This is a genomic window from Rhizobium sp. WYCCWR 11152, from assembly GCF_013087615.1.
GTDB classification, from domain to species: Bacteria; Pseudomonadota; Alphaproteobacteria; order Rhizobiales; family Rhizobiaceae; genus Rhizobium; species Rhizobium indicum.
The window spans coordinates 1-57,671 of sequence record NZ_JABFCP010000011.1 but is presented as its reverse complement, the minus strand read 5'-3'; the positions used below and the strand labels follow the sequence as shown (position 1 = coordinate 57,671).

Annotated in this window: 51 protein-coding genes and 1 tRNA gene (1 of these 52 running past the window's edge); 29 read left to right on the top strand and 23 right to left on the bottom strand. The window is 60.6% G+C overall.

What is annotated here, in order from left to right; genetic code table 11:
* The 3 genes from zwf to G9X67_RS21775 all read right to left on the bottom strand — a co-directional run.
* Window positions 1-548 carry the 5' portion of a glucose-6-phosphate dehydrogenase gene (zwf, locus tag G9X67_RS21785; RefSeq protein WP_138334346.1) on the bottom strand. 928 nt of this gene lie to the left of the window's left edge, so the window shows 548 of its 1,476 coding nt (coding positions 1-548); it begins with the start codon at window positions 546-548; its stop codon lies off the left edge, out of view.
* A 134-nt stretch (window positions 549-682) separates the two neighbouring features.
* Complete coding sequence (locus G9X67_RS21780; RefSeq protein WP_138334345.1) at window positions 683-1,981, bottom strand: FAD-binding oxidoreductase; 1,299 nt, start codon at window positions 1,979-1,981, stop codon at window positions 683-685.
* Between the two features lie 10 nt (window positions 1,982-1,991).
* Window positions 1,992-3,428 (bottom strand): glutamine synthetase family protein, encoded by a 1,437-nt coding sequence (locus tag G9X67_RS21775; RefSeq protein WP_138334344.1) that lies wholly within the window; start codon window positions 3,426-3,428, stop codon window positions 1,992-1,994.
* 88 nt (window positions 3,429-3,516) lie between these two features.
* On the opposite strand from G9X67_RS21775, the gene G9X67_RS21770 reads away from it, so the two are divergent.
* From G9X67_RS21770 to G9X67_RS21755, 4 genes are all read left to right on the top strand, one after another.
* Window positions 3,517-4,737: an NAD(P)/FAD-dependent oxidoreductase gene (locus G9X67_RS21770; protein WP_171599658.1), complete on the top strand. Its 1,221-nt coding sequence runs from the start codon at window positions 3,517-3,519 to the stop codon at window positions 4,735-4,737.
* Between the two features lie 140 nt (window positions 4,738-4,877).
* A complete protein-coding gene (locus G9X67_RS21765) occupies window positions 4,878-5,021 on the top strand; it encodes a hypothetical protein (protein WP_012756101.1) in 144 nt (47 codons plus the stop codon).
* A 312-nt stretch (window positions 5,022-5,333) separates the two neighbouring features.
* A complete protein-coding gene (locus tag G9X67_RS21760) occupies window positions 5,334-7,865 on the top strand; it encodes a HAMP domain-containing methyl-accepting chemotaxis protein (RefSeq protein WP_171599657.1) in 2,532 nt (843 codons plus the stop codon).
* Window positions 7,866-8,096: 231 nt separating this feature from the next.
* Window positions 8,097-9,944, top strand: a complete 1,848-nt coding sequence (locus G9X67_RS21755; RefSeq protein WP_171599656.1) for a methyl-accepting chemotaxis protein — start codon at window positions 8,097-8,099, stop codon at window positions 9,942-9,944.
* On the opposite strand, the gene G9X67_RS21750 is transcribed toward G9X67_RS21755, so the two are convergent.
* Complete coding sequence (locus G9X67_RS21750) at window positions 9,917-10,153, bottom strand: hypothetical protein (protein ID WP_171599655.1); 237 nt, start codon at window positions 10,151-10,153, stop codon at window positions 9,917-9,919. The two genes, G9X67_RS21755 and G9X67_RS21750, sit on opposite strands and share 28 nt — an antisense overlap.
* A 90-nt stretch (window positions 10,154-10,243) precedes the next feature.
* On the opposite strand from G9X67_RS21750, the gene G9X67_RS21745 reads away from it, so the two are divergent.
* Complete coding sequence (locus G9X67_RS21745) at window positions 10,244-11,113, top strand: LysR family transcriptional regulator (protein ID WP_171599654.1); 870 nt, start codon at window positions 10,244-10,246, stop codon at window positions 11,111-11,113.
* 93 nt (window positions 11,114-11,206) lie between these two features.
* Here G9X67_RS21745 and G9X67_RS21740 read toward each other — a convergent pair whose 3' ends face one another.
* The 12 genes from G9X67_RS21740 to aceA all read right to left on the bottom strand — a co-directional run bounded on the left by G9X67_RS21740 (window position 11,207) and on the right by aceA (window position 22,706).
* Window positions 11,207-12,076, bottom strand: a complete 870-nt coding sequence (locus G9X67_RS21740) for an ROK family protein (RefSeq protein ID WP_171599653.1) — start codon at window positions 12,074-12,076, stop codon at window positions 11,207-11,209.
* Window positions 12,073-12,828 carry a glucosamine-6-phosphate deaminase gene (nagB, locus tag G9X67_RS21735; protein ID WP_171599652.1) on the bottom strand — a complete coding sequence of 252 codons (756 nt, stop codon included), beginning with the start codon at window positions 12,826-12,828 and terminating at the stop codon, window positions 12,073-12,075. The genes G9X67_RS21740 and nagB overlap by 4 nt, the downstream gene beginning before the upstream one ends.
* Window positions 12,829-12,839: 11 nt before the next feature.
* Window positions 12,840-13,940, bottom strand: a complete 1,101-nt coding sequence (ugpC, locus tag G9X67_RS21730; RefSeq protein ID WP_171599651.1) for a sn-glycerol-3-phosphate ABC transporter ATP-binding protein UgpC — start codon at window positions 13,938-13,940, stop codon at window positions 12,840-12,842.
* Entirely contained in the window at window positions 13,937-14,746 is an 810-nt protein-coding gene (locus G9X67_RS21725) for a carbohydrate ABC transporter permease (protein WP_171599966.1), read from the bottom strand. The genes ugpC and G9X67_RS21725 overlap by 4 nt, the downstream gene beginning before the upstream one ends.
* Window positions 14,746-15,618: a sugar ABC transporter permease gene (locus tag G9X67_RS21720; protein ID WP_017990304.1), complete on the bottom strand. Its 873-nt coding sequence runs from the start codon at window positions 15,616-15,618 to the stop codon at window positions 14,746-14,748. The genes G9X67_RS21725 and G9X67_RS21720 overlap by 1 nt, the downstream gene beginning before the upstream one ends.
* A gap of 53 nt (window positions 15,619-15,671) precedes the next feature.
* On the bottom strand, window positions 15,672-16,964 hold the full coding sequence (locus tag G9X67_RS21715) for a sugar ABC transporter substrate-binding protein (RefSeq protein ID WP_171599650.1): 1,293 nt from the start codon (window positions 16,962-16,964) through the stop codon (window positions 15,672-15,674).
* A gap of 60 nt (window positions 16,965-17,024) precedes the next feature.
* Complete coding sequence (locus G9X67_RS21710) at window positions 17,025-18,038, bottom strand: Gfo/Idh/MocA family oxidoreductase (protein ID WP_171599649.1); 1,014 nt, start codon at window positions 18,036-18,038, stop codon at window positions 17,025-17,027.
* Between the two features lie 18 nt (window positions 18,039-18,056).
* Window positions 18,057-18,740 (bottom strand): N-acetylmannosamine-6-phosphate 2-epimerase, encoded by a 684-nt coding sequence (locus G9X67_RS21705; RefSeq protein WP_171599648.1) that lies wholly within the window; start codon window positions 18,738-18,740, stop codon window positions 18,057-18,059.
* A 139-nt stretch (window positions 18,741-18,879) separates the two neighbouring features.
* Complete coding sequence (locus G9X67_RS21700) at window positions 18,880-19,719, bottom strand: MurR/RpiR family transcriptional regulator (protein ID WP_309506198.1); 840 nt, start codon at window positions 19,717-19,719, stop codon at window positions 18,880-18,882.
* A gap of 9 nt (window positions 19,720-19,728) precedes the next feature.
* Window positions 19,729-20,868, bottom strand: a complete 1,140-nt coding sequence (locus G9X67_RS21695) for a GNAT family N-acetyltransferase (RefSeq protein ID WP_171599647.1) — start codon at window positions 20,866-20,868, stop codon at window positions 19,729-19,731.
* Window positions 20,869-21,158: 290 nt separating this feature from the next.
* Window positions 21,159-21,395, bottom strand: a complete 237-nt coding sequence (locus G9X67_RS21690; RefSeq protein WP_003545603.1) for a hypothetical protein — start codon at window positions 21,393-21,395, stop codon at window positions 21,159-21,161.
* Between the two features lie 21 nt (window positions 21,396-21,416).
* A complete protein-coding gene (aceA, locus tag G9X67_RS21685) occupies window positions 21,417-22,706 on the bottom strand; it encodes an isocitrate lyase (protein ID WP_171599646.1) in 1,290 nt (429 codons plus the stop codon).
* Window positions 22,707-22,896: 190 nt separating this feature from the next.
* Between aceA and G9X67_RS21680 the strand changes: the two genes are divergently transcribed.
* The 5 genes from G9X67_RS21680 to G9X67_RS21660 all read left to right on the top strand — a co-directional run bounded on the left by G9X67_RS21680 (window position 22,897) and on the right by G9X67_RS21660 (window position 28,499).
* Complete coding sequence (locus G9X67_RS21680; RefSeq protein ID WP_171599645.1) at window positions 22,897-24,306, top strand: XRE family transcriptional regulator; 1,410 nt, start codon at window positions 22,897-22,899, stop codon at window positions 24,304-24,306.
* Window positions 24,307-24,431: 125 nt separating this feature from the next.
* Entirely contained in the window at window positions 24,432-25,529 is a 1,098-nt protein-coding gene (locus G9X67_RS21675; RefSeq protein ID WP_064652534.1) for a polyamine ABC transporter substrate-binding protein, read from the top strand.
* An 89-nt stretch (window positions 25,530-25,618) separates the two neighbouring features.
* Window positions 25,619-26,761, top strand: coding sequence for an ABC transporter ATP-binding protein (locus G9X67_RS21670; protein ID WP_138334327.1), 1,143 nt, complete (start codon window positions 25,619-25,621; stop codon window positions 26,759-26,761).
* Window positions 26,762-26,765: 4 nt separating this feature from the next.
* Window positions 26,766-27,677 carry an ABC transporter permease subunit gene (locus G9X67_RS21665; protein ID WP_129417974.1) on the top strand — a complete coding sequence of 304 codons (912 nt, stop codon included), beginning with the start codon at window positions 26,766-26,768 and terminating at the stop codon, window positions 27,675-27,677.
* 3 nt (window positions 27,678-27,680) lie between these two features.
* On the top strand, window positions 27,681-28,499 hold the full coding sequence (locus tag G9X67_RS21660; protein WP_138334326.1) for an ABC transporter permease subunit: 819 nt from the start codon (window positions 27,681-27,683) through the stop codon (window positions 28,497-28,499).
* A gap of 37 nt (window positions 28,500-28,536) precedes the next feature.
* On the opposite strand, the gene G9X67_RS21655 is transcribed toward G9X67_RS21660, so the two are convergent.
* Window positions 28,537-30,429, bottom strand: a complete 1,893-nt coding sequence (locus G9X67_RS21655) for an AsmA-like C-terminal region-containing protein (RefSeq protein ID WP_171599644.1) — start codon at window positions 30,427-30,429, stop codon at window positions 28,537-28,539.
* A 275-nt stretch (window positions 30,430-30,704) separates the two neighbouring features.
* Between G9X67_RS21655 and G9X67_RS21650 the strand changes: the two genes are divergently transcribed.
* Window positions 30,705-32,657, top strand: coding sequence for an acetoacetate--CoA ligase (locus tag G9X67_RS21650; protein WP_171599643.1), 1,953 nt, complete (start codon window positions 30,705-30,707; stop codon window positions 32,655-32,657).
* A gap of 215 nt (window positions 32,658-32,872) precedes the next feature.
* On the opposite strand, the gene G9X67_RS21645 is transcribed toward G9X67_RS21650, so the two are convergent.
* Window positions 32,873-36,742 (bottom strand): ATP-binding protein, encoded by a 3,870-nt coding sequence (locus G9X67_RS21645; protein WP_171599642.1) that lies wholly within the window; start codon window positions 36,740-36,742, stop codon window positions 32,873-32,875.
* A gap of 213 nt (window positions 36,743-36,955) precedes the next feature.
* On the opposite strand from G9X67_RS21645, the gene G9X67_RS21640 reads away from it, so the two are divergent.
* From G9X67_RS21640 to G9X67_RS21625, 4 genes are all read left to right on the top strand, one after another.
* A complete protein-coding gene (locus G9X67_RS21640) occupies window positions 36,956-37,405 on the top strand; it encodes a phasin (RefSeq protein ID WP_003545621.1) in 450 nt (149 codons plus the stop codon).
* Window positions 37,406-37,535: 130 nt separating this feature from the next.
* A tRNA-His gene (locus G9X67_RS21635) sits at window positions 37,536-37,612 on the top strand.
* Window positions 37,613-37,705: 93 nt separating this feature from the next.
* Window positions 37,706-38,143, top strand: coding sequence for a DUF4174 domain-containing protein (locus G9X67_RS21630; RefSeq protein ID WP_138334322.1), 438 nt, complete (start codon window positions 37,706-37,708; stop codon window positions 38,141-38,143).
* 43 nt (window positions 38,144-38,186) lie between these two features.
* Entirely contained in the window at window positions 38,187-38,354 is a 168-nt protein-coding gene (locus G9X67_RS21625; protein WP_017990318.1) for a hypothetical protein, read from the top strand.
* On the opposite strand, the gene G9X67_RS21620 is transcribed toward G9X67_RS21625, so the two are convergent.
* Both G9X67_RS21620 and G9X67_RS21615 read right to left on the bottom strand, forming a co-directional pair.
* Complete coding sequence (locus G9X67_RS21620) at window positions 38,351-39,232, bottom strand: LysR family transcriptional regulator (protein WP_171599641.1); 882 nt, start codon at window positions 39,230-39,232, stop codon at window positions 38,351-38,353. The genes G9X67_RS21625 and G9X67_RS21620 overlap by 4 nt on opposite strands.
* Entirely contained in the window at window positions 39,229-39,543 is a 315-nt protein-coding gene (locus G9X67_RS21615; protein WP_171599640.1) for a putative quinol monooxygenase, read from the bottom strand. Before G9X67_RS21615 ends, G9X67_RS21620 begins: the two co-directional genes overlap by 4 nt.
* A gap of 179 nt (window positions 39,544-39,722) precedes the next feature.
* On the opposite strand from G9X67_RS21615, the gene G9X67_RS21610 reads away from it, so the two are divergent.
* The 10 genes from G9X67_RS21610 (at window position 39,723) to G9X67_RS21565 (ending at window position 50,544) form a co-directional block, all read left to right on the top strand.
* On the top strand, window positions 39,723-41,219 hold the full coding sequence (locus G9X67_RS21610; protein ID WP_168348137.1) for a CoA-acylating methylmalonate-semialdehyde dehydrogenase: 1,497 nt from the start codon (window positions 39,723-39,725) through the stop codon (window positions 41,217-41,219).
* A 167-nt stretch (window positions 41,220-41,386) separates the two neighbouring features.
* A complete protein-coding gene (locus G9X67_RS21605) occupies window positions 41,387-42,460 on the top strand; it encodes a YjgN family protein (RefSeq protein ID WP_171599639.1) in 1,074 nt (357 codons plus the stop codon).
* A complete protein-coding gene (locus G9X67_RS21600) occupies window positions 42,450-43,499 on the top strand; it encodes a M48 family metallopeptidase (protein ID WP_171599638.1) in 1,050 nt (349 codons plus the stop codon). The genes G9X67_RS21605 and G9X67_RS21600 overlap by 11 nt, the downstream gene beginning before the upstream one ends.
* 108 nt (window positions 43,500-43,607) lie before the next feature.
* Window positions 43,608-44,090, top strand: a complete 483-nt coding sequence (gene rirA / locus G9X67_RS21595; RefSeq protein ID WP_003545647.1) for an iron-responsive transcriptional regulator RirA — start codon at window positions 43,608-43,610, stop codon at window positions 44,088-44,090.
* Window positions 44,091-44,426: 336 nt separating this feature from the next.
* A complete protein-coding gene (locus G9X67_RS21590) occupies window positions 44,427-46,022 on the top strand; it encodes an ABC transporter substrate-binding protein (RefSeq protein ID WP_028758279.1) in 1,596 nt (531 codons plus the stop codon).
* Window positions 46,023-46,109: 87 nt separating this feature from the next.
* Window positions 46,110-47,114, top strand: coding sequence for an ABC transporter permease subunit (locus tag G9X67_RS21585; RefSeq protein ID WP_017959055.1), 1,005 nt, complete (start codon window positions 46,110-46,112; stop codon window positions 47,112-47,114).
* Between the two features lie 9 nt (window positions 47,115-47,123).
* A complete protein-coding gene (locus tag G9X67_RS21580; RefSeq protein ID WP_171599637.1) occupies window positions 47,124-48,014 on the top strand; it encodes an ABC transporter permease subunit in 891 nt (296 codons plus the stop codon).
* Window positions 48,014-49,030 (top strand): ABC transporter ATP-binding protein, encoded by a 1,017-nt coding sequence (locus G9X67_RS21575; RefSeq protein WP_138388050.1) that lies wholly within the window; start codon window positions 48,014-48,016, stop codon window positions 49,028-49,030. The genes G9X67_RS21580 and G9X67_RS21575 overlap by 1 nt, the downstream gene beginning before the upstream one ends.
* The gene (locus tag G9X67_RS21570; RefSeq protein ID WP_138388049.1) at window positions 49,027-49,980 is read left to right on the top strand and encodes a peptide ABC transporter ATP-binding protein; all 954 of its coding nucleotides are present in this window, start codon (window positions 49,027-49,029) and stop codon (window positions 49,978-49,980) included. The genes G9X67_RS21575 and G9X67_RS21570 overlap by 4 nt, the downstream gene beginning before the upstream one ends.
* A 24-nt stretch (window positions 49,981-50,004) precedes the next feature.
* Window positions 50,005-50,544 (top strand): gluconokinase, GntK/IdnK-type, encoded by a 540-nt coding sequence (locus tag G9X67_RS21565; protein ID WP_171599965.1) that lies wholly within the window; start codon window positions 50,005-50,007, stop codon window positions 50,542-50,544.
* Here G9X67_RS21565 and G9X67_RS21560 read toward each other — a convergent pair.
* The 3 genes from G9X67_RS21560 to G9X67_RS21550 all read right to left on the bottom strand — a co-directional run bounded on the left by G9X67_RS21560 (window position 50,534) and on the right by G9X67_RS21550 (window position 53,411).
* The gene (locus G9X67_RS21560; protein WP_171599636.1) at window positions 50,534-51,781 is read right to left on the bottom strand and encodes an FAD-binding oxidoreductase; all 1,248 of its coding nucleotides are present in this window, start codon (window positions 51,779-51,781) and stop codon (window positions 50,534-50,536) included. The genes G9X67_RS21565 and G9X67_RS21560 overlap by 11 nt on opposite strands.
* A gap of 77 nt (window positions 51,782-51,858) precedes the next feature.
* The gene (locus G9X67_RS21555; RefSeq protein WP_171599635.1) at window positions 51,859-52,362 is read right to left on the bottom strand and encodes an isoprenylcysteine carboxylmethyltransferase family protein; all 504 of its coding nucleotides are present in this window, start codon (window positions 52,360-52,362) and stop codon (window positions 51,859-51,861) included.
* Window positions 52,359-53,411 carry a type III polyketide synthase gene (locus tag G9X67_RS21550; protein WP_171599634.1) on the bottom strand — a complete coding sequence of 351 codons (1,053 nt, stop codon included), beginning with the start codon at window positions 53,409-53,411 and terminating at the stop codon, window positions 52,359-52,361. The genes G9X67_RS21555 and G9X67_RS21550 overlap by 4 nt, the downstream gene beginning before the upstream one ends.
* Before the next feature lie 167 nt (window positions 53,412-53,578).
* Here G9X67_RS21550 and G9X67_RS21545 point away from each other — a divergent pair, with 167 nt between their 5' ends.
* The 4 genes from G9X67_RS21545 to G9X67_RS21530 all read left to right on the top strand — a co-directional run.
* Complete coding sequence (locus tag G9X67_RS21545) at window positions 53,579-54,115, top strand: tetratricopeptide repeat protein (RefSeq protein WP_138334310.1); 537 nt, start codon at window positions 53,579-53,581, stop codon at window positions 54,113-54,115.
* 48 nt (window positions 54,116-54,163) lie between these two features.
* Entirely contained in the window at window positions 54,164-54,769 is a 606-nt protein-coding gene (locus G9X67_RS21540; RefSeq protein WP_171599633.1) for an RNA polymerase sigma factor, read from the top strand.
* Entirely contained in the window at window positions 54,766-55,566 is an 801-nt protein-coding gene (locus G9X67_RS21535; RefSeq protein WP_171599632.1) for an anti-sigma factor, read from the top strand. Before G9X67_RS21540 ends, G9X67_RS21535 begins: the two co-directional genes overlap by 4 nt.
* Window positions 55,567-56,134: 568 nt before the next feature.
* A partial coding sequence (locus G9X67_RS21530) for a M10 family metallopeptidase (protein WP_171599631.1) occupies window positions 56,135-57,671 on the top strand: 1,537 nt, incomplete at its 3' end.

Below are 57,671 nucleotides of genomic sequence, written 5' to 3'. Positions count from 1 at the left end.
CCGAGATAATGGTCGATGCGGAAGATCTGCTCTTCCTTGAAGGCGCGGCCGATCGTGTCGTTGAGCTGCAGCGCCGAGGCGAGGTCGCGGCCGATCGGCTTCTCGACGACGATGCGGGTCGACTTGGTGATCAGCTTGTGGTCGTGGATCTTCTGCGAAATGTCGCCGAAGATGCCGGGCGCGACTGCCAGATAAAAAGCGCGCACACGCTCCTTGCCCTCGTCGAGCAGCTTTTTCAGCTGATCCCAGCCGGCATCCGTGCGGGCGTCGACCGAGACGTAGTAGAGGCGGGCACAGAATTTCTCTACCTCCGCCTCGTCATATTCACCCTTCTTCAGGTGCTCGTTCAGCGCGTCCTTGGCGAATTTGCGGTATTCCTCGTGCGTCAACGGGCTGCGCGAGGCGCCGATCACGCGGGTCGGTTCGCTGAACTGGCCTTCGATCTGGCGATGATACAGCGCGGGCAGAAGCTTGCGTTCTGCAAGGTCGCCGCTGCCGCCGAAAACGACGTAATCAAAGGGCTCAACGGGAATGATTTGGCTGCTCATGAGCTTGTCTCTCAATCAGGCTGGTTGGCGGCCCTTTTAATCTAATCGATTTAAAAAAGCCAGTGTGCAGTGCAATGAATCTCTCAGGAACTGGTTTTAGAGCGAATTTCCGGAAGAGGAAATCCGCAATCGGACTAAAACTTGTCGCGAAGTGCAAACCACGACAAGGCGAGGAAAAGCAACGGCGCCCGCATCCGGGCTCCGCCGGGAAAGGCTGGAATATCGAGCGATGTGAAGAGATCGAGATCGCGAGATTTTCCAAGCACCGTTTCCGCATAGAGCTTGCCACAGTAGTTTGACAGCATGACGCCATGGCCGGAATAACCGCCGATCGAGATGACGCCGGGCATGACCTCGCGCACGAAGGGCTGCCGCGGCAAGGTGATGCCGACGCTGCCGCCCCAGGCATGGGTAATCTCGATGTCCTTCAGGTCGGGATAGATCTCGGCGATCTGCCGGCGGATGTGCTCTGAAATGTCGCGCGGATTGTCCGAGGTATAGGCCTCGCGCCCGCCGAACAGCAGGCGGCCGTCGCCGAATTTGCGGAAGTAGCGCACGACGAAGCGCGAATCGGCCACGGCCTCGCCGCTTGGCAGTATATCGGGATGGCCGTCGAGTGGGGCAGTCGCGCCAATGAAGGAGCGGATCGGCATCACATGGCTCGCCGTCACCGGTTCGAGGTCGCCGATATGGCCGTTGCAGGCGATCAGAGCGCGCTCAGCGGTGATCGTCCCCCTTTCGGTTTCGATCGTCACCTTGCCGCCGCTTTGGCGGATCGCCGTTGCTTTGGTCATCTCGAAGATTTCAGCACCGGCATTGGCAGCGACCCGCGCGAGCCCGACCAGCAGCTTCAGCGGATGGATGTGGCCGGTGCCGACATCGCGCACGCCGCAATGGAAACGCTTCGAACCGAGCCTCTCCTGCGTTTCCTTCTCGTCCATGAAGCTCAGATGCGGATAGCCGTAGCGTAAGGCGGCGATTTCGGCATTTTCGTAATAGTCGCGTTTGTAGCTCGCCTTGTGTGCGACGTTGAGCTGGCCGGGCACATAGTCGATCTCGATCTGATGCTCGCGGGCGAAATCGATGAGATGGCGCTTGGCCGCTTCGGCAAGATCGAACAGCGCCTTCGAGCGTTCGTAGCCGATCTTCTCCTCGAGTTCTTCCGGCCACCATCGCTGACCGGTGCCGAGTTGGCCGCCATTGCGCCCGGACGCCCCGTCGCCGAAGCGGCAGGCGTCGATCAGGACCACCGAAACGCCTGATTTGGCAAGATTATAAGCGGCCTGCAGGCCGGTATAGCCGCCGCCGATTATGGCGACGTCTGATGTTCTCGAGCCGTCGAGAGCGGGGTAGGTGGGGCGCTCCCCGACGGTTGCCTGATACCAGGACAGCCCGGGCGCGATCGGGCTCTGCCACGTCTCCTGCGATGCCATGATGCTTCCCTCACACGTTGAGCAGAAGGAATTCCCGCTCCCAGGGGCTGATCACCTGCATGAAGGTTTCGAACTCGCCGCGCTTGACGCCGGCATAAAGGCCGATGAACTGCTTGCCGAATATCTCCTCGAAGGCGGGTTCGTCCTCGAGCAGCGCCACGGCTTCCAGCAGGCCGCGCGGCAGGTCGATCGAACCCTCATTGGCCGAATCCTCGGTCGGCGCCGTCGGCTCGATCTCCTTCATGATGCCGAGCAGGCCGGAGGCGAGCGAAGCGGCGAGCGCGAGATAGGGATTGGCGTCCGAGCTCGGCAGCCGGTTTTCCACGCGCCGCGCCTGCGGATCGGAGACCGGGACACGGAAGGCGGTCGTCCGGTTGTCGTAACCCCAGGCATTGTTGACCGGGCAGGACATATCGGGCTGCAGGCGCCGGTAGGAATTCACGTAGGGCGCCAGCATCGCCATCGCGCTCGGCACGAATTTCTGCATGCCGCCGATGAAGTGGAAGAATTCCTTCGAAGCCGAGCCATCGGGATTGGAGAAGATGTTCATGCCGGTCTCGATATCGACCACCGACTGGTGGATATGCATCGCCGAGCCCGGCTGGCCCTGCATCGGCTTGGCCATGAAGGTCGCGTAGATGTCGTGTTTCAGCGCCGCCTCGCGGATCGTCCGCTTGAACAGAAACACCTGGTCGGCAAGTTCGATCGGATTGCCGTGGCGCAGGTTGATCTCAAGCTGCGCCGGTCCCTCTTCATGGATCAGCGTATCGATCTCCAACCCCTGCTTCTCCGAGAAATGATAGACGTCGTCGATCAGCTCGTCGAACTCGTTGATGCCGGCGATCGAATAGCCCTGGCCGCCGAGGATCGAGCGGCCGGACCGGCCTTTCGGCGGGTGCAGCGGATAGTCGGGATCGTCGTTCTTGGCGACGAGATAGAATTCGATCTCCGGTGCCACGATCGGTTTCCAGCCGCGCTCATGATAGAGGCTCATGATCCGCTTCAGCACGTTGCGCGGCGTATAGGGGACTTCGCCACCGTCCGAATCGACGATGTCGCAGATCACCTGCGCCGTCGGGTCGGTTTCCCAGGGCACGACGGAAAGCGTCGAAAGATCGGGCATCAGCTTCAGGTCGCTGTCGCGCGGTTCGTAGCGGAAGCTTTCCGTCTCGTCGGGATATTCGCCCGAAATCGTGTGCCGGTAGATCGCCGAAGGCAGCGCCAGCGAGGTGTTCGAGGTGAATTTCGAGCTCGGCATCATCTTGCCGCGCGCAACGCCGGCAAGGTCCGGCGTGATGCATTCGATGTCTTCGATGCCCCTGTCCCTTAGCCACCGCGCTGCTTCCTTCCAGTTCGCAACGCCACGCAGGGATCCGGGTTCCGGGGGAGTTTTCTTCGAGGCGGGTACGTTTCTGGCAGGCTTGAGCGTCGTCTTTTTTGGGGACATGACACACCGGTTTGTATTGATCGTGACGCCATCATAACCAGACTTTGCCAATTGGCGAGGGGTTGAGAACGTTGACTTTCGCCCTTTGATGGAAAAAGAAGACGCGGGTTTGAACGGGGAAACGGGTTTGCAGCGCAAAAGCGACGTTATCGTCATCGGCGCCGGAGCGGCGGGCATGATGGCCGCCATCCGTGCCGGAAAACGCGGCCGCTCGGTCGTCATCCTCGACCATGCCAGGGCGCCTGGCGAGAAGATCCGCATATCAGGCGGGGGCCGCTGCAATTTCACCAATATCCATGCCGGCCCGAAGAATTTTCTCTCCGCCAACCCGCATTTCTGCAAGTCGGCGCTTGCCCGTTTCACGCCCGCCGATTTCATCGCCATGGTCGACCGCCACGGCATCGCTTGGCACGAAAAGACGCTCGGCCAGCTTTTCTGCGACGATAGCGCCAAAGATATCATCCGCATGTTGCTGGCCGAGATGCGCATGGCCGGTGCAGTGCTGCATCTCAGCACCGAAATATCAGGCGTCGAAAAGACCGAAGCCGGCTTCCGTGTATCGACGAGCGAAGGTCACTGTGAAGCATCGTCGCTGATCGTCGCCGCCGGCGGCAAGTCGATCCCGAAGATGGGCGCCACCGGCTTTGCCTATCGCCTCGCCGAGCAGTTCGGCTTGGCCGTGCTCGAAACCCGACCCGGCCTCGTGCCGCTGACGCTCGATCCCGGCCTGCTGGAAAGCATCGCGCCGCTCGCCGGCATTGCCGCCCCGGCCGAAATCCGCCACGGCAGGACCGCCTTCCGCGAAGCGCTGCTGTTCACCCATCGCGGGCTGAGCGGCCCGGCCATCCTGCAGATCTCTTCCTATTGGCGCGAGGGCGACGAGGTGGTGGTCTCGATCGAACCGGATATCGACATTGCGGCGCATTTGAAGACGGCAAAACAGCTCAATGGCCGCCAGTCGCCGCAGACAGCCCTTGGCGATATCCTGCCGAAGCGGCTGGCACAATTTCTCGTCGAGCGCGAAAAGATCTCCGGCAACATGGCTGACCTGCCCGACAAGGCGCTGCTGCGTCTTGCCGCCGGCGTCCAGAACTGGGCGGTCAAACCGTCCGGCTCGGAAGGTTACCGCACCGCCGAAGTGACGCTCGGCGGCATCGACACGGCGGCGTTGGATTCCCGCAGCATGGAAACAAAAGCCGTGTCCGGCCTTTATTTCATCGGCGAGTGCGTCGACGTCACCGGCTGGCTCGGCGGCTATAATTTTCAGTGGGCCTGGGCCTCCGGATTTGCCGCGGGCGAATGGGCCTAGAAAAGCCGATTCAAGACTTCTTAATAGAGGTGCGCCATCCTGTCTCAATTGGCGGTTTGTAAGGTCGTTCCTAAATTAAGCTTTACCGGCAAGCCGATTTGTTGGATTGTTGTTGTGTCAGAGAGAAGTGAGGTTTCGCCATGAACAGAAACGCACGACGCGCCCGCGCCATCGCAATTGCCGAGGCAAAGCCGAACGCCCGGATGGTCGCCCTGCGCTATCTGATGCTTGCAGCCGGCGCCACCGCCGCCAGCCTCGCGCTGCTGCTCTCACACTTCATCTGATCCTGTCCGCAGATCTGGAACGAACGTTGCGGCATGTTCATTGTCGCACCGCGGCGTCGCGGCCCATAATTTGCAACTATTTCACTGCCTTGGCTTAACCCGCCGTCACCGCTTATCCGAAAATTAATATCTAATCTGACACAATTGCCCGCGAATATTTGGGCATCTCCAAGTTGTTTGGACATGAACTGGCAATGATTGCCGCCTGGCTTCCGGGTTCCCCAAGGTAAAATAAGAACAGCTCGATGTGCACCCGGCTGGCGCCATGTGGCCGCCTGCGGGAGGAGTGGTGTATGAAAGGCCCGGAACGCCATGTTGATTGATAAGATTCTTTCCCGCTTCAGGATCAAGACGAAGGTTCTGATCTTCGTTCTGCCTTTCGTCGTCACCATTTCGGCGGTGGGCCTGACCGGCCTCTACGCTTCGGGACTTCTGCAGGGCCGCATGGAAATATCCAACAGCGTGCTGCAGTCGCTCAGCGGCTTCAAGGATCTCTATGGTTCGATGGATGATTTCCTGCGCGTCACCAGCCCTGAGGCGCGCGACAAACTGAGCGCGGATCTGAAGATCCAGCAAGGCGTGCTCGACCAGACGCTGAGCCAGGTCGGTGACGAGGCCGCTGGCCGCGACAGCCTTGCGGAGGCATCGCGCCGCACCAAGGAAATTTCGGGCGTCGTCGACAAGCTGTGGGCCTTGCACGAGCAGGAACAGGCATTGCATGAGCAGATCGACGCGGCCCAGAAGAGCGTGATCAGCACCCGTTTCACCGTGTCCTACCAGGCCGAGCAGTTGCAGAGCACCGTCCAGAGCGACGAGAGCGCCGCCACCAGCACCCTTCGCACGGCCGACCGCCTGCTGAAGGGCGGCGATTTCCTCGGCACCGTCGCCAGCGGCTTCAGCAAGCCGCAGACACCGCAGGACAAGATCGCCTTCATCAACGAACAGATGCCGGAGATCATCAAATCGCAGCGTCTGATCGCCATCTCGGTTCCGAGCAATCAGAAGAATGTCATCGACGCGCTGGCTGCGACCATCGACGGCATCAAGGCGATCGTCCAGACGCCCAATCCGACCGACGAGACCGCCACCGAACTCGGCCGTCTCATTTCGCGCTTCCGCCAGACCTCGACCTATACGCAGCTGACCGCAACGCAGAAGATGCGTGACGCGACCCAGGAATTCGCCGCGCTCGACGGCCGGATTGCCCAGGCCAACTCGGTCCTGCAGGATACGAGGCGTCTCGAAAATTCCGTCTATTCGCTTCAGATCGTCCTTTCCGACTTTCTCGCCGATTCCAGCAAGGAAAATCTCGTGCGCCTGCAGCAGCAGGCCGGCACGCTCGGCAAGGACATGCAGGTGCTGGTCACCAGCGCCAAGGGCATGGGCTTTGCCGAAGGCATATCCGGCGCGATCCAGCCGGCGCTCGACGTCATTTCCGGCGGCGGCTCGAAGATCGTCGACACGATCGGCGAGCGCGTCACCGCCTATGCCGCGGCCCGCCAGGAACTCGACCAGATCTGGAAAAAGCTGACCGATTTCGCCGAGCTGCAGAAGCAGACGGCCGGCACCGAGCGCACCCAGGCAAACAGCATCTCCGTCATGACCACCGGTCTCGGCATCCTCTTGTCGATCCTCGGCGGCATTGCCCTGGTGCTGACGCTGCAACGCCCGATCAGCCATATCACCGGCGCCATGCGCCGCATCGCCGAAGGGGCGCTGGATACCAGCATCTCCGGCGAGCAGCGCCACGATGAAATCGGCGACATGGCCCGCGCGCTCGGCATCTTCAAGGAAAATGCCATCTCGAAGATCCGCATCGAGGAGCAGAGCGACGAGGAACGCGCCGCCGCCGAACACGAGCGTCAGCGCAACGACGCCGAAAAGCGCGAGATGGATCGTCAGATCGAATTCGCGGTCAATGCGCTCGCCGCCGGCCTCGAACGCATGTCGCAGGGCGATATCTCGACGACGATCGAAACGCCCTTCATCGGCCGTCTCGAACAGCTGCGCCAGGATTTCAACGGTTCGATGATGCGCCTGCAGGCGACGATGAGCCAGATCCGCGACAATGTCGAACTGATCCAGGGCAACGGCAACCAGATGGCCCAGTCGGCCGAGGACCTCTCCAAGCGCACCGAACAGCAGGCTGCCTCGCTCGAAGAGACCGCTGCCGCCGTCGATCAGATCACCGTCACGGTCCGCTCGTCGGCCGAACGCGCCAAGGATGCCGACCAGATCGTCCGCCAGGCCAAGCGCAGCGCCGACGATTCCGCCGTCGTCGTCAGCAATGCGATCGACGCGATGAGCCGCATCGAAGGTGCCTCGCGCCAGATCGAGCAGATCATCGGCGTCATCGACGAGATCGCCTTCCAGACCAACCTCCTGGCGCTCAACGCCGGCATCGAAGCGGCGCGCGCCGGTGAAGCCGGCAAGGGCTTTGCGGTGGTCGCGATGGAAGTCCGCGAACTGGCCCAGCGCTCCGCCGCCGCGGCGCAGGAGATCAAGGGGCTGATCAACAAGTCGACCAACGAGGTCAATTCCGGCTCGCAATTCGTGCAGGAGACCGGCACGGTGCTCGCCAAGATCAGCGCCCAGATCGTCACGATCAGCCAGCATGTCGAGATGATCGCCCGCGCCAGCCACGACCAGTCCACCGCGCTGCAGAGCGTCAACGCGACAGTCAATCAGATGGACCAGATGACGCAGCAGAACGCCGCCATGGTGGAGGAGACGACTGCCGCCAGCCGTGAACTGGCCGACGAGGCCGGTTCGCTGCGCAGGCTCATTCAGCAGTTCAAGATCGACGGCGAAGCCACCGGTGCGCCGGTCTATCGCGCCGCCTGATCATCGACCGACCCGTGTTTATTCGAACGGCCCCGGACTTTCCGGGGCCGTTTCTATTTATTCCGCAGAAACCGCGATCTGGTCGGATTGCGAGCGGCCGCGCGGCCATCACGCAGAGATGATCCGTCAGAAAACGAGACCGATGAATACCTCCGACAACCCTGATTTACGGAGAATCTTCCTTAACGCTTTTAGTCTAATTTGACCTTGGTCTATCTCCCGGGGGTCTCAATGCTGCGCCTTTTCTCTACGTCGATCGTACGCCAGATCGTTGCGATCACGCTGTTTCTGCTGGCGATCAGCACGGCCGCCATCGTCGGCGTGACCTATTACAATCTGAGCCACCATGTCATGGACGGGGCTGTCTCCGATGCCAGGGATGCCACCCGCGCGATGGCCGTCCTCTACGGCGCGGCCGATCAGGCTGCAAAGATCGAGCTGAAGGACAATCAGCTCTCCACTGTCACGGAAGACGCTATTCCCGCCCTTGCCGACCATTCGCTGGTCGACCGCACAGCGCAATCGATCGCTGGTGTTGCGACCATCTTTCAAAAGCAGGGCAGCGACTACGTCCGCATCTCCACCAACGTCAAGAAGGAAAACGGCGACCGCGCCGTCGGCACCAAGCTGGTCGCCGAGCACCCCGCCCAGCCGGTTCTCGCCAGGGGCGAGGCTTATTACGGTCCGGCGGAGCTTTTCGGCCGCAAGTTCATGACCGGTTATTTCCCCATCAAGAACGCCTCCAACGCCAATGTCGGCATTCTCTTCATCGGTATTCCGATGGAGCTCTATTACCAGCGCATGTATGAGCTGCAGATGCTGGTCCTCGGCGTCGGCGCCATCGTCATGCTCATCGTCGGCATTCTTGCCTTCTATGCGATCCGCCTGTCGGTGAAACCTTTGCAGGCGCTGACCGCGAGCGTCCACTCGATTTCCGCGGGCGATCTCGAAGGGACGATCCCTTGTGTCGAAAAGAAGAACGAGTTCGGCGACATCGGCCGGGCCTTGGCGCTTTTCCGCGACAGTGCCCGCGCAAGACGCGACCTGGAAACCCAGGCTGCCGAACAGCGCGAATTGAGCGATGCCGAGCGCGCCAGGAACGATGCCGACAAGCGCTCGCTCGACGGCCAGATCGACTTTGCCGTCAACCAGCTTGCCGCCGGCCTCGGGCGCCTGTCGCAGGGCGATGTCTCGCAGACGATCGGCACGCCCTTCGTCGGCCGGCTGGAGCAGCTGCGCGTCGATTTCAACGCTTCCCTCTTGCGGCTCCAGGATACGCTGTCCGGTATCCGTGACAGCGCCGCGACGATCCAGCGCAACAGCGGCGCCGTCTCTGCCTCTGCCGGCGAGCTTTCGAAACGCACCGAGGCGCAGGCGGCGAACCTCGAGGAGACCGCGGCCGCGGTGGAAGAGATCACCGTGACGGTTCGTTCTTCCGCCGAGCGTGCCCGTGAAGCCAACAATGTCGTGGCTGCGACCAAGAAGACGGCCGACAATTCCGGCGCCGTCGTCGGCGATGCCGTCGCCGCCATGGATCGCATCGAGCAGGCTTCGCAGCGTATCGAACAGATCATCGAGGTGATCGACGATATCGCCTTCCAGACCAATCTTCTGGCGCTGAATGCCGGCATCGAGGCGGCGCGGGCCGGAGAGGCGGGCAAGGGCTTTGCCGTCGTCGCCCAGGAAGTCCGCGAACTCGCCCAGCGTTCGGCCGATGCAGCGCGCGAGATCAAGTCGCTCATCGAGACATCGAGCCGCGAAGTGACGGCAGGGTCCGAACTGGTCCAGAAGACCGGCAGCGTCCTTGCCTCGATCAGCCAGGAGATCATCGCGATCAGCGGCCATGTCGAGACCATCGCCACCGCCAGCCGAGATCAGTCGGCCGCCCTGCAGGAAGTCAACGGTTCGGTCAACGCCATGGACCAGATGACCCAGAAGAACGCGGCGATGGTTGCCGAGACGACGCAGGCAAGCCGCCTGCTTGCCGGCGAGGCCGATACGCTGATGACGCTGATCGAGCGGTTCCGCATCGTCGCAGAATCTGCACCGGCTCATCTCGGAGCAAGAAGAGTCGCCTGAACCACGCAGCGGCAGCCGCTTCGGGATTGCGCTACGGCCTTGCGCCGTCTTCCGAGGTGGAGGTCGAGCGACGTCAGCCAGGCGATAAAGCCAATGAGGCGATTGTTTCCGAACTCGGCATAGAATCTGTCCTCGTCCGCCTTGCAACCGCTTCGCTGGGGATAGTGCCGATAGCCGATAGTGCCTGCGATGGTGATCATGTCGATCATGACAATGTCCTTTCCTGTGTAAGACATCACCTGATCTAGGCGTCGAATTTCTCTTTATAAACGGGCAAAATCCCGCTATGTTTTTCATCAATGAAAAACGCGAGTTGGGATTCCTATCAGCTTTTCCTGCAGGTGGCCCGGCTCGGCGGGCTGACGGGGGCAAGCACTGCAAGCGGGCTCAGTCCTGCGACCGTCGGCCGGCGCATGCTCGATCTCGAGCAGGAAATCGGCCGCGCATTGTTTTCGCGCAGCCAGACCGGATATCGTCTGACCCAGGATGGCCAGGCGCTGCTCGATCACCTGCAGGAGATGGAGGCCGCCGCCCGCAAGGTGGCGGCGTGGCGGCAATCCGGCGAGGGCGGCACGACCGTCAGGGTCGCCGCCGGCACCTGGCTCGCCTGGCTGCTGACCGAGAATTTCGCCGCAATCCGCATGCCGGGCGATGCCTTCGCCATTTCGCTCACCATCGGCGAGGCGCGGGCGAGCCTTGCCTATCGCGAGAGCGACATCGGTATTCGCGCCTTCGAGCCCGAGGAGGCCAATCTTGCCGCACGTCTGCTCGGGGAGGTGGCCTATGCCGTCTATATTAGGCGCAACGCCGCCGAGACCGACGAGCGCTGGATTGCCGTCGCCGAGGAAGAGGCGATATCGGCCTATCTGCGCTGGCCGCACACCCATGCCGCAACAGCGATCGTTGCCACCGTCAATCGGCCGCGTTCGCTGCCGGATCTGGTGCGTGCTGGCGCCGGCAAGACCGTGCTTCCCTGTTTCGTCGGCGATCTCCATCCCGAATTGCAGCGGCAGGGCGGCGAGTTGCCGGAATTGCGCCACCGGCAATGGATCGTCATGAATGCCGAGGACCGCCACCGCCCGGAGATCCGCACCGTCGCAGACCGCATGACCAAGCTCATCAAAAGTTATGCCGATCTCTTCGCCGGAAAACGACCGAGCCGCGGCTAGAGCGCCGCGGCGTCAGCTAGTGCACCAGCGCCACCGCGCTCGCCTAACCGCATATCTGCGTACATTCTCCCACCGCTGGCCAGCGCGAATTTGTCACTTCGCCTGACCATCTGGGAGAAGCAATCGGCTTGCAAGATCGGCAATTCCGATGACTCCAGCCCGTGCAGCGAGTTTAGCGGGCATTATATTCGACCTTATGGCGGAAGGGATTTGAACGCTGACATCGCGAACGAGATCGAGATAGCCTTCGGCAAGGCCGACTCCACCTCCGATCACAATCTCTGCGGGGTCAAGTATAAGTTGAATATCCCGGCAAAGCATGGCGATCCCACGTGCCGATCGTGCAACGATCGCTTTCGCCCAAGTTTCGTCATTCCGCGCAGCGTTAAAAATGTCGGGGGCGGACATGGCGCCAAATCCCTGCCGCGCGGCTTCTGCCTGCATCCAGCGCCCGGACACTTGGTCTTCCAGGTAGGTGGAACTGCCACCAAAACTTTGCGTCAGCCCGAAATGCCCGGCGAGACCGCCAAGTGGCCGACCGTTGATAACGATACCTCCACCGACACCTGTCGATACGGTCAGAAAAACCAGATCGCCGCCAGACCCCGCGCCAAAGCGATACTCACCCCACGCCGCCGCCTGAGCGTCGTTCATCGCTAGTGCGCGCGCGCCAAACAAGGCCGAGGTTTTGTCGACCAGAGGGTAGCTTTCAGGTATTCCGAGTGTCTCAGGATTCATGGCCGACCAAAGCCCATTGCGGATGAAGCCGGTCACCGCAAGGCCGATTGCATCATACTTGCCATGCCAACGCTCTGCGGCAGCGTGGGCATTGGCGAGCCAGGTATCCGGTCCCTCAGAACGCTGTGTTGGAACGGTCATCTCCTCAAGGACCTCGGCGTCCGACACGAGCGCCGTCATCGTTTTTGTTCCGCCGATATCGATGGCAAGCACCGGCTGCGTCACGCGTCAATCTCCAACGCCAGTGTGCGGTCAAGCTCATGGGCGGCATCCCTGTCCAGCACAATGGTCGTATGGGCATGGCGTGCAAGCGCGGAGCCGGGAACGGCATCTGTTATTGGCCCTGCAAGGCTTGCCGCAACTGCGCCGGCCTTCTCGATGCCGGTCGCCAGAACAACGATTCTCCGCGATTCTAAAATACTGCCGATTCCCATCGTGATGGCATGCGTGGGTTGGCGTGAGGCCGGCTCGAAATAGCGCGCATTGGCTTCCATCGTCGAGGCTGTCAGTGCAACCCGCCGGGTGCGGGTATCATGCGGAGATCCCGGTTCGTTAAAGCCGATGTGGGCGTTGCGGCCAAGGCCGAGAAACATCAGGTCGATGCCTCCACGCGCTGCAATCTGCGCTTCGTAGCGGGTGGCCTCCGCGCTAGCATCAGCAGCTGAACCGTCCGGAATATGGATGTTTCTCTGCATGAAATCGATGTGCCCGAACAGGTTTTCACGCATGTAGAAGGCATAGGATGCAGTGTCGGTGCCTGGAATCCCAAGATACTCATCAAGATTGAAGGCGTGGGCACGATTGTAGCAACCACGGCCGTTTCGAAAGTCCTCAATCAGACGAGCGTACACCCCAAGCGGCGTCGCTCCCGTCGGCAAGCCGAGCGCGCTGTCCGGCTTTTCTTCGACTTGCCGAAGTAGAATTTCCGCGACGATGGCAGAGGCTTCGTCGACTGTATCTTTGACGATGATTTCCATGCTTTTTCCGTTCAATTCAGGCGTTGTCCAGTCGCGGCGTCGAAAAGGGACGCTTTCTCGGCCGCTATCTGCACCTTGATCGTCTGCCCAGGGGCGGTGCTCCCGGTTTCCAGCCTGGCTGTCGCCCTCTGTCCGTTGATCGATAAAGTGACGTTGTCCTCAGGGCCTGTCGACTCGACCAGGTCGACGATGGCGTCATGACCCTCCTCATCGTGACGGGCCAGCTTTATGTGTTCCGGTCGCACACCAAGAATGACGTCTCCCGAAATGCCTTCGGAAAGTCCTGGCAGCGGAAGAGGCAGTTTCCAATCCTTTCCATCCGTGAAGATCACTGCGGTCCCATCCTTAACAAGGCGGCCGCTGATAAACTGCATGGACGGCGAGCCGACGAACCGGGCCACAAAGGTGTTGGCCGGTTTGTGATAGATCTCATAGGGCGAGCCGACCTGCTGAATATCGCCCTTGTTCATCACGACAATTCTTGTCGCTAGTGTCATGGCCTCGATCTGGTCGTGGGTCACATAAACCATTGTCTTTCCGACGCGCTCGTGCAGTCTCTTGATCTCGGCGCGTGTCTCGACACGCAACGTCGCATCAAGATTCGACAGCGGCTCGTCAAAGAGGAAAATCTTCGGGTCGCGCACAAGAGCCCGTCCGATGGCAACACGCTGGCGCTGGCCACCCGAAAGCTCGCGCGGCTTCCGCTCGAGAAGCGGTTCAATTTGCAAGAGGCGTGCGACCTCCGACACCCTTTGCGAAATTGTCTCACGCGAGAGTTTGCGCATCCGGAGCGGAAAGCCGATGTTCTGCGCAACCGTCATGTTCGGGTAGAGCGCATAGGATTGGAACACCATTGCGACATCGCGCTCCCGTGTCGGAATGTGTGTCACTGGTCGACCCTCGATCACGATTTCTCCCGAGTCGATCGAATGCAGACCCGCGATCGCATGCAGCAGGGTGGATTTCCCGCAGCCGGAGGGGCCGAGAAGGACGACGAACTCGCCTTCATCGACCTCGACATCAATCCCTTTCAGCACCGAGATCGGGCCATAGGATTTTGTGATTTTCCGTAGGGAAAGCGACTGCTTGCTGGCCTGGATCATGCCGGTCATCCTTTTATACTTCCGAGTGACATGCCACGTACGACCTGGCCTTGAACCAACATGCCGAGAACGAGCATCGGCAGCATGACAAGCGTTGCGGCTGCCGTCAGCGGTCCCCACTGCACCCCCTGAAAGGTCAGGAACGAGGTGATACTGACGGGCAATGTCTGGGTGTCCCGCCCGGTCAGGACGAGGGCGATGAAGAACTCATTCCAGGTAAACAGCACACACAGGATCATCGTCGCGACGATGCCACCTTTGGCGACCGGCAGGAACACGTTCCAGAAGATCGTCAGTTCGCGTGCGCCGTCGACTTTTGCCGCGTCGCGCAGCTCCTTCGGTATGTCCTCGAAGAAGGTGATGAGCAGCGATATGGCAAAGGGCACATTGATGAAGGCGTAGACCGCGATGATCACCCAGTGATTGTTGAGCAATTTCAACTGCGCGGCCAGAAAATACGTGGGAATGATGAAGATCAGAGGTGGTGCTATCCTGAGGCTCAGCACGAACTTTTCATTGCTGCGGCGCACCGGTTCTTCCTGTGCCACGAGCCCATAGGCGACAAGCGCACCGATCGCCACCGATATCGCGCTTGCCGTAATGGAGATAAGGACGCTGTTCATGAAGGCACGAATGAAGACGCCATTGTTGAGAACGCGCTGGTAGTTCTCCCAGGTCGGTTCGAAGAGCCAGACCGGTGGGATCGCAAAGGCGTCCTTCGTCGTCTTTACCGATGTGACGACCACCCAGTAGAGCGGAAACAGCACGACCACGATGAGGGCGAGGATGGCGATATAGAAGGCCATTTTGCGCATCATACGGCTCCCCGCGCTTGAGCCTTGAAGGCCAGGTTGTACAGCAACAGCAGCGCGACATTGGTGAAGATCGTCAACACCATGGCAACGGTCAGGGCGTAGGAAATGTCGAAATTGGTGAATGCCGAAATATAGCCGTAGAGATTGAGTGTTTCCGTCGATAGCGCTGGCCCGCCGCGGGTCATGATGTAGAAGATGTCAAAGGTCTTCACACTGTCGATGGCGCGGATGAGGGCGACGACAAGAAGCGCACGGTGAAGCGCTGGCAAGGTGATGTGCCAGAGAACCTGCCACTCCCGAGCGCCGTCGACACGCGCGGCGTTTTGCGGATCGCCCGGCAGCGCTTCCAGTGACGCCATCGTCAAGAGCACGACAAAGGGTGTCCATTGCCAGATGTCGGCAATCATCACTGAGAACAGGGCGACGTTTGGATTGCCAAGCCAGTCGACCGGACCGAGATGAAGCAGGGACAGGAGGTAGTTCGCCATACCGCTCGACGGGTCGAACATGAAACGCCATGTCAGCCCGACGACGATGGGCGTCATGACGATGGGCACGAGCATGATAGCTCGCGCGATCCTCTTGCCATGGAATTCCCGGTCGAGCAGCAAGGCGACGAAAAGGCCGATGATCAGTTCAATGGTCGTGGCCAGCACCGTGAAGAGGACCGTGCGCCAGAGAGCATTGAGGCCGCGTGGGTCGAGCAGAAGCCGCAAGTAGTTGTCCAGCCCGATGAACTGTTCCTGCCCTGGCCGCATCAGACTGATATTGTGCAATGTCAGCCACACGACATAGATCGTGATGACCACCGAGACCGCGCCGAAAAAGGCAATCACCGGCTGATAGAAAAGCTTTGTCGCGTCGTTGAGCATAATGATCCCCGCAGTGTAGCCACGTCCGGAAATCCGGACGTGGCGCCCGTTTGTTAGCGGGCGAGTGCTGCGTCGTTGGCCGTGTTGGCTTCCGCCAGTGCGTCCTTTGCCGAAGCGGTGCCGGCGAGCGCCTTGGATACGGCGATACCAGCATTGTTGATGATTTCGTTTGCAGCAGTGACAGTCGGCAAATATTGCGGATTGCCCTGGTTGATCGAAGCCAGCATCGCTTCCTTGAAGGCTCCGTAGCGCTTATTGAATTCATCCGAATTCAACGCAGCTTCAGACGTGACACCGGAGTTGGGCGCGATGCTAAACGACTTGATTTGCTGCTCCTTCGCCGTTGCCCATGACACAAATAGCCATGCCGCTTCTTTCTGGGCGGAGGCCGAAGTGATATAAAGGCTGTGCACAGCGAGGGACGATGAGCCACCCTTCAATGCGTCGGTCTGTTTGGGAACCGGCACGTAGCCAACCTTGCCGACCACTGACGACACAGCCGGGTCCTCGTTGAATGCTCCGTTGACCGTTGCATCCATTGTCATGCCGGCCTTGCCCTGCTGGAAGAGAACATGGTTTTCTTCCCAACCGAAATTGGCAGCACCGACGGGACCGTAGTCGCGTAGGACTTTTGCAAAAGCATCGAGCGAGGCGGCGGCCTCTGGCGTTCCAAGGGCCGATTTTCCATCCTTGGTGAGGAATTCGCCGCCGTAACCCCACAGCCAGCCCGCCCAGACATAGACGTTCTGGATACCTTGGGCGCCACGCATGGTAATGCCTGCGATCTCGCCGTTGGACTTTTCCTTGATGGTCTTGGCGGCGCTGATAACCTCGTCAAAAGTCTTCGGCGGGGTGAGACCGTATTGCTCGAACAGATCCTTGCGATACATCAGGAACGTGCTCTCGCCGTAAACCGGCAGGCCGTAGAGTTTGCCGTCGACAATATTCGTGTTGAGGTAGCCGGGCACGAAATCGGCGCGGTCCAGATGTTGGGGCAGCTTTTTCGTCAGATCGTCGAGTGGATCGATATATCCCGCCTTAACGAAGCCCGGAATATAGATGATATTGTTCTGGACGACATCGTAGCGGCCAGAGCCGGAGGAGAACTCCAGGAGCATCTTGGCGGTGATGTCGGATTCCGGGATGACCTCGAGTTCCACCTCGATGCCGGTTTCCTTGGTGAACTCTGGTAACAGCTTCTGGATGCCGTCGGTTGTTGGGTGGCCTTCCATCAGAACCGCAATATGCGTTCCCGCATAGGGCTGATCGGCGTTCTCAGCCATTGCCGGCAAGGCCGAAGAGGTCGCAAGTGCAAGCGTGAGTGCAAGTAGTTGGCGTCGTTTCATGTCATTCCCCTTTTTTTGAACTGTCCATGCGTTGCTTTGAATTGCTTGATCGATGATGCGCTAGAGTCTCTCCACCTCGCCGCTTTCCGCCGAGCGGATGAGGGCTCGGGTCAATTCCAACGAGCGAATGGCTTCTTCGCCGCTGGCCACCTGAGAGGAGCCGCCGTCGAGCCATTCGAGAACGCTGGCAAGCTGGAGCTTGAGGTCGCCGCCAACCCGATTTTCGACGATCGGCCAATGCTGGGTGTCGATCTCGCGCGATGTCTGGTTGTCTGCGAAATAAAGGCCGCTATCGCCGCACTGCACTTCGAATGAACCCTCGGTGCCGATGAGTTCCAGGCGTGCGTCGATCATGTGGCGAGCGCCGGCAGGCAATGACCAGGCGCTTTCAAACGTCACGACGGTTCCGCCCGAGAAGCGTACGACCGCCGCGATCGTATCCTGCGTGCCAAGCGATCCGAGGAGAATGTCAGTCTGCTGGGCGTAGACGGAAACCGGAGTCTGACCCTCGAGCATCCAAAGCACCATGTCGACATCATGCACTGTGACATGCAGTGCGAGCGGCAAGGTGCCGCCGTAACGCTTGGGGCCTTCGGTTCGGGCGCTGTTGCGGCGGGCATAGATGTGAATAGGCGTACCGATCTTGCCCGACGTAATCAGTTCGCGCGCCTTGTAGTAGCGTGGGTCGAACCGAAGCAGATAGCCGACCCCCAGCTTGACGCCCGCCGCCTTGCACGCCGCGACGATCTTGGCTGCATCTTCCATGGTCGAGGCGATCGGCTTTTCAACGAAGAGATTTATGCCCTTTGCCGCAATGGCGAGCGCCGGATCGAGATGAAGGTGATCCGGGGTGCAGATACTGACCAGATCAAGCTCTTCGGCAGCCAGCAGTTCCAGGTGGGAGCTGTAGGCTTTGACGTTGCCGCGCAACCCACCTGCCAACGCAGCGGCGCGTCCGATGTCGCTATCGACGACGGCGACGAGTTCAGCGCGGGGTTCGTTTGCGAAAATCGAAGCATGCATCGAGCCCATGAAGCCGGCTCCGATCACGGCAACGCGAAATTTCCTTGTCATCTGCTTTCTCCATTGAATTCAGGCGTTGTGCGCGCGCGCACCGGCCACAGCATCCGCAAACCGCCGCGTGATCACATCCGGACGGGTGATGGCAGAACCGACCACGACAAATGCTGCGCCATATTCGATGGCTCTGCGTGCATCGGTTGGTTCCCAGATGCGGCCCTCGGCCACAAACGGGATGCCCGCGCGGAAAAGATCTTCCATCAGCTTAAAATCCGGCGCCTCAGTCTGTGGCGAATAGGGCGTGTATCCAGACAGGGTCGTGCCCGCGAAGTCGGCACCTGCGGCAACCGCCGCCCGCCCTTCGTCCAAGGTGCTGATATCGGCCATGGCGATCCGGCCCGCCTGATGCACCGCCTCGACAAGGGCAGCGACGCTGCAGGGTCTTGGTCTTGCCGTGGCGTCAAACGCCACAATGTCTGCGCCCGCCTCGCAAAGCTGGCGAACGTCTTCCAGCGTAGGTGTGATGTAAATTTCTGAATCCGGATGCTCGATCTTGGTAATGCCGATGACGGGGACGCTGACGGCATTTCGCACGGCGGACACATTTGCGACACCCTCGATACGAACCGCCTTCGCGCCGCCCAACACCGCCGCCTTGGCAAGTGCCACAATGTGATCTGTCGGCTGCAAGGGGCTGCCGTCAGCCGCTTGACAGGAAACGGCAAGTGTTCCGCGCAAGGCTTCAAGGATGCTCAAGTTCCAATACCCTTCGTCTCAAATTCGAGGTCACGGTATCATAGTGAAATAAACCGTCAAGAAATTATTTATGATGAAAATTTCCGCCAAACCGTAAGAGCAAAAAATCAACCCGGCGAAAAGGGCGCTCGCAGGGGTCTTAAACGTTACGGTCGGTAACGCTTTGGGCGGTGTCGAGAATGGTAATAAGGCGGTCCGGCTCAGCCATCGTCATATAGGACGCCAGAGCATCGACAATCAGTAACTGGCTGATCTTCGAGGGAAAGGCGCCCCCCGTAAGCGGTGTCTCTGGCCAGGATGCCAACAGCACATGCGTGCACGTGGCTGCCAGCGGGCTTTTCGATCGATTGGTGATCCCGATCACGCGTGCGCCTCTCGCATGCGCAAGCTCGGCAATCTTAACTGTATCGAGGGTCGAGCCCGAACTTGAAATCAGGAAATAGACATCAGCGGGATTTGAGGTGGCAGCAGCCATCGTTGCCAGATGCGCGTCGCGGGCGATATGTGAATGCACACCCAGGCGTGCGAGCTTGTATTCCAGATATTGCGCTGTGATCGCCGAAGCGGCGACGCCAAAAATCTCGATGTGTTTTGCCTGCAGCAATTCCTGGGCAACGGCTTGTATTATGCTACGGTCGAGCAGCCGCTCGGTTTCATCGAGGGCCGTTCTTGCTGTCTCCACAAGGTTCTGAACCGGATCTCCCGTTGATATCGGGACGCTGGTTTGGCTCTGTGTCGCCAACTCCTGCGCCAAAGCCAGCTTGAAATTTTGGAACCCAGTGAATCCCAGTTCACGGCAGAACCGCATCACGCTGGCTTCCGAGGATTGCGCGTCTTCTGCAAGCTCGGTGATACTTTTGTAAAGCACCGCCTGCGGGTCTTCCAACGTGTAATCTGCGACACGCTGTAGCGCGCGCGTCATGTTCGGAGCGCGTGAGCGAATGCTCGCAACGAGAGCCATATGCGGTGTCGGATTCACGTCATGTCCTTAAAAATGTTCTCCGACCCAGGGGGGCGGGCCGGAAAATATGCGGTCGCATGCCATTACGCCATCACGATCACCGTTTATCCACCCCGCTCTTGCAAGAAAACTCGCGGAGCGAAAGCCGCTATAGAGAGTTGCAAGATGTTCACTTGCGATTTTCACGATGGGTGAGCCGGCTTCATGCGTTCGGCAATACGGTGAGCCGTTTTCGATGGAGAGCGATAGCGTCTCGACCTGATCGCCCTTCATTATCTCCAACGTGACCTGCTCGGTCACTGAGTTGTAGCCACGTGCCAGAAGCGCGTCCCTTGCGGAAAGGACCCGCATTAGAAACTCCTCCTGATGGACGAGACGCCATCCCTTGTCCGGCATCGCGAAAACCAACTTGTCCTGCGCTGAACCGTGCCACCGCACCCGCGGGTATACGGTCGAGAATGTCCCCAAAAACCGCAATATGCACCGAGCCGCCCGTCCCGACAGCGCCGCCCAATCCCGGATGATCATACATTCGGGATTGATCGTATCGATGATCACATACGCAGCGTCCTCGTCGAAGACGTAAATGGATGTCGGGGGATCCGGCCACGTCAAAAGAAGGGACCATTGTGCCGCACTACGCTGCAGATTACCTGCCTCCACCACGCATTGTCGCTCATGGATAGAGGCTAGGGTCGGCAGCGCGGCAGGCAGCGTCATCTGACGGCAATGGTACTTTTCCTTGATTTTATAAAGCTCTGACGTTTCCGCTTCGTAGACAATTTCCGATCCGGCCAATTCATATCCGCCTCTTCGATAGACGGGGCGGGTTGATGCAAACAAGGTTGTCAGGAGGGCGCCTCTGCTGGCAGCGATCGCACCTGCATCCTCCAGGATGGCATCTGCGAGACCCAGGCCGCGATATTCGGGTAGAATGGCCACATGTGCAATGTTGCATGCTGGCACGGCTCTACCACCGAACCAGTGCCCGGTGGCGATGAGAGCGAATACCGCCGCCGGCCTATCCTCATGGTCGGCGATATAGAAATTTTCGAGGCCCACCTTGCCCACATAGGCTTCAGTCTGTTGCACCGTAAACCCGAAGGACGTTGCGTAGGCCTTTACGATGAAATCCGCATCTTGTGTTGCTGCAATACGTGATGTCATGGTTCGCCTTGGTGATAATTGCCAGAAAAATTGAAACTCTGAAAAATATTTTTATATGAGCGATGCGGAGCTGTCGAGGGGCATCGCAGCTGATCTGAACGGTCCGTAATTTTCGATCCGGCAAAGGTTACCGATCCGGCACTGTGACCACGCATCGTGCGACCGGCGCGCAAGCCCCAGATCGGGATGAGTTTTCGAAAAGGATGAGTGCCCACGCGTCTCTCTGACGCGCAGGCGCTCTGATTGAGAAATGGGGCCGCCGTCATCGGCCCCGCCACCGGTCGTTTTCGTCAATGCCGGTTGGTGACGACGACGGGAATCAGCAGGTCGCCCCAGTGGCCGTCGCCGCCGTGATGGCGGGCCGAGCGCACCAGTTCGACCGAGACACCGGCTTCGACGGCTTTCATGACCGATTGGTTCAGCCGGTGCAGGTCGTTGGCGAGCATGCGGATCGTCGTCTGCTGATCCTCGCTCATGCTGCTTGCCTGCTCCTCGGCCCGTTCCCTGACGCGTGTAATGGATGCCATGATCTTCTCCTCCTCTTCGAGTTATTCCGCAGCCGGTTTGAACTGCGCATGTTCGGTCGAGCCGTGCATCGCCGTGGTCGAAGACCGGCCGCCGGTGATGGCGAGCGAGACGGCGTCGAAATAGCCAGTGCCGACCTCGCGCTGATGTTTGGTGGCGGTATAGCCATTGGCCTCGGCGGCGAATTCCGCCTGCTGCAGCTCGGAATAGGCCGACATCTGCCGCTGCCGGTAGCCGCGCGCCAGTTCGTACATGCCGTAGTTCAGCTGGTGGAAGCCGGCGAGCGTGATGAACTGGAACTTGTAGCCCATTGCGCCGAGTTCGCGCTGGAACCGTGCGATCGTCGCTTCGTCGAGATTCTTCTTCCAGTTGAAGGAAGGCGAGCAATTATAGGCGAGCAGCTTGCCGGGATGGACCTTGTGCACGCCTTCGGCAAAGCGCCGCGCCTGATCGAGGTCCGGCTTCGAGGTCTCGCACCAGATGAGATCGCAATGCGGCGCATAGGCGACGGCGCGCGCGATACAGGGCTCGATGCCGTTTCGCACCTGATAGAAACCTTCGACCGTACGGCCGGCATCATAGTCGACGAAGGGCTGGTCGCGTTCGTCGATGTCTGACGTCAAGAGCTTTGCCGCTTCCGCGTCGGTGCGGGCGATGACCAGCGTCGCAACGCCCATGACGTCGGCGGCAAGCCGCGCGGCGTCGAGATTGCGGATATGGGCGGCCGTCGGGATCAGCACTTTGCCGCCGAGATGCCCGCATTTCTTCTCCGAGGCGAGTTGGTCCTCGAAGTGAACGCCCGCGGCACCCGCCTCGATATAGGCCTTCATGATTTCGAAGGCGTTGAGCGGTCCGCCGAAACCTGCTTCCGCATCGGCAACGATCGGCGCGAACCAGGTCTCGACGGAAAGTCCCTGGGCTTCCGCGGTCTCGATCTGATCGGCGCGCTGGAGCGTGCGGTTGATGCGTTTGGCAAGTTCCGGACCGGCATTGGCCGGATAGAGGGACTGGTCGGGATACATCGCCGATGCCGTATTGGCGTCGGCCGCCACCTGCCAGCCGGAGAGATAGATCGCCTTCAGCCCGGCGCGCACCATCTGCATGGCCTGGTTGCCGGAAAGTGCGCCGAGCGCATTGACGAAATCCTCCTGGTGCAGGAGCCGCCACAACCGGTCAGCCCCCATTTCGGCCAGTGTATGACGGAGCGCCACCGAGCCTCTGAGCCGCTGCGCGTCCTCGGTCGAGTAGGGTCTTTCGATGCCGTCGAAGCGGCCTGCTGATGTGTTTGGGACAAGCTTGTAAAAATCCGTCATGCTGCTCTCCTCACTAAAAGCCCGACAAAGGGTGCTGCGTGACAAGATTGTCAATTCGGTGCGTTATGACCAGAAAAACCTTTGATTTCCTGGATGGAAAGAGGTTAAGATGACGAGGATTGACAGAGCGGCGCTGTGAATTTGTAAATTTTTGTAAATATGGCGCTCCTTGCCTGTCAAAGGATGTGACATGGCTGAACGGAAGATATTCGCAGGCCCGAAAGTCAGGCGCATCCGCAATGCGCTGGCGCTGACGCAGACCGCCATGGCCGAGGCGCTGGAAATATCGCCGTCCTACCTGAACCTGATCGAGCGCAACCAGCGACCACTGACGGTGCAACTGCTTCTCAAGCTTGCAAGCGTCTACAGGGTCGATCTGGAGGAGTTGCGCGGACAGACCGGCGGCAGTCTCGGCCAGCTCAAGGAGGTCTTTGCCGATCCGCTGCTGTCGGGCGAACTGCCGGGTGATCAGGAATTGGTGGAGGTGGCCGAGGCAGCACCCAATGCCGCAAGCGGCATGATCAAGCTTTACCGCGCCTATCGCGAGCAGGCGGCGAGGCTGTCCGATCTGACGGCGCTGATGGCCGCCGAAGGGCATGCGCCGCTTGCCGCCGGCCGGTTGCCGCTGGACGAGGTGCGCGAGACGCTGGAGCGCAGGTCCGGTTATTTCGGACGGATCGAGACGGCGGCGGAAACCTTTGCCGCAACGCTCCCCGGCGGCCTCGATCTTGCCGCCGGGCTGAAGGATTGGTTGCGTTCCGAGCGCGGCATCGCGGTGCGTGTCTTGCCCGTCCATGTCATGCCGGATCTGCGCCGCCGTTTCGATCGCCATTCGATGCGGCTTTTCATCTCGGAGCGCCTGTCGCAAGCCGACCGGGCGCACGAGATATCAGTCGAGGCCGCGACTCTGGTCCTTCTGCCGGCAATCGATGCCGAACTCGACGATCTCTCGCTCTCCTCCGCCGAGGCGCGCCGCATCGCCCGCTTCGAGCTTGCCCGCATCGCCGCTCTGGCGCTTGCAATGCCCTACGAGGCCTTTCTCTCGGCGGCGAAGGCGACGCGCTACGATATCGATATTCTGCGTGCGCGCTTCGGCGTCTCCTTCGGCCATGCAGCCGCGCGGCTTGCCATGCTGCAGCGCCCAGGCGCGGCGGCCATTCCCTTCTTCCTGATCGAGATCGATGCCGCCGGCCACCGGCTGCGCAGGGCGGGCGCCCAGGGCTTTCCGCAGGCCCGTTTCGGCGGCGGCTGTCCGAAGCTCAATATCCATGCCGCCTTCCTGCAGCCGGGCCAGATCCTCGCCGAAACGGTCGTCATGCCTGACGGTGCATCCTTCCTGACGGTAGCCCGCACGCTGGAGGGACCGAGCGTCGAATTCGGCGAAAGGGTCAGGCGCACCGCGATCCTGATCGGCTGCGATGCTGCCCTTGGCGAGGGCGTGGTCTACGGGCAGGCGATGGCGCTCGATCCGGTCGCGATCGGTCCGGCCTGTCGCCTTTGCGAGCGGCGCGGCTGCCTTTCCCGGGCCGAGCCGCCGGTGACGAGACCGCTCGGGCTCGACGAGATGGTGGCAGGCCTTAGCGCCTTCGATTTCCAGTGATTGTGAAATCATTGAGGGCGCAGGATTTTGCGCTTGTGGGCTGTGAAATTCCTTCTTAGTCTGCGTCGAAAACCAGAGGGAAAAGATGCTCCGGGTGCGGAATCTTTGAACAAACAGGAGAAGTCATGAGGTCAACCATCCTATGCGTGACGGCCGCCGCCGTTACCGCACTGCTTGCTGCCGCGCCGGCCTATGCGCAGGAGCGCGTGGTCAACGTCTACAACTGGTCGGATTATATCGACGACTCCATCCTGACCGACTTCACCAAAGAAACCGGCATCAAGGTCGTCTACGACACCTTCGATTCCAACGAGACCGTGGAAACCAAGCTGCTTGCCGGCGGCACGGGTTATGACGTCGTCGTTCCCACAGCCGACTTCCTGCAGCGCCAGATCCAGGCCGGTGTTTTCCAGAAGCTCGACAAGTCGAAACTGCCGAACATTTCCAACATGTGGGATGTGATCCAGCAGCGCACCGCCGAATATGACGCCGGTAACGAACACGCGGTCGATTATATGTGGGGCACGGACGGCATCGGCTACAACGTCAAGAAGGTCGCTGAAATCCTCGGTCCCGATGTCAAGCCCGGCCTCGAAGTGATCTTCGATCCAAAGGTCGCCGAAAAGTTCAAGGATTGTGGCATCTACGTTCTCGACACACCGAAGGATGTCATCTCCACGGCGTTCCGTTATCTCGGCCTCGACCCCAACTCCACAAAGGCTGAGGATTTCAAGAAGGCCGAAGAGCTGCTGACGGCCGTCCGCCCCAATATCCGCAAGTTCCACTCGTCCGAATATATCAATGCGCTTGCCAACGGCGACATCTGCATCGCCTTCGGCTATTCCGGCGACATGCTGCAGGCTCGCGACCGTGCGGCCGAAGCCAAGAACGGCGTCGAGGTCAATTATTCGATCCCCTCGCAGGGCGCCCAGATGTGGTTCGACATGATGGCGATCCCCGCCGATGCGCCCCATGTCGCGGAAGCCCACGAGTTCCTGAACTACATGATGAAGCCTGAGGTCATCGCCAAGGCGAGCGACCACACCTTCTACGCCAACGGCAACAAGGCTTCGCAGCAGTTCGTCAGCAAGGAGATTCTGGAAGACCCGGCGATCTATCCGACCGAAGAGGTGATGAAGAACCTCTTCACGGTCAAGCCGTGGGATCCGAAAACGCAGCGTCTGGGGACGCGCCTCTGGACGAAGGTCGTCACCGGCCAGTAATTCAGCCTTGGGCCCGGACGGAAACGTCCGGGCCTTTCAATTACCGGCCGGGGTGGAGGCCGGCAGAACCTTGTATTTCGGGGAATAATATGAAGTCTCTCGGCAATATCCGCCGCGCTTTTGCGCCTTGGACCGATCCGTCTGCAAAACCCTTCATTGCTTTCAAGAATGTCACCAAGCGCTTTGGCGATTTTACCGCCGTCGACGATCTGTCGCTGAACATCTACCACCGCGAGTTCTTCGCGCTGCTCGGCGCTTCGGGTTGCGGCAAGTCGACGCTGCTGCGCATGCTCGCCGGTTTCGAGCAGCCGACCTCGGGCGAAATCGTTCTCGACGGCACCGACATGGCCGGCACGCCGCCCTACAGGCGGCCGGTCAACATGATGTTCCAGTCCTATGCGCTTTTCCCGCACATGACGGTCGAGAAGAATATCGCTTTCGGCCTGAGGCAGGACGGCATGTCGAAGGACGAGATGGCCGAGCGTGTCTCGCAGATGCTGAAGCTGGTCAAGCTGGAGCAGTTCGCCTCCCGCAAGCCGAACCAGCTTTCCGGCGGCCAGCGCCAGCGCGTGGCCTTGGCCCGTTCGCTTGCCAAGCGCCCGAAGGTGCTGCTGCTCGACGAGCCGCTCGGCGCACTCGACAAGAAGCTGCGCGAGGAAACCCAGTTCGAACTGATGGACCTGCAGCAGAACCTCGGCCTCACCTTCGTCGTCGTCACCCACGACCAGGAAGAGGCGATGACCATGGCCGACCGCATCGCCGTCATGAGCCACGGCAAGGTCGTGCAGGTGGCGACGCCGGCGGAGATCTACGAGGCGCCGAATTCCCGCTTCGTCGCGGATTTCATCGGCGACGTGAACATCTTCGACGGCAAGGTCGCCTCATCGGGCAACGGTACCATCGAGATATCAATCGACAGCGGATTCAGCGTGCGCGTCGCCGCCGCCGAGACACCTTCGGCCGGCAGCGCCGTCGGCTTCGCCATCCGGCCGGAAAAAATGCGGGTCGGGCGCACGCCTCCCGCCAACGCTTCGGTCAACGCCGCCAGGGGCGAACTCTGGGACATCGCCTATCTCGGCGACATGACCGTCTTCCATGTAAAATTGCAGAGCGGCACTGTCGTCAAGGCCTCGTCCCTCAATGCGCAGCGCTCCGTCGACGACCCCTTCACCTACGATCAGGAAGTCTGGGTCTCTTTCGATGAGAATGCCGGCATTCTGCTGAAGGATTGACATCATGGGCAAGCTCACGTCCGGCCTCTACAATCGCCTCGTCATCGCCATCCCCTATACTTGGCTGCTGCTCTTCTTCCTGGCGCCCTTCTTCATCGTTTTCCGCATTTCGCTGTCGACGACGGCAATCGCCATGCCGCCTTACGAGCCCGTCTTCTCGCTTGCCGACGGTTGGGCCGGGCTCTGGAGCAAGATCGGAGAGCTCTCCTTCGACAACTACAGCTACCTCACCGAGGACTCGCTCTATTTCAATGCCTATGTCTCGAGCGTGGTGATTGCCGGGATCTCCACCTTCCTCACGCTGCTGATCGCCTATCCGATTGCCTATGGCATGGCACAGGCGCCGCGCACCATCCGCCCGACGCTGGTGATGCTGGTCATCCTGCCGTTCTGGACAAGCTTCCTGATCCGCGTTTATTCCTGGATCGCGATCCTGAAGCCGGAAGGGCTTTTCAACCAGCTTCTCCTGTCGCTGCACATCATCGACAGCCCGCTGATCATCCTCAACACCAATACCGCCGTCTATATCGGCATCGTCTATTCCTATCTGCCCTTCATGGTGCTGCCGCTCTATTCTGCTCTGGAAAAGATGGACGGTACGCTGATCGAGGCGGCGCAGGATCTTGGTTGCACGCCGATCAAGGCCTTCTGGCGCGTCACCTTTCCGCTGTCGATCCCTGGCGTGGTGGCCGGCTGCATGCTGGTCTTCATTCCCGCCGTCGGTGAATTCGTCATTCCCGACCTGCTCGGCGGTTCGCAGACGCTGATGATCGGCAAGACGCTCTGGAACGAATTCAATGCCAACCGCGATTGGCCGGTCTCCTCGGCGGTAGCAACGATCCTGCTGATGATCCTGGTGATCCCGATCGTTTTCTTCCAGAACGCCCAGGCCAAGGCCGAAGAGCGGGGGAAATAAGTCATGCTGAGATGGACCCGTTTCAACATCATCTCCGTCACGCTCGGCTTTGCCTTTCTCTACCTGCCGATCGTGCTGCTGGTGATCTTCTCCTTCAACGAATCGAAGCTCGTCACCGTCTGGGGCGGCTTCTCCACCAAGTGGTATGTCTCGCTGCTCTCGAACCAGGGCCTGCTCGACGCCGCCTGGGTGACGATCCGTGTCGGCCTGCTGTCGGCAACGGCCGCAACCATCCTCGGCACGATGGCGGCGCTGACGCTGGTGCGCTACACGCGCTTTCGCGGCCGCATGCTGTTTTCCGGCATGATCTACGCGCCGCTCGTCATGCCTGACGTCATCACCGGCCTGTCGCTGCTGTTGCTCTTCGTCGCGATCGGCTTCGACCGTGGTTTCTGGACGATCACGCTCGCGCATACGACGCTGACCATGTGCTTCGTCGCCGTCGTCGTGCAGTCGCGCCTGTTGAGCTTCGATCAATCGATCGAGGAAGCGGCGCAGGATCTCGGCGCGCCGCCGGTGCGGACTTTCTTCGAGATCACCCTGCCGATCATCGCGCCGGCTGTGCTCTCCGGCTGGATCCTTGCTTTCACCCTGTCGCTCGACGATCTGGTGATCGCCAGTTTCACATCGGGGCCGGGCGCCACCACGCTGCCGATGAGGATCTACAGCCAGGTGCGCCTCGGCGTGACGCCTGAGATCAATGCGGTGTGCACGATCCTGATTGCGATCGTCACCGTTGGTGTCATCTGCGCCTCGATCGTCACCAAGCGCCGTGAAATCCAGCGCCAGCGGGACGAACGCGCGGCAGCCGCCGGCGCCTGAGCCTAAAGCGCCGCGGCACATTATTGCGCGACATGCTTTATTGCGCGCGGGGCGTATTGCCGAAAAGCGGAACCGGCGAGATCACCGGGTTTGGCCATGAGCCGCCGATGAAGAACGGCAGAAGCGGCAGCTCCGCTGCCTTGGCCGGATCGGTCGCCTCCAGCGATCCGGAAAGCGCCAGCCCGTTCGACTGATAGGTGATGACGCCGGAAAGTGTCAGCGTCTGTGTGGCGCCGGCGATATGGGCGTCGTGCATCTCGGCCGAGCCGTTGGCGAAATCGGCCTGAAGGTTGAGCTGGTTGAAGGCGAAGGCGCCGCCTGCTGCCGCGCTCAGCGGAAAGAACGGCTTTTCGGCCGCCTGCGTCCGAAGTGCTGCGGCATCGATGCCGGGAATCGTGCCTTCCCCCGTCCAGAAGTGCAGCTTGCCGGTGACGTCGGCAAGGCCAGTCGTCCAGATTGCCTTCGGCGACTGCAAGTCGAGATCGAGCGATCCGGTTGCGAGCGGCAGCGGACCCTTCAGCTGCAGGCGCTCGGCAAGGGCTGCGAAATCGGCATTGCGGATCGACAGCTGCAGCTTGCCGCCGCCGTCGAAATCGCGCTGCGTCGCTTCCAGATGCGCGGTCATTTCACCGCCTTCGAACTGGCTGTCGCCAATATCGAATTTCGCCTCGCCGCCGGCAACGATCATGCTGGCGCCGACATCGGAAAGCTCGAAGAGACCCATCTGCGCGCGCCGTGCCGAAAGCCTGACGTCGACATCCAGCACCCGCAGCGGTCCGCTGATGCCGGCGGAGATTTCCTCCGCCTCGCCGGCGGCGAGCCTGAGCGCGAAGGCGTCGAGGAAGGGCTTGAGGTTCATCTGGTCGAAGGCGAGCGTGCCGCCGATCTTCGGTCGTTTGCCGGGTTGGGTGAAGAGGTCCATCACCCCGGTGGCGCTCGCTTCGTTCAGCGAGAGGCTGAGATTGTTGAAACGCAGCCCGTTGCCCGACGACATGATGTCGGATTCCAGCGAGGCGCTCTTCAACGTTGCGATGCCGGGGATCGATTTGCCCGACCATGTCAGAAGTGCGGGCACATCGGGAATGCTGGCGGTGATATTGCCGGAAAAGGCCGAAAGGCTGGCGATACTGGCAATGCCCTGGAAGTGCGCGGTCAAAAGGTTTGATGTGAGCGACGTCCGTGTCTCGGCATTCCTGCCGGCAAAGGCGAGCAGCGGCTGGCGCGAGGCGAAATCGACTTTCAGGTCCTCGCCGTTGATACGGGCGATGACCACCGCCGAGATCGCGCCGGATAGTCTCGGCCAGGCGATATCGGCGGTGACGCTGTCGAAATGATAGGTCGTGGCGGACTTGATGTCGGTGACCACAAGCGTGCCGTCCTCGACGGTCACCGCGCCGATCTCGGCATCGAGATCGGGATCGAGCACCTCAGCTCCGTTTTCGTAACGTACGCCGCTGATCGCGCGTGCGAGCAGGCCGGCATAACTCCAGTCGATCAACCCTTTTTCGTCGCGCGTCAGCGCCAGCTTGGGGCGCACCAGGTGGAATTCGTGGAAGCTCGTCCGGCCTCTCAACGCGTCGATGAGGCTGAAATCGGCCGACAGGCTTTCAATGCTGCCGAGCAGCTTGTCGCCGCTTTCGCGCGGTTGGCGGATGGTGATCTGGTTCAGCGTGATGCGTGGCGTCGGCCAGAATTCGAGAACCGGACTACCCTTGATCTCGGCATGGTAGCCCGTCCATTTGGACAGCGTGTCCTCGATGCCGGAACGCACGAAGCCGGTTGAGATGAGATAGGGGGCGGCAACCCTGAGCGCCACGAAAAGCGCCAGCGCGATCAGCAGGAATACCGTCGACAGGCGGGCAAAGGCCGGAAGCCAGCGCGAAACGGGTCCGATCTTCCTGCGCCACCTGCGATGTCTCGACGTGCTCATGATCTCCGCCGGCAAATTCAGCCGGTCATCCCGTTATGCGCTGATTTCGCCGGATATAGGAAATATCAGGCATATGCAAATCCCTACAGCGCCGCGCGTCTTTTCAGACGCGCAAAGGACGCTGTAGCACTTTCAATTAAATAGTTGGAGCATGATGTCGTCCTAAAATCGCTCACACTTTTCGGCATCATTCTCCAGGCGTCGAATCGCGTCGGTTCCGCGCTTTATAATGCAATGCAGCATGATATAAGGACGGCATTGGGGAGGAGGATTGAATGCAGGATAACAGACCACTTTGGGTACCCTCGCAGGATGCCGTTGCAAAAAGCCCGATCCATGCCTTCATGGAACGCTGCAATGCCGATTTCGGGCTTTCTCTTTCGGGCTTTGAGGATCTGCATGCATGGTCGGTGGCCGAGCGGGAGAATTTCTGGTCGACCGTCTGGGATTTCTGCGGTGTGAAGGGAGAGCGCGGCGCAGAGGTGCTTGCCAATGGCGACCGCATGCTGGACGCGCGCTTCTTTCCCGATGCGACGCTGAACTTCGCCGAAAACCTGCTGTCGGGCCGCGGTGACGGCGATGCGATCATCTTCCGCGGCGAGGACAAGGCCGAGGACCGCTGGTCGTGGGACCGGCTGCGTGTGCTGGTCTCGAAGCTGCAGCGGGCCTTCGCAGCACTCGGCATCGGCAAGGGTGACCGCATCGCCGCGATGATGCCGAACATGCCGGAAACAGTCGCCGCCATGCTCGCCGCCGCCTCGATCGGCGCCATCTGGTCGTCTTGTTCGCCTGATTTCGGCGAGCAGGGTGTGCTCGACCGCTTCGGCCAGATTGAGCCAAGGCTGTTCATCGCCTGCGATGCCTATTGGTATTCCGGCAAGCTGCAGGATGTCGGCGCCAAGGTCGCCACGGTCGCAAAAAATCTGGGTGTGCCCACGGTCATCGTCCACTATGCCGGCGACGCGGAGGCCGTGGCGCGCAAGACGCCGGGGGCTTTAACGCTTGAGGCCTTTGTCGCGCCCTATGAGGCAAGAGAGGTCGAGTTCACGCAGCTTGGCTTTTCGCACCCGCTCTACATCCTCTTTTCGTCGGGCACGACAGGCGTGCCGAAATGCATCGTGCATTCGGCCGGCGGCACGCTGCTGCAGCACCTCAAGGAGCAGCGGCTGCATTGCGGCCTGCAGGCGGGCGAGAAGCTGTTCTATTTCACCACCTGCGGCTGGATGATGTGGAACTGGCTGGTCAGCGGTCTTGCCAGCGGCGCGACGCTCTGCCTGTTCGACGGTTCGCCCTTCGCCCCCGATGGCAACGTGCTGTTCGACTATGCCGAGGCCGAAAAATTCGCCATCTTCGGCACCTCGGCGAAATATATCGACGCGGTGCGCAAAGGCGGGCTGACGCCGCGCGTCAGCCACGATCTCTCCAGCCTGCGGCTGATGACGTCCACCGGTTCGCCGCTGTCGCCGGAAGGGTTCACCTTTGTCTATGAGGGTATCAAGGAAGACGTACAGCTCGCCTCGATCTCAGGCGGCACCGATATCGTCTCCTGCTTCGTGCTCGGCAATCCGCTGCAGCCGGTCTGGCGCGGCGAGATCCAGGGGGCCGGCCTCGGCCTTGCGGTCGACGTCTGGAACGATGACGGCAAGCCGGTGCGGGGAGAGAAGGGTGAACTGGTCTGCACCAAGGCCTTCCCCTCGATGCCGGTGATGTTCTGGAACGACCCCGATGGCGCCAAATATCGCGCCGCCTATTTCGACCGGTTCGACAATGTCTGGTGCCACGGCGATTTCGCCGAATGGACGGAGCATGGCGGCCTCGTCATTCACGGCCGCTCGGATGCGACGCTCAATCCTGGTGGTGTTCGAATCGGCACGGCCGAGATCTACAATCAGGTGGAGCAGATGGAAGAGGTGGTCGAGGCGCTCTGCATCGGCCAGGACTGGGACGACGACGTACGCGTCATCCTTTTCGTTCGCCTTGCCCCGGATGTGACGTTGACCGAGGATCTCGTCAAGGCGATCAAGACCCGCATCCGCACCGGCGCCTCGCCGCGGCACGTGCCGGCGAAGATCATCGCGGTTGCCGATATTCCCCGCACCAAGTCCGGCAAGATCGTCGAGCTTGCCGTGCGCGAGGTCGTTCACGGCCGGCCGGTGAAGAACCAGGAAGCGCTTGCCAATCCAGAGGCGCTGGGGCTCTTCGCCGGGCTACGCGAGCTGAAGGATTGACAGCGATCGCACATTACAAGCTTTCACCCTTTATCAATTTCCTGTCATGGAAACCTTTCGTTAAGAAAGGTTTGTCAAAGGTGAAGCTAACTTGGGGGCCGCACATGAACGATGCGGCCTGGGGCCTTCCGGCCTCCGAAACATGACGTTGATCGACTGAGCTCTTGTTGAACAGCACCAAATTCAAAGGCGGCCTCCTGGCTGCCTTTTCTTTATCAACCGGCCAGCACCCGCTGCGACGGGAAGGTGATTTCGACGAGCGTGCCCTCGTTCGGCGCCGAATTGATCGAGAAGGTCGCCCGGTTGGCATCCACCATCGCCTTGGTCAGCGGCAGGCCGAGCCCGGTGCCGTCGCCGCGATGACGCGATTGGGTCGAGGAGACCTGCCGGAACGGCTTCATCGCCTGGTCGAGCTCGTTGCGCGTCATGCCGATGCCGGTATCGCGGACCCTCAACACAACGCTGCCATTCGCCTCATAGGACGTCGAAACGACGATCTGCCCGCCTGACGGGGTGAAGCGGATAGCGTTCGACAGGATGTTGAGCGCGATCTGCTTGATCGAGCGCAGATCCGCCACGACCTCGGGCACTGCATGCGACAGCGCCGTGCGGATGATGACGCGCTGGCCGTTCGCCTGCGGCTGAACCAGAGCCACGGCCTCGGAGACCGCCTCGTTGAGGCCGACGGCAGCAAAATCGAGATCCATCTCGCCCGCCTCGATCTTCGAAATGTCGAGCAGGTCGTTGACGATATCGAGGACATGCCGGCCGGAGCGGCCGATGTCGTTGGCATATTCGATATAACGCGGATGGCCGATCGGCCCGAAGCGCTCACCGGCCATCATGTCGGAAAAGCCGATGATGGCATTGAGCGGCGTGCGGATCTCGTGGCTGACTCGGGCGAGGAAATCGGTCTTGTGGGCGTTGGCGGTTTCGGCCGCACCCTTGGCGTTGCGCAGCTCGTCCTCGGTGCGCTTCCACTGGGTGATATCGCGGATGACGGCGCAATAGCCGTTGGAGGAGGTGAGCTGGCCCATCGTCATGAACAGCGGCACGAAGCCGCCGGCGGCCTCACGGCCGATCACTTCGCGCCCGTCGTTCAACACGCTTGCCACGCCATGGTCGGAGAGGCCGTTCAGATAGTCGATGACTGCCTTCTGACTCTCATGGGCAAACAGCATGACGAAGGGTTTGCCGCGCGTCTCCTGTTCGTCGTAATTGAAAAGCGCGCTGGCCGACCGGTTCATCGAGCGGATGTCGCCCTCCGTGCCGATGACGACGACGCCGTCGGTCGCCGTTTCCAGGATCGAGCGCAATTCTTCCACTTCGACCTGGAGTTTAGCGACCTTCTCGACCATCCGCTCGGGGCGGCCTTCGGAGCGGCCCTCGGACCGGTTTACGTCGCCGCGGCCATCTTCCTTGCCTTCCACCGGCATCAGCGCCAGCATCAGGGCGTTGGCGTCTTCCCAGCGCACCGATTGCAGCCGCGCGGTCACCGGCGCCAGCGTATCGTCGGCCTTGACGAGCATCATGGTGCCGGAGCCTGCGGCATTCTCCTCGAGTTCGCGGCGCTGCAGCAGGGCTTCGATACCACCCACCTCACGCAATGCCTCGAGCGAATTGTAGCCCGTCAGCCGCATGAATTCCGGATTGGCATGGATCAGCGCATCGCCGATATGGATAAGCACGGCAACAGGCAGTTGGTCGACCGTTCCCACCGAAAGCCCGTCCGTCATCTTGATGCGCGGCGGGATGAAGCTGGTGAGAACCTCGATCTGGCTGGCCGTCTCCTCCAGCCCTTCCGTCGCCTCGTCCTCGGCGATGACAGCCGGTTCTTCGGCGGCGCCATCGTCTTCGCGCTCCGCCTCGACGGCATTCTTGAAGATCGCTTCCTGCGGCGCGATCTCCTCGATCGACGGTATGTCTGCCTCGTCGGCGGTGGGTGTCTCGGCCTCGAACGCTTCGGGTCCGGAGGCCTCTTTGAAGCGGGCCGTTTCCGTGACGGCGGGTTCCGCCGGCGCCGTGGTGTTGGGTTCCATCGGCGCCGGGGCGGCAGGCTCGTCCTTGTTGGCGCCGAAGGCTTCGAGGCGTTTGGCGATCTCGCGGAAATTGGCGTGTTCGGCGGCCGTCAGCCCGGCACCGCTGTTGTGGAGCTGAACGATCTTGTCGGAGAAGCGGCGATTGGGCGTTTCCGAAATGCGAAGTGCCGGCGGTTCTTGCGGAAGTTCCGCTACCGGCTCGGCGGCGGAAACGTCGCCGGCATCGGCGCTGCCTTCCACCTTTTCTGCAGCAATTTCCTGGGCAGGTGTCTCGATGGTCGCCTGCTCGGTGGCAATCTCTTCCGGCGCTGGCTCCGTCTGCGACGGCTGATCCTCGACCTCTTGCGTCAGCGCGGGTTCGATCAGGGGATTTTCGAGCGCTGTCTCCGCTTCGCGTACCACCTCGGCATTGGTCTCGGCGGGTGGGCCGAGGCTCGCTGCATCATGGCCGATACCATCAGGGCCGAGCGTCAGGCCAAGCGCCAGCGGATCTTCCTGCGCATCGGAAAGCCGGACGACGCCGAAGCCGCGGAAACCATCGAAGTCACGGTTGCGGGTATAGGTCGGCAGTGCCGCCAGATCGACCGGAACGACGAGGCTGGTGCCTTCGACCGGCCAGAGGATCGTCTTGCCCGACCATGTGTCGCGGCGGGCCAGCGCCTCGGAAAGCTTGCCGTCAGGATCGAGATTGAAGAGGGCGGCGACATCGCCGAAGGCAGAGCCGATGATGTCGGACGCATGCGGACCGACGGCCTCGGCAAATTCGTGGCTGACTTCGTTGAACCGGCCTTCGGCGTCGATCTTCCAGACGAAGCGCGTAGCGCGGCTGTTCGGTCTGAAGACGAAGCCGGGCTCAGCCTCAAGCTGAGGGGCAGGGGTGGCATCGGCGACCACAGGCGTTTCAATGGCTGGCTCTTCGTGGACCGCTTCCGGCGTGTCTTCGATAGGCGTTTCGTTGGCCTCAACAGGCGGTTCCGCCGCCGTCGCCGTTTCCACCGTCTCCGCAATGGAAATCACATCGTCCTCGATGACCGCCGCGGGCTCGGTGGTCTCATCCGCGCTGCGATCGATCATGCCGCCGTCGCTCTCCGGCTCCGCATCCGCGGCAGGATTCGTCTCTTCAATCGCCTCGTCTGCGGATGCCGCGACTGTCTCGGCTGGCTGTTCGCTTTCGCCGGCGATCTCCTCGAGAGCCTCCTCGACCTCTTCGATCCCCGAGACCGCGTCGATGATTTCGGTGAAGCCTGCGGCGGCGACAGGTTCGTCCTGAAGCACTTCGGCCGGCGGCACGCTTTCTTCCTGTGCGGACGTATCGACCGGCTCGAGCGTGGGCGCATCGACTGGATCGAGCGCGGGCGCGTCCAGCGGGTCGAGATGACCGATCGCGGTCTCCACCGCAAACAGCAGATTGAGCGCCGGATCGTCGCTGAGCTTGCCGACCGCGGCCGGAAGATTGCCTCTGGCGGTGGCGACAGGTCGTTTCACCAATCGGTCGGGATGCGCGCCGGCAAGGTTGATCAAGGTCTTTGCCGTCTGCTCGGAGATCCCGAGCGAGGCAAAGCCCGGCGAAGCCGCGATGACCTCGCCATTGGCGCCGATCACCGCCATATGCGTGTCGGGATCATCGAGCCCCTGCAGCATCTGGGCGGCCGATGCGCCGGCCGCGAGTGGCTTTGCCGAGACCGGCACCGAAAACAGGATGGCCTTTTCGCCCTGGGAAAGGCGGATCAGTTCGGCCGCCGCCTGCACCTGTGCACGCTGGAAGCCCTTGGCGATGCGGATCATCAGGCTGCGGCTGTCGCCGATATAGGTCAATTGGCGCGCGGCGGTTTCCAGCTGGCGGAAGGTGATGTCGGTGCGGTCGACCCCCTGATCGAGCAGGTCATAGACTGCCGAATGGCCGAAAAGCTCCGCACCCGCACCGTTCGCCCAGAGCAGGCGCGCAAGATCGGCCGAAAACAGCACCATGGCCTCGCCGCGTGAAAAGCGTTCCCGCACCCGTGCATGCACGGCGATATCGATGAACGGATATTGGACTGCGGGCATGTTCGAACCTTGTCGCTGTCGGCCTTCTTAAATTAACGGCTTATTAATAACTGCGGGGCGCATGCCGGTCCAGAAGAGGAGGGGGTTTTCGGCCGGAAAGGTTAACGTCTTGTGCACTGCACAATAATTGTTGCAATGCACAATGAAATGTCTTATATAAGCATCATCCAACTAACGCAGGCAGCGGCTGCCTCAACCCAAAGGATGCGACCCATGGCTACCATAAAGACCGACGACGTTTTTTCAATCGCTTCTTTCGACCCGTCCAAGTTCACGGAATCCTTCCGTGAATTCGCCGAAAAGGGCGCTCAGCAGTCGAAGGATGCCTATGCCAAGCTGAAGACCGCTGGCGAGGAAGCCGGCAAGACGCTCGAAGCCACCGTCCAGACGGCTCAGGCCGGCTCGGTCGAGATCGGCCTGAAGGCGATCGACATCCTGCGCATCAATTCCGAGAACTCGCTGTCGCACTTCGAAGCGCTGCTCGGCGTCAAGTCCCCGGCCGAATTCTTCGAGCTGCAGACCTCGTTCATCCGCAAGCAGGCCGAACTCACCGTGGAGCAGGCGAAGTCGATCCAGGAAACCACCAAGCAGGTGGCCGAGAAGCTTGCAAAGCCCTCCAAGGACGCCGCCGAAAAGGCCATGGCTTCCTTCAAGGTTGCCTGATCGGTCTTTACCGATCGGAGATAAAAGGCTGGACCTCGCGTCCAGCCTTTTTGTATATTGACGAGGAATGGGACTTGAATTCCTCGCCAAGTCCTCGTATGTGACCCCCGTCGCGCCAAGCGCGATTTATGCGGTTGTAGCTCAGTTGGTTAGAGCGCAGGTTTGTGGCACCTGAGGTCGGAGGTTCGAGACCCCCCAACCGTACCATCTCCCCCACGTCAAAAATGAAAACCTGGTCCTATCGTTTCGATGGAACCCATGCGGCACCGGGTCGTTCTCCATATTAACGGGAGAATATGCATGTCGAAAACCCTGCTCTACGGCGCGACCAAGATCGACGAGACGAACAGCGCTTATGCGCCGGTCGAAAGTCTCGCCCAGTTTCAGTGGAAGAACCGCGTCTTCGTTGTTTTCGCCGACAGGGATAATTCCCGCGCCGCCCGGCAGGAAAATCACTTGCTGGCCGATCGCTCAGCCCTCGATGATCGCGACCTGGTGGTGCTGAAGATTTCCGGCGCCGGCGTTCGACCACTCTTCGGTGCGGCTGACGGCCTCGACGGTGAGGCCATCCGCCGTGATCTCGAGGCGCCGGAGGTCGGCGAATTCGCCGCTTTCCTTCTCGGCAAGGACGGCACCGTCAAGCTCAAGGCCAGCGAGCCGATTACCGATGGCGAGCTCTTCGCCATCATCGATAGCATGCCGATGCGTGCTGCCGAATCGCTGAAGCCGGACAAATAGCCCCGAACGTCGCGTAAACTGAAATCATGAAAGGGAGGCGGTCATGTCCGTGCCCAACGAACCCATTCCCGACCAGCCGCCGATGCCCGGGCCCGGCTGGAAGCCGGTACCTCCGATCAAGGAACCGGAGCCGGACAGGCTGCCTGACGAAGCACCGGTTCCCAATCCCGACGAGAACGACGAGCCGGCAAAGCACACTTTCGAGACTTAAAGGAAAATGTGCCGCTCGGCGCTGACGAGTTCCTGGAGAAAATCGGCGACGGTCCTGACGCGCATGAGGTCGCGCGCCGTTTCGTGATAAGTCGTCCAGTAGGCGCGCCGGATCGAAACCTCCGGCAGAATGCGCTGGAGTTCCGGATATTGCCTGGCGATATAATCGTGCAGGATGCCGATGCCGGCACCTGTTCGTACCGCCTCCGTCTGTCCGATCGCCGTCGAAATCTCGAAGCCCGCATCCCAGCTCCGCATGACTGCGCCGGAGAAATTCAGTGACGCGGTGAAGATCAGGTCTTCGACATAGCCGATGCGGCGATGCGCCTTGAGCGCGTCGACATCGGCGGGCGCTCTTTGTGACGCCAGATAATCCCGCGAGGCATAAAGGCCGAGCGTGTAGTCGGTGAGCTTGGAGGAGACGAGCCGGCCTTGTTCGGGCCGCTCCAGCGTGATGGCGATATCGGCCTCGCGCAGCGAGAGTGAGAAAGAACGCGGCACCGGTACGAGCTGGATCTTCAGCTCCGGATGGCGCTCGATCAATCTGCCCATGCGCGGCGCAAGAAAGGAAACGCCGAACCCATCAGGCGCGCCGACGCGCACGGTCCCGGCGATTGCCGTATCGGTGTGGCCGAGGCTGGCCTGTGCCGCGAGCATTTCCGTTTCCATCCGCTCTGCGGATGCCAGGAACACTTCGCCTTCGGCCGTCAGCTCGCAGCCATTCGTGCGGCGGATGAAAAGCCGCGTCTTCAGCGCCTCTTCGAGCGAAGTCAGTCGACGCGAGAGCGTGGCGTGATTGAGCCCGAGCCGCTTCGAAGCGGCAAGGATCTGCCCGGTGCGGGCGACGGCGAGGAAAATACGAACATCGTCCCAGTTCATGGCTTGGCAAGCATTGCGATCGGATCGACCTCGATAAGTGTCAGCGATGTGACCATGTGCGCCGTCTGGTTCTTGTACTTAAGGAAATGCGGTGTCCGCAGATGGGCCTCGTATGCTTCCTGGTCGGCATAGACTTCAAGGATCCGGATCCGGTTCGGGTTGTCCCTGATGGAAACAGCGCTCAGGGAAAGGACGCCGTCTTCCAGCGCGACGGATGCTTCGATTTCTTCCGTGAGCAATGCGCGATAGGTTTCAAGCGTGTCCGGATCGATCTCCAGCTCCGCCATTCGGACCACGGGTTTCCGGCTCATCGGTTTGACCTCCTCTTGGGGTTTGACTTGTTGGCGTGCCGTACCAAGTTTGAAAGCAGCGGCAGCGCCTGATGCTACGAGAGGGCTATAATTTACGCACAACGGTTGCTTATATCAGCGCATTGATTTGTGCAAATTGAAGTGCGATTGTCGGCCATCCAAAAACAGGAGGAACACCCATGCGTGAGATCGGTCATTTCATCGGCGGCAAACATGTTGCCGGCACCAGCGGCCGCGTGAGCAACGTCTACAATCCGGCAACGGGCGAAGTCCAGGCGACGGTCGCACTCGCAAGCGTCGAGGAACTGCGCGCCGCGGTTGAAAACGCCAAGGCTGCGCAGCCGAAATGGGCCGCCACCAATCCGCAGCGCCGCGCCCGCGTCTTCTTCAAGTTCGTCGAACTTCTGAACAAGCACATGGACGAGCTTGCCGAAATCCTCTCCAAGGAACACGGCAAGACGATTGAGGATGCCAAGGGCGACGTCATCCGCGGCCTCGAAGTCTGCGAATTCGTCTGCGGCATTCCCCATCTCGCCAAGGGCGAGTTCACCGAAGGCGCCGGACCGGCGATCGACATGTATTCGATCCGCCAGCCAGTCGGCATCGGCGCCGGCATTACCCCCTTCAATTTCCCGGGCATGATCCCGATGTGGATGTTTGCGCCGGCGATCGCTTGCGGCAACGCTTTTATCTTGAAGCCCTCCGAGCGTGATCCCTCCCTGCCGATCCGTCTCGCCGAACTGATGATCGAGGCCGGCCTGCCCGCCGGCATCCTCAACGTCGTCAATGGCGACAAGGGTGCCGTCGACGCGATCCTCACCGATCCCGATATCGGCGCTGTCTCCTTCGTCGGCTCGACGCCGATCGCCCGCTACGTCTATGGCACGGCGGCGATGAATGGCAAACGCGCCCAGTGCTTCGGCGGCGCCAAGAACCACATGATCATCATGCCCGATGCGGACCTAGATCAGGCCGTCAACGCGCTGATGGGCGCAGGCTACGGTTCGGCCGGCGAGCGCTGCATGGCGATCTCGGTTGCCGTTCCGGTCGGCGAAGAGACCGCCAACCGCCTCGTCGAGAAGCTGACGCCGAAGATCGAATCCCTGCGCATCGGCCCCTATACTGACGACAAGGCCGACATGGGCCCGCTCGTTACCAAGGAAGCCTATACCCGTGTTCGCGGGTTGATCGACCGCGGCATCGAGGAAGGCGCCAAGCTCGTCGTCGACGGCCGCGATTTCAAACTCCAGGGCTATGAAGACGGCTACTTCGTCGGCGGTTGCCTGTTCGATCACGTCACGCCTGAGATGGATATCTACAAGACCGAGATCTTCGGACCTGTCCTCTCCGTCGTTCGCGCCAACAACTATGAGGAAGCGCTGTCGTTGCCGATGAAGCACGAATACGGCAACGGCGTTGCGATCTACACCCGCGATGGCGATGCCGCCCGCGATTTTGCCTCGCGCATCAATATCGGCATGATCGGCATCAACGTTCCGATCCCGGTTCCGCTCGCCTACCACTCCTTCGGCGGCTGGAAGGCATCGAGCTTCGGCGACCTCAACCAGCACGGCACGGATTCGATCAAGTTCTGGACGAAGACCAAGACCGTCACCGCCCGCTGGCCCTCCGGCATCAAGAGCGGCGCGGAATTCGTCATGCCGACGATGAAGTAATCTTCACAAGCTTCCAATCTTCAATCTGCAATCCGGGGGCCTTTGGGCTCCCGGATTTTTCGATTCTAAGTTGTTGATTTTTGCCAGATTTGCTTTCAGATGAGCTGCCGGTCGCGTGATTCCCGTCATGAGCCGGTGGGCTTGTTATGCTTGGGGGAAGCAAAAATATGGATAATCGAGTGTCCGCGGGCGCCGCGGCGAACGCATTCGAGCGTGCAAGGTTCACCGGCACGGCATCGGAATATTTCGGCATCTGGATCGTCAACGTTCTTCTGACGATCGTAACGCTTGGCATCTATTCGGCCTGGGCGAAGGTGCGGCGCAATCGTTATTTCTACGGCAACACCGTCCTGCTCGGCCGCAGTTTTGAATATCACGCCACCGGCATGCAGATATTCATCGGCCGCCTGATCGTCTTCGCCTTCCTTGTCGTGGTCAACATTCTGGCGGCGATCCATCCGCTGTTCTCGCTTGTGACCACGATCCTCGTGCTCATCGCACTTCCCTGGCTGATCGTAAGAGGCATTCGTTTCAACGCCCGCGTGACCAGCTACCGCAACGTGCGGTTTGATTTCACCGGCTCCGCCGGCGGCGCCTTCGTCTCCGTCATGCTCGGAAGCCTCGTCGCGGTCCTGTCGCTGGGTCTGCTTGCGCCCTTCGCCAGCCGGTGGCTCAACCGGTATATTTTCAACAATCTCCGCTACGGCAACCGGCCTTTCGATACCGATCCCAAGCTCGGCGCGCTTTACGGCGCGCTTGTCATCCCGGCCGTGATGGGCGCGGTCGTGGTCTCTGCCTTGATTGCGATCATAGTCGTCGGGATACAGGCTTCTGATGCCAGCTCGGTTGAGAGTGATCCACTTATCTTCATGGTGGTGTCGGGAATGTATCTGGTCGTCTTCGGCCTCATCATCATCTACGGCCTTGCCGGTCTCATCTATCGGGCCGCTGTCCACAACATCGTCTGGTCGTCGACACGGATCGACGGCCGGCATGTCTTACAGAGCGATCTTTCCCGTGCACGCTATGCCTGGATCGCCATATCGAACGTCGTGGTGACGGTGCTTACCCTCGGCCTGATGCGCCCCTGGGCGGCGGTTCGGCTCGCGCGTTATGTCGCCGAGCACACAGCGATCCGCATCGAAGGCGAGATCGGCGAGGTCTTGACGCAGTTTGAAGCCAGCGGCACTGCCATCGGTTCGGAATATATGAGCATGGAAGGGCTTGATTTTGGTTTCTGACGGAGAAACCATCGCGATGGGGGAATGGTATCCGCCGCATTCGAGCGCTGCCGTTCCCGCCCGCCTGCTGTCGCGGGGCGGGCGCCTCATCGCCGTCACCGAGGAAGATGCGGCTCTGTCCGATGGCGCCATCGGACAAGTCTCCTTTACGGCGCGCGTCGGATCGATCCCCCGGCGTGCGGTCTTTGCCGACGGCTCGGTCTTCGAGAGCGCCGACAATGACGCAATCGATGCCTTTCTTCGCGCTGGCGGCAAAAGCGGATGGGTGCATCGGCTTGAAGAGTTTCATCCCCGCATCTTCGTCTTCGCGGTCGCGGTCGTTCTGCTTGCCGTCGGAATCTATCGTTATGCGCTGCCGGCGCTCGTCGAAGTCGCCATCTTCGTGACGCCGCCTGTCGTCTCTGAGATGATGTCCTATGGCGCTCTCAACACGCTTGATACGACGGCGCTGTCTCCAAGCCACATAACGGAGATCCGGCAGGCCGAAATCGCCGATCGCTTCCGAAAGGTGGCGGCCAATGCCGAAGGCGGCGCCGACCGCTATGTCCTGAATTTTCGCAATGGCGGTTTGATCGGTCCCAATGCCTTCGCGCTTCCCGACGGCAATATCGTCCTCACCGACCAGTTGATCGAATTGGCGGGTGGCGACGACGAGATGATAACAGGCGTTCTCGCACACGAGATCGGCCATGTCGAATACAAGCACAGCCTCAGGCAGCTCTATCGAGCCGCGGGCGTCGCCGGTCTCGTCATGCTGATTGCCGGCGATATCGGCTCCGGCGTCGAGGACATCCTGACGCAAGGCGGCGGCCTGCTCGCATTGTCCTATTCTCGCGGTGCCGAGGCTGAGGCCGACCGGCGCTCGGTCGAACTGATGCGCAAGGCCGGCATGGATCCCGTCGCGATCGCCAGATTTTTCGATCTGCTGGAGACCAAGCTCGGCGACCACTCCCGCACCAGCATGCTGTCCACTCATCCAGGCACGCCCGAGCGCAAGCAGGCGATTCTGGATTACGTCGAGATCCTGAAGCGGGATTGACGTCGCGGCAAATGGCCTCATAAGCTGAATGCGAATTTCATATTTTGGAATTGTTCAAAACTAGCAAACCGCCTATATAGGTCTGAACAGACGAGTCAGGAGAATGGCATGCGGTTGACGAAGCAGACCAACTATGCGGTTCGCATGTTGATGTATTGTGCTGCCAACGACGGACACTTGAGCCGGATTCCGGAAATCGCCAGGGCCTATGGCGTTTCCGAGCTCTTTCTTTTCAAGATCCTCCAGCCGCTCAACAAGGCGGGTCTGGTCGAAACCGTGCGCGGTCGCAACGGCGGCGTGCGCTTGGGCAAACCGGCCGCCGACATTAGTCTTTTCGACGTCGTTCGGGTGACGGAAGACAGCTTCGCCATGGCCGAATGCTTCGAGGATGACGGTGAGGTCGAGTGCCCGCTGGTCGACAGCTGCGGTTTGAATTCGGCGCTGCGCAAGGCGCTCAACGCCTTCTTTGCAGTGCTTTCGGAATACTCCATTGACGACCTCGTCAAGGCGCGTCCGCAGATCAATTTCCTTCTCGGAATCACCGGCGAGCCGGCATATCGCAAACCCGCGATCGTTGCCCCCGCCGCCTGATTTAAAGATCAGAATTTGCTTCTGAACCGCGGTTGCCCTGGCAACCGCGGTTTTTGTTTTTGCAGGCGTCTCATCGGCCTCCGAATGCTGGGAAATGCCGGTTGCATGTCGCGATGGGCGCGCTTTTATACCAAATGCGACAAAATTTTGGTCATTTTTGTCCGAATATTTCCAAATGCGGCTGATTTTTGACTGAAAATTTCTAAAATTGTCCAGCTGGAAAATTTTTCTGCATAGCCCGTTGCTTTCAGTAGATAAATATCGTTCCATCAACCGTCGATCGAGATGCATTCTACGATCTCCAAACATCAAGAAGAACAACCGGGAAACAATATTATGAAAAAGATCTCTGTCCTCCTGGCAGCGACGGCCCTGATTTCCGTCATGGCGACGTCGGCCTGGTCCAAGACCCTTGTTTATTGCTCCGAGGGCTCGCCGGAAGGCTTCGACCCGAGCCTCTACACGGCAGGCACGACCTTCGACGCGTCGTCGCGTACGGTCTATAGCCGTCTCGTCGAATTCAAGCATGGCGGCACCGAGATCGAGCCGGGCCTGGCCGACAGCTGGAGCGTTTCGGCCGACGGCAAGGAATACACCTTCAAGCTTCATCCGGGCGTCAAGTACCAGACCACCGACTTCTTCACGCCGACGCGTGACTTCAATGCCGACGACGTCATCTTCTCGTTCGAGCGCCAGCTCAAGGCTGACAATCCGTGGAACAAGTATGTCGAGGGCGGCTCTTACGAATATGCTGCCGGCATGGGCTTCCCGGAGTTGATCAAGTCGATCGAGAAGGTCGATGACCTCACCGTCAAGTTCACGCTCAACCATCCCGAAGCGCCGTTCCTCGCCGACCTCGCCATGGACTTCGCCTCGATCGTCTCCAAGGAATATGCCGACAAGCTCGCCGCCGACGGCAAGATGGCGCAGCTGAACCAGCAGCCGCTCGGCACCGGCCCGTTCACCTTCGTCGCCTACCAGCCGGATGCCGTTATCCGCTACAAGGCGAACGAAACCTATTTCAAGGGCAAGGAAAAGATCGACGATCTGGTTTTCGCGATCACCTCTGATGCTGCCGTCCGCGCGCAGAAGCTGAAGGCCGGCGAATGCCACCTCATTCCGTATCCGAATGCGGCTGACGTCGCCGAACTCAAGAAGGACGAAAACCTGACCGTGCTCGAGCAAGCCGGCCTGAACGTTTCGTATCTCGCCTACAACACCTTGATTGCTCCCTTCGACAAGGCCGAAGTCCGCAAGGCGCTGAACATGGCGATCAACAAGCAGGCGATCGTCGACGCCGTCTTCCAGGGTGCCGCGGCCGTTGCCAAGAACCCGATCCCGCCGACCATGTGGTCCTATAACGATGCCGTCGTAGACGACAAGTATGACCCCGATGCGTCGAAGAAGATGCTGGCAGATGCCGGCGTCAAGGATCTGAAGATGAAGATCTGGGCGATGCCGGTTTCGCGTCCGTACATGTTGAACGCGCGTCGCGCCGCAGAATTGATGCAGGCCGACTTGGCCAAGGTCGGCGTCGATGCGGAAATCGTCACCCATGAATGGGCCGAATATCTGAAGCTCTCGTCCGACAAGAATCGCGACGGTGCCGTCATCCTCGGCTGGACCGGCGACAATGGCGACCCTGACAACTTCATGGATACGTTGCTTGGCTGCGACGCTGTCGGCGGTAACAACCGCGCTCAGTGGTGCAACAAGGAATTCGACGATCTGATGACGAAGGCCAAGCAGACGGCCGACGTCGCCGAGCGCACGAAGGCCTATGAACAGGCTCAGCTGATCTTCAAGAAGGAAGCTCCCTGGAATACGCTCGACCACTCATTGGTCTTCGTTCCGATGAGCAAGAAGGTCTCGGGCTTCTTCATGGACCCGCTCGGAATTCACCGCTTCGACGGTGTGGACATTTCCGAATAATAAAAAATCTGTAAACTGCCCGGTCAACGCCGGGTGCGGCCGGCGGTCAGGTTCCCCTGACCGCCGGAAACTATTGGAAAACCTGCTATGTTGCGTTTTTTCATCGGCCGCCTCGCGGTGCTGATCCCGACATTCCTTGGCGTTTCGCTGATAGCCTTCTCGTTCATCCGCATGATCCCCGGCGACCCCGTCATGCTTTTGTCGGGTGAACGTGTGATGGCGCCGGAACGTCACGCCCAGATCATGCACGATCTCGGTTTCGACCGGCCCATATATGTGCAGTATTTCGATTATCTCGGAAAAGTGCTGCAAGGCGATCTCGGCACCTCGATCGTCACCAAGCGGCCCGTTCTCGGCGAGTTCTTCACATTGTTCCCGGCAACACTGGAGCTTTCGCTCTGTGCCATCATTATCGCCGTCTGTCTTGGCGTGCCCGCCGGCGTTTTTGCGGCCGTCAAGCGAGGCACGTGGTTCGATCAGAGCGTGATGGGTGTTGCCCTCATCGGTTATTCCATGCCGATTTTCTGGTGGGGTCTGCTGCTCATCATCTTCTTCTCCGGCTATCTCGGCTGGACGCCGGTTTCCGGCCGCATCTCGCTGATGTATTTCTTCAAGCCGGTCACCGGATTCATGCTTGTCGACAGCCTGCTGTCGGGCCAGAAGGGAGCCTTCGCCTCGGCCGTCAGCTACCTCATTCTGCCGACCATCGTGCTGGCGACCATCCCGCTCGCCGTCATCGCGCGCCAGACGCGTTCGGCGATGCTCGAGGTTCTGGGTGAGGACTATGTCCGCACCGCGCGCTCGAAAGGCCTGAAGCCGCTGCGCGTCGTCGGCGTGCATGCGCTGCGCAACGCAATGATCCCTGTCATCACCACGATCGGTCTGCAGATTGGCGTTCTTCTAGCCGGCGCCATCCTCACCGAGACGATCTTCTCCTGGCCGGGCATCGGCAAATGGATGGTCGATTCGGTCTTCAAGCGCGATTATGCCGTGGTCCAGGGTGGTCTTCTGCTGATCGCCGGCGTCATCATGCTGGTCAATCTGATTGTTGATGTTCTCTACGGCTTCATCAATCCGCGCATTCGTCATTAGGAGCGGTCCATGAGCACGGTCACCGTCAAAACCGGCCAGCCATCCGCTCTTGCGGAGTTCTGGCATTATTTCTCCCGCAACAAGGGCGCCGTCATCGGCCTCGTGGTTTTCACCATCATCCTGGTCGTCGCAATCCTTGCGCCGCTCTTTGCGCCACATCAGCCGAACGAGCAGAACCGTGCGGTGCTGCTCGCCGTGCCGTTCTGGATGGAGGCGGGCAGCGCCTCCTTCCCGCTCGGAACGGATGCTGTCGGCCGCGATATCCTCTCGCGCCTGATCTATGGCGCGCGGTTCTCGCTCTTCATCGGCGTCGTCGTCGTCACGCTTTCGGTCATTTCAGGCGTCCTGATCGGCCTCGTTGCCGGATTTTTCCGCGGCAGGATCGATACGGCAATCATGCGCCTGATGGACATCATCCTGGCTTTCCCGTCGCTGCTGCTGGCTCTCGTTCTGGTGGCCGTGCTGGGACCCGGTCTCACCAATGCGATGATCGCGATTTCGCTGGTCAACCAGCCGCATTTCGTCCGGCTGACGCGGGCCTCGGTCATTTCAGAGCGTGAGAAGGAATATGTGATCGCCTCGCGCGTCGCCGGTGCCGGCACCTTCCGGTTGATGTTCAAGACGATCTTGCCGAACTGTCTTGGGCCACTGATCGTTCAGGCGACGCTCGCCTTCTCGGCGGCGATTCTCGATGCCGCCGCGCTCGGCTTTCTCGGCATGGGCGCCCAGCCGCCGACACCCGAATGGGGAACGATGCTGGCCGAATCCCGTGAGTTCATCTCGCGCGCCTGGTGGGTGGTGACATTCCCGGGTCTTGCCATCCTCATCACCGTTCTCGCCATCAACCTGATGGGTGACGGCCTGCGCGACGCGCTCGATCCCAAACTGAAGAGGTCGTGATGTCACTCCTCGAGATTGAAAATCTGACGGTCGAATTCCAGACCTCTTCCGGTCTCTTCCGGGCCGTCGACGGCGTATCGCTTGCCTGCGACAAGGGCGAGATCCTGTCGGTCGTCGGCGAATCCGGCTCGGGTAAATCCGTGGCCATGCTGGCCCTGATGGGGCTTCTGCCCTGGACGGCGAGGATCACCGCCGACCGGATGCAGTTCGATGGCAAGGACCTGCGCGGCATCTCCGCCCGCCAGCGCCGCAGGATCATCGGCAAGGATATGGCGATGATCTTCCAGGAGCCAATGTCGAGCCTCAACCCGTGCTTCACCGTCGGCTTTCAGCTCGGCGAGACCCTGCGCTTTCATATGGGCCTCAACCGCAAGGAGCGCCGCCAGCGCTCGATCGAACTGCTCAACCTCGTCGGCATTCCGGCGCCGGAAGAGCGCCTGTCGAACTTCCCGCATCAGATGTCCGGCGGCATGAGCCAGCGCGTCATGATCGCCATGGCGCTCGCCTGCAATCCGAAGCTCCTGATCGCCGACGAGCCGACGACTGCGCTCGACGTGACGATCCAGGCACAGATCCTCGATCTGCTCGTTCGCCTGCAGAAGGAGCAGGGCATGGCGCTGGTGCTGATCACCCACGACATGGGGGTCGTTGCTGAAACCGCCGAACGCGTGCAGGTGCAATATGCCGGCCAGAAGGTTGAGGAACAGCCGGTAAGGGCGCTGTTTCGCGATCCGCATCATCCCTATACCGCAGCCCTCCTCGCCGCCCTGCCGGAGCGCGCCAAGGTCGGCCAGCGTCTTCCCTCGATCGCCGGTGTCGTTCCCGGCCAGCACGGTCGCCCGACAGGCTGTCTCTTCGCGCCGCGCTGCGGCTTTGCCACGGTCGAGTGCGATCGCGGTGTCGTCCGTCAGGGACCGGAGCTTGGACTGGCGCTCTGCAACTATCCTTTGAAGGACGGCAAGCCGCTCGGGCACCCCGGCATCATGGCCGTTGAAACTGCAGGAGATCTCGTATGACGGGCGCTGTTCTCGAGGGCAGGGATCTCGCCCGCTTCTACACCGTCAACCGCGGCCTCTTCAAAGCCGATGCCACGGTCAAGGCGCTGAACGGCGTCAGCTTCAGCCTGCATTCCGGCAAGACGCTCGCCGTCGTCGGCGAATCCGGCTGTGGCAAGTCGACGCTCGCCCGTCTGGTCACGATGATCGAGAATCCGACATCGGGGCAATTGCTGATCGACGGCAAGCCCGCCCATGTCGGCGATCGCAGCCTGCGCAGCCAGGTGCAGATCGTCTTCCAGAACCCCTACGGCTCGCTCAACCCGCGCCAGAAGGTCGGCTCGATCCTCGAAGAGCCGCTGAAGATCAACACCAGTCTCGACGCCGCCGCCCGCCGCCGCAAGGTGGAGGAGATGATGGCCCGCGTCGGTCTGCGGCCGGAGCATTATGGCCGCTATCCCCATATGTTCTCGGGCGGCCAGCGCCAACGCATCGCCATTGCCCGCGCCCTGATGCTGCGGCCGAAGGTGCTGGTGCTCGACGAACCGGTTTCGGCGCTTGACCTGTCGATCCAGGCGCAGGTGCTGAACCTGTTGATGGACCTGCAGAAGGAGATGGGGCTTGCCTATCTCTTCATCTCGCACGGCCTGTCCGTCGTCCATCATATCGCCGACGAGGTGATGGTAATGTATCTCGGCCGTCCTGTGGAAACCGGTCCCGCCGCCGAGGTCTTCGCCAGGCCGCGCCATCCCTATACGGCAGCCTTGCTGTCGGCGACGCCGATCGCCGATCCCGATCGCGAAAAGACCCGCATTCGCCTGCAGGGCGAACTGCCTTCGCCGTTGAAGCCGCCGTCGGGTTGCCACTTCAATCCGCGCTGCTGGAAGGCACAGGACTATTGTCGCCAGGTTTCACCCGAACTAAGTGGTGAGGGTGCACAACAATATGCCTGTCACTTCCCGCTCGATTGAGCGGGAAGGCAAGCTAAGGAGGAAATCATGTCGGAGCAGATGAACAAATCCCATGCGATCATCGTCATGGGAGTCAGCGGCTGCGGCAAATCCTCCGTCGGCGAGAAACTCGCCGAAGCCCTGCACTTGGCCTTCGTCGAAGGCGATGCGCTCCATCCCGCCGCCAATGTCGAGAAGATGTCGAAGGGCATTCCGCTGACCGATGAGGACCGGATGCCCTGGCTCGACCGCATCGGCGAGGACATCAAGGCCTCGCTGGAGAAGAGCAAGGGCATCATCGTTTCCTGCTCGGCGCTGAAGCGCCTCTATCGCGACAGGCTGAGGGCTGCCGCCGGCGGCAATCTGTTCTTCGTCTATCTCGAAGGTTCCAGGGCGCTGCTGATGAAAAGGATGGGCGAGCGCAAGGGCCATTTCATGCCGGTCTCGCTGCTCTACAGCCAACTGGCGACGCTTGAGGTGCCCACAGGCGAGCCGGGCGTCGTCACCGTTGATATCGACGACACGGTGGGCGGCATAGCGGCAACGGCTCTCAAAGGTCTCGCAGCACTCGGCGTCACGGCTTGAAACGCCGCGGCGAATAGGCCGCAATATCGATGAACGGCGCCTCACCGGTGATGAGTTCGGCAAGCACGCGGCCGGTCACCGGCCCGAGCGTCAGCCCGTGATGGGCATGGCCGAAGGCAAACCACAGGCCCTGATGGCGCGGCGCCTTGCCGATAACAGGCATCATGTCTGGCGTGCAGGGCCGCGCGCCCATCCAGGGCTCGGGATCGAGCCGGTCTCCAAGCGGGAAGATGGTGCGCGCCACGGCTTCGGCGCGATCGAGCTGGACCGGCGTCTTCGGCGCGTCGAGCGTTGCAAACTCTGCCCCTGTCGTCAGGCGGATGCCGCGGCGCATCGGCGCCAGGAGATAGCCGCGTTCGGCATCGAGCGTCCAATTGTTGAGCACGGCATTGCCCTCGGCGGCATAATGCATGTGATAGCCGCGCTTGACGCCGAGCGGGAATGAATAGCCGAGCCGGCGCGTTGCAACGGCCGCCCAGGGGCCGAGCGCTATCACCGCATCCTCTGCTTCGAGCGGACCTTCCCTCGTCAGGATCTTCCAGCCGGAGCCGTACGGGCCGAGCGAGGCGGCGTCACCCGTGACGAAGCGGCCGCCGATACTTTCGAAATAGCGGCGATAGGCCGATGTCAGCGCGTGCGGATCGAGCACCGACCAGGGATCGCGCCAGCGGATGCCGCCGGCGAAATCGCCGGTAAGATGAGGTTCCATGCGGGCGATATCGGCCGGACTCAGGCTGTCATACTCCACGCCGAATTCATTCTGCCAAAGTGCTGCCTCCGCAAGAGCCCCGTCGCGCTTGGCTTCAGTGCGGAAAATCTTGATCCAGCCGTCCTTGCGGATCAGCGCTTGCGCCTGCGAAGCCTCGATCAGATCCTTGTGTTCGGCAATCGAATTTTCGATCAGCGGCGCATAGGCCCGGGTAATGATCGCGTGGCGGCGCGCATTGGAGTTCCACCAGTAGCGGGCGAGAAAGGCGATCTGGCTCGGCAGCGTGCGCAGGTGATAATGCGCGTCGATGCGGTTATTCAGCGCATAACGCAGCAGAAGCCCGAGCTGCTGGGGAAAGCCGTAAGGCGCCACACCTTCCCGCTGGATCAGGCCGGCATTGCCGAAGGAGGTTTCGTTGCCCGGATCCTTGCGGTCGATCAGCGTCACCTGCCGGCCGCGCCGCTGAAGATGGATGGCCGTGGAAACCCCGACGATGCCGGCGCCGAGCACGATTGCGTTTTTCGTCATTTCCGCTTGCATTCCGCTTAAGTTTATCGGGGTGAAAATGCCCCTGTCGACAAGGCGGCGCAAACGAAAAATCGCCTTCATTTCAAAATCATTGCGCTTTTCAGTGCGGCATTTTCAGCCTTCAGGCGGACATGGAGGATAAGCGCGTTGAGAAGTGAAAAGACGATCGCGTAAAGCGGTAGGCCGAAGGCGAGGGGAAGGGCGGCGATCTCGCCGACGACGATCGCATAGTTCGGATGGCGGAGGAAGCGATAGGGCCCGGAGCTGACGAGCGGCGCGCCGGGCAGGATGATGATACGCGTCGTCCAGCGGCCTTTCAGCGTCGCCAGCACCCAGAGTCGCAGCGCCTGCAGCCCCATGAACACCAGAAACCAGAAGAGCTCGACCGGCCTACCGGGGGCGAGCAGCCAGAGACCAATAATCCAGCCGGCATGAAGCGCTACCATGACGGAATAATGCTCGGGTGCCGCCTCTTTGGCGCCTCTGGCAAGAAGCACCGCCGTGTTGCGCCGGGCGAGCACGAGTTCGCCCAGGCGCTGCAGCGTCACGAAGGCCAGAAGCGCGATCGACGGCCACATCATGCCACCCTCCGGAGCGTCACGCAGCTCGCCGAAAAGCCCGGCCCCATGGCGATCATCGCGGAGCGCGCCGGCAATCCGGCGCGGATTGCCCGCTCCAGCACGAACAGGATGGTCGGCGAGGACATGTTGCCATATTCGGCAAGCACGGCGCGCTCGTGATCGAGTGTGCCCGGCACCATCGAAAGCGCGCTCTCCATCGCGGCCAGCACCTTCATGCCGCCGGGATGGCAGATGAAGCGGTCGATATCCTCCACCCTCAGCCCGTTGCGGGCCAGAATGGCCATTACCGCCGGGCCGAGCTCCTTTTCGGCAAACGGCGGCAGCGATTGCGCCAGCACGATGCCGAAGCCGCCGTCATCGATCTTCCAGCCCATGATATCGAGCGTGTCGGGAAAGAGATGTTCGCCAGTCGACTCCACTTCCGCCAACCCGTTCTCGCCTGATCGAAGCACGCAGGCGGCAGCGCCGTCGCCAAAAAGCGCCGTCGCGATGATGTTCGGCCGCGTCAGCTCGTCCAGCCGGAAGGCCAGCGTGCAAAGCTCGATCGAGACGAAAAGCACAACAGTGCCCGGCCGGCTTCGCGCCAGCCGCGAGGCGATCGCAAAGCCTGACACGCCGGCGGCACAGCCGAGCCCGAAGACCGGCACGCGCTCGATATCGGGTCTGAAACCCATCCTGCGGCTAAGCTGCGCATCAAGGCTCGGTGTCGTAAAACCGGTGGAGGAGACGGTCACGACACAGTCGACATCGCCGGCCTCAAGGCCTGCCTGGCGAAGGGCCGAGCTGGCAGCCTCGACGAAAAGCCCGCCGGCCACTTCTGCAAAGGCCTGCATCCGGTCTTGCCAGCCATGTGGCTCGTCGAACCAGGCAAGCGGCCGCGCCGCATGGCGCTTTTCGATACCGGCGCTGTCGAAGACGCGTGCAAGGTGGCGAAAATCCTCGAAACGGTCGGCAAACAGCCGGGCCGAGGCTTCGAGCGCCTGTTTTTGGAAAATGACATGTTCGGGTGTGGCGACGGCGAGGCTGACGAGTTTCACGGTATCGGTCACGGAATTCTCCTTGTCGTTCCCGGCGGAACGAAAAACACGCGGTGCCGATGATTTATTCGACCTCGTCTGCTTCACGAAGCAGTGATGGAGAAAGTGGGAAGGTTGCCGAATAAAGCCAGGCGCAGCGGTGTTCTCTCCTCGCAACGTCACTTTCGAGGAGTTTCCCCATGACGATCATGACAGCCCGCATCGCTTCCCTCCTTCTCGGCGGCTGCCTCGCCGCTTCTGTTTTCTCCGGTCCGGTTTTTGCGATCGGCGATGACAGCAGCACGACGCCGGTCTGCAAGAAGGGCGAGATCTACGACCAGAAGACCAAGAAATGCGTCAAGCAGCAGAGCGCCAACGTCTCCGACGAGAACCGCGCCGACTATGCCTATTCGCTGGCCAAGGCCGGTCGTTATGAGGAGGCGCTTGCCATGCTCGACACGGTCAAGGACCAGAACACCGCCGAAGTGCTGAACTATCGTGGTTATGCCACCCGCAAGCTTGGCCGCACCGACGAGGGCATTTCCTATTACCTGCAGTCGGTGAAGATGGATCCGCAATATGCCAAGGTCCGCGAATATCTCGGCGAAGCCTATGTCATCAAGGGCCGGCTCGATCTCGCCAAAGACCAGCTGAAGTCAATCAAGGCGATCTGCGGCACTGGCTGCGAAGAATATCAGGATCTGAACGCTGCAATCCTCGATCCCTCGAAGATCTGATCAGCAGGCCACGGGGCGGGAAAATGGAAGCACGAAAGGGATGTAAGAATGTCGGTCGCGCGCACCCATTTTCCTGCCTATAGTCGCGCGAGAATGGAATCGCCGGTTCATCCGGCGGTTTCGAGGGATGCAGGATTGGCGGAGGCGGCCATCGCGAGCGAAGCGGATATCAGGAGCGGCCTGACGGAAAATCTGGCAAGGCTCTGGCGTTATGGTCTCGTTCTTTCGCATCAGCGCGATGTCGCCGACGACCTGGTGCAGGCGACCTGCCTTCGCGCGCTCGAGCGCGCCGATCAGTTCATCCCCGGTACCCGGCTCGACCGCTGGCTGTTTTCGATCCTGCATTCGATCTGGCTGAACGAGATCCGCTCGCGCCGGGTGCGCCAGGGCCAGGGTTTCGTCGATGCCGGGGAGACGCTGACCTTCGACGGCGCCCACGACACCGAAACGCATGTGATGGCGAACCAGGTGCTGAAACAGGTGAATGCGCTGCCCGAGGCGCAAAGGACGGTGATTTTCCTCGCCTATGTGGAAGGACTTTCCTATCGCGAGGTTGCGGGCATTTTGGATATTCCGATCGGAACCGTGATGAGCCGGCTGGCGGCCGCCCGCGCCAAGCTCTCCGACGCCGGACCGGAAGGGGGACGGCAATGACGAAGAAACACACCATTCCCTCCGACGAGGACCTGACCGCCTTCATCGATGGCGAACTGACAGCCGAAGAGGCTGCGCGCATCGAGGCCATTGTGAACGAAGACGAGAGCACCGCCGAACGGCTGGAATTCCTGGCGCGCGCCAACCTGCCCTTCGAACAAGCCTTCGCCCCGCTGCTCGCCGAAGCTCCACGCGAGAAGCTGGAAGCGATGCTCGCCGCCATGCCGGCGTCGCCCGCAAGATCCGGCCCCGCGCCCGCATTCGCCACTCGTCGCCGCTTCCTCGGCGCGCTCGCCGCCTCGCTGGTCGCCGGCATCGCGATCGACCGCGCCGTCATCGGCATTAGCAAGGGCTTGTCGGCAAAGGACGAAAACAGCGAATGGCGCGCCGTGGTCGCCGACTATATCTCGCTCTATACCGCCGAAACGCTCGCCGGCCCCGTCCCCGGCAGGGAGGACCAGGCCGCCCAGCTCGCCAGTCTTGACGAAAAACTCGGCCTGTCACTCTCCCCCGAAGCCGTCTCGCTCCCAGGCATCGATTTCAAACGCGCCCAGTTGCTGCAATATGACGGCAAGACGCTCGCCCAGATCGCCTATCTCGACCCCGAGACCGGGCCGATGGCGCTCTGCATCGTCAAGTCTGACAAGGGGCCGAAGGCGCCGGACCTGGAAAGCCGCAAAGGTATGAATGTCGTCTATTGGTCGAACGCGACACACGCTTTCATGCTGATCGGCCGCATCCCCGTAGACCGGGTGCAGGAATTGGCGGAGAACGCCCGGAGCAGGCTTTCAAGCTGACCAGCTCAGCGGGATTTCAGCTTCGCCCATTTTTCTTGGGGAGCGCGTTTGATCTCCAAATTACGCTTTGAACAAGGATCGGCTTCACCACGGTCGGACAGGACGCTGTCGTCAAGCTCGAAGCATTTCCCTTCACTACGGAACGATCGCAGCCCACGTCACCAAGATTGCGGCAGATGCGATCCTCGTATCCGACGCGGCAAGCCGTGAGGGCGACCCCGCGGCACGACAGGCGAAGACAACGTTCGGCGGCGCCCAAACAATGCGGACCTCTCGCTCTCCCGATATCACCAAGCCTGAGACTTATTAAATTTCAGCAGATGACCGTAACGTCAATTTAAGTGCCGCTGTGGCAGCAATTGCGGAGGTTCGGACGGGCGAGCACAGGATCCTGGAATAGCTTCTAGCCTTTGATTGAGGTTGCGGATGAAGGCTTCATAAGCGTTGGTTACTAAGGTCAAAAACTTCCTGAAGAGAAATAAAGCTTTTAGTTGAATTTTCCCCCGATTTGGGGCAGACGGAAACTGGCATTAGGCGCGGCCGAATGGAATAGGCAAACGGGTATTTTATGACGAACCTTATTAGTTGGATGAAGTACGTCAATTCGACTGGGGATCAGAGAATTGACGGGCTTCTCAGCGGCGTTGCCTGGGATGGAACGATAACCTATGCGTTTCCCACTCTCTCCACATCGTATTCCTATAACGGCGAGAAAGATTTCGATTTCTCGTCGATTTCCTCGCAACAGCAGTCTGCAGCCTTGTTTTTTATGGAGCAATCCTATGGAAACGCGGCAAATGACGGTTTTTCGGTAGAGGGATTTACGAACGCCGATTTTGTGGCGGGAAGCGCCGATACCGCAACCGTGCGGTTCGCTCAGTCGTCCCTGCCTCCGACGGCATGGGCCTATTATCCGGATGCTGGCATCAGCGGCGGCGATGTCTGGTTCGGGACGGAATATGCCGGCACGGAATCCGACTATCGCTATCCGGAGTTCGGCAACTATGCGGGACACACCTTGGCGCATGAGCTGGGTCACGCTCTCGGACTGAAACATTCTTTTGAACCGGATTTTTTTTACAATCCCACAGTCGTTCCGCGCGCCTACGATTCGGTCGAATATACGATCATGACCTACCGCACATATGTCGGAGATAATACGACGAGCGGATACAAGTACGAGCCCGATGGCGCGCCACAGACTTTCATGATGCTTGACATCGCCGCCCTGCAGCAAATGTATGGTGCGGACTACACGACGAACAGTGGCGATACCGTCTATAAGTGGAATCCGAACGAAGGCGTCACCTATGTCGACGGGGTGGCCGCCATCACGCCCGATGCCAACCGGATCTTCGCGACAGTTTGGGACGGCGGCGGTATCGATACATATGATTTGAGCGCTTATACTACCGCCCTCAAGATTGATTTGCGAGCAGGGGGGTATTCGGTCTTTTCCCAGAGCCAGTTGGCCGATCTGTGGGGTGACTATGCCCGCGGCAACATTTTCAACGCGCTTCTTTATAACGGCAACGTTGCGTCATTGATCGAGAATGTTCAGGCTGGCTCCGGCAACGACAACATTATAGGCAATGAGGCGAACAATACGCTTTGGGGCAATACCGGAAATGATTCCCTTTATGGTGGTGCCGGCGCTGACACATTGATTGGAGGGGCTGGTTCCGACTGGATGGTGGGCGGGGCGGGTAACGACCTCTATGTTGTCGACGATAATTTCGATTTTGTGATCGAGAGCCCGAATCAGGGGACGGACACAGTTCAGACGGCGCTTTCAAGCTATACGCTCCGCGACAATGTCGAGACCCTGACCTATACGGGATCCGCCAGCTTCACCGGCACCGGCAATGCGCTTGCCAACACGATCACCGGCGGCGCCTTCAATGATGTGCTGAACGGCGGAGCCGGTGCGGACAGCTTGATCGGCGGTGCGGGCGACGACACCTATATCGTCGACAATGCCGCCGACATCGTCACCGAAGCCGCTGATGAAGGGATCGACACAGTTCGCGCGACATCGGCAAGCTATACGCTTGGCGTCAATGTCGAGAACCTCACCTACATCGGAACGGCAGCCTTTGTCGGGA

Bases quoted from the DNA above. Each gene is read 5' to 3' on its own strand.
- G9X67_RS21670 (WP_138334327.1), top strand. From the start codon at position 25,619: ATGAAGTCTCTCGGCAATATCCGCCGCGCTTTTGCGCCTTGGACCGAT.
- G9X67_RS21695 (WP_171599647.1), bottom strand. From the start codon at position 20,868: ATGACATCACGTATTGCAGCAACACAAGATGCGGATTTCATCGTAAAG.
- G9X67_RS21640 (WP_003545621.1), top strand. From the start codon at position 36,956: ATGGCTACCATAAAGACCGACGACGTTTTTTCAATCGCTTCTTTCGAC.
- G9X67_RS21755 (WP_171599656.1), top strand. From the start codon at position 8,097: ATGCTGCGCCTTTTCTCTACGTCGATCGTACGCCAGATCGTTGCGATC.
- G9X67_RS21775 (WP_138334344.1), bottom strand. From the start codon at position 3,428: ATGTCCCCAAAAAAGACGACGCTCAAGCCTGCCAGAAACGTACCCGCC.
- aceA (WP_171599646.1), bottom strand. From the start codon at position 22,706: ATGACGGATTTTTACAAGCTTGTCCCAAACACATCAGCAGGCCGCTTC.
- G9X67_RS21655 (WP_171599644.1), bottom strand. From the start codon at position 30,429: ATGAGCACGTCGAGACATCGCAGGTGGCGCAGGAAGATCGGACCCGTT.
- G9X67_RS21605 (WP_171599639.1), top strand. From the start codon at position 41,387: ATGGATAATCGAGTGTCCGCGGGCGCCGCGGCGAACGCATTCGAGCGT.
- G9X67_RS21575 (WP_138388050.1), top strand. From the start codon at position 48,014: ATGTCACTCCTCGAGATTGAAAATCTGACGGTCGAATTCCAGACCTCT.
- G9X67_RS21630 (WP_138334322.1), top strand. From the start codon at position 37,706: ATGTCGAAAACCCTGCTCTACGGCGCGACCAAGATCGACGAGACGAAC.
- G9X67_RS21715 (WP_171599650.1), bottom strand. From the start codon at position 16,964: ATGAAACGACGCCAACTACTTGCACTCACGCTTGCACTTGCGACCTCT.
- G9X67_RS21675 (WP_064652534.1), top strand. From the start codon at position 24,432: ATGAGGTCAACCATCCTATGCGTGACGGCCGCCGCCGTTACCGCACTG.
- G9X67_RS21750 (WP_171599655.1), bottom strand. From the start codon at position 10,153: ATGATCGACATGATCACCATCGCAGGCACTATCGGCTATCGGCACTAT.
- ugpC (WP_171599651.1), bottom strand. From the start codon at position 13,940: ATGACCGGCATGATCCAGGCCAGCAAGCAGTCGCTTTCCCTACGGAAA.
- G9X67_RS21610 (WP_168348137.1), top strand. From the start codon at position 39,723: ATGCGTGAGATCGGTCATTTCATCGGCGGCAAACATGTTGCCGGCACC.
- G9X67_RS21650 (WP_171599643.1), top strand. From the start codon at position 30,705: ATGCAGGATAACAGACCACTTTGGGTACCCTCGCAGGATGCCGTTGCA.
- nagB (WP_171599652.1), bottom strand. From the start codon at position 12,828: ATGGAAATCATCGTCAAAGATACAGTCGACGAAGCCTCTGCCATCGTC.
- G9X67_RS21625 (WP_017990318.1), top strand. From the start codon at position 38,187: ATGTCCGTGCCCAACGAACCCATTCCCGACCAGCCGCCGATGCCCGGG.
- G9X67_RS21710 (WP_171599649.1), bottom strand. From the start codon at position 18,038: ATGACAAGGAAATTTCGCGTTGCCGTGATCGGAGCCGGCTTCATGGGC.
- G9X67_RS21770 (WP_171599658.1), top strand. From the start codon at position 3,517: ATGGAAAAAGAAGACGCGGGTTTGAACGGGGAAACGGGTTTGCAGCGC.
- G9X67_RS21540 (WP_171599633.1), top strand. From the start codon at position 54,164: ATGTCGGTCGCGCGCACCCATTTTCCTGCCTATAGTCGCGCGAGAATG.
- G9X67_RS21535 (WP_171599632.1), top strand. From the start codon at position 54,766: ATGACGAAGAAACACACCATTCCCTCCGACGAGGACCTGACCGCCTTC.
- G9X67_RS21645 (WP_171599642.1), bottom strand. From the start codon at position 36,742: ATGCCCGCAGTCCAATATCCGTTCATCGATATCGCCGTGCATGCACGG.
- G9X67_RS21570 (WP_138388049.1), top strand. From the start codon at position 49,027: ATGACGGGCGCTGTTCTCGAGGGCAGGGATCTCGCCCGCTTCTACACC.
- G9X67_RS21615 (WP_171599640.1), bottom strand. From the start codon at position 39,543: ATGAGCCGGAAACCCGTGGTCCGAATGGCGGAGCTGGAGATCGATCCG.
- G9X67_RS21680 (WP_171599645.1), top strand. From the start codon at position 22,897: ATGGCTGAACGGAAGATATTCGCAGGCCCGAAAGTCAGGCGCATCCGC.
- G9X67_RS21765 (WP_012756101.1), top strand. From the start codon at position 4,878: ATGAACAGAAACGCACGACGCGCCCGCGCCATCGCAATTGCCGAGGCA.
- G9X67_RS21580 (WP_171599637.1), top strand. From the start codon at position 47,124: ATGAGCACGGTCACCGTCAAAACCGGCCAGCCATCCGCTCTTGCGGAG.
- G9X67_RS21585 (WP_017959055.1), top strand. From the start codon at position 46,110: ATGTTGCGTTTTTTCATCGGCCGCCTCGCGGTGCTGATCCCGACATTC.
- rirA (WP_003545647.1), top strand. From the start codon at position 43,608: ATGCGGTTGACGAAGCAGACCAACTATGCGGTTCGCATGTTGATGTAT.
- G9X67_RS21620 (WP_171599641.1), bottom strand. From the start codon at position 39,232: ATGAACTGGGACGATGTTCGTATTTTCCTCGCCGTCGCCCGCACCGGG.
- G9X67_RS21555 (WP_171599635.1), bottom strand. From the start codon at position 52,362: ATGATGTGGCCGTCGATCGCGCTTCTGGCCTTCGTGACGCTGCAGCGC.
- G9X67_RS21745 (WP_171599654.1), top strand. From the start codon at position 10,244: ATGAAAAACGCGAGTTGGGATTCCTATCAGCTTTTCCTGCAGGTGGCC.
- G9X67_RS21665 (WP_129417974.1), top strand. From the start codon at position 26,766: ATGGGCAAGCTCACGTCCGGCCTCTACAATCGCCTCGTCATCGCCATC.
- G9X67_RS21725 (WP_171599966.1), bottom strand. From the start codon at position 14,746: ATGCGCAAAATGGCCTTCTATATCGCCATCCTCGCCCTCATCGTGGTC.
- G9X67_RS21660 (WP_138334326.1), top strand. From the start codon at position 27,681: ATGCTGAGATGGACCCGTTTCAACATCATCTCCGTCACGCTCGGCTTT.
- G9X67_RS21760 (WP_171599657.1), top strand. From the start codon at position 5,334: ATGTTGATTGATAAGATTCTTTCCCGCTTCAGGATCAAGACGAAGGTT.
- G9X67_RS21590 (WP_028758279.1), top strand. From the start codon at position 44,427: ATGAAAAAGATCTCTGTCCTCCTGGCAGCGACGGCCCTGATTTCCGTC.
- G9X67_RS21720 (WP_017990304.1), bottom strand. From the start codon at position 15,618: ATGCTCAACGACGCGACAAAGCTTTTCTATCAGCCGGTGATTGCCTTT.
- G9X67_RS21690 (WP_003545603.1), bottom strand. From the start codon at position 21,395: ATGGCATCCATTACACGCGTCAGGGAACGGGCCGAGGAGCAGGCAAGC.
- G9X67_RS21545 (WP_138334310.1), top strand. From the start codon at position 53,579: ATGACGATCATGACAGCCCGCATCGCTTCCCTCCTTCTCGGCGGCTGC.
- G9X67_RS21780 (WP_138334345.1), bottom strand. From the start codon at position 1,981: ATGGCATCGCAGGAGACGTGGCAGAGCCCGATCGCGCCCGGGCTGTCC.
- G9X67_RS21560 (WP_171599636.1), bottom strand. From the start codon at position 51,781: ATGACGAAAAACGCAATCGTGCTCGGCGCCGGCATCGTCGGGGTTTCC.